Genomic DNA, 56859 nt, shown 5'->3' on the forward strand with positions numbered 1-56859 from the left:
GCCTTCATGTCGTCGCCGAACAGTTTTCCACCGTTGGCGCGGTACTGCTGCAGAAAGTCGAACTGGTTGCCGGGACTGCCCGCCTTGCGGAAATGGCCAGCGCCATAAACGTTCGGCGCCATCTGGTCGGTGATGAACTGGGCGATCTGGGCATATTCCTCCCAGGTCTTCGGCGGCGCCAGCTTGGCGTTGAACTTGGCCTGGTAGGCCTCCACCATCTTCGGATCCTCGAAGATGTCCTTGCGGTAGTAGAGAGCGAACATGTCGCCGTCGTCGAAGAAGCCCCAGATCTTGCCCTTGTAGGTCGGCAGCGCCTTGTAGAGCGGATGATAGTCCTCGAGGTCGGCCGGGTTCATGTATTTGGCGATGTAATCGTCGAGAGGTGCGATGACGCCGCCATCGGCCAGCGACGGCGTCCAGGCTGGCGAGATGTCGAGGACGTCATAGGCGCCTGAGCCGGCAATGTGCTCGGCAACGGCCTTGGAGTACTGGTCCGGGTTCGACAGTTCGACCACGTTCGACTTCATGCCCGTAAGCTGCTCCCACATCGGTCCACTGAAATTGCGCGGGTCGAGAGCCTGCAGGCCTGCCTCGTAGGTCATGTTCAGCGTGACGCCCGAATGCGCCTTGGCCGCCTCGACGGCGCGGAAGGCGGAACCATCCGCCGGGCCTTCCATCGACGCCTTCATGGCCGCCGCCTGCGCCTGGCCGAGCGGTGAAGCGGCGTCTGCCAGTTCGAGCTTCTGCTGCGCCAGCGCCCAATCCGTCATCATGGCGAGGATCGGTCCGGACGCCGCCAGCATGCCGGTCATCTGGCCGAAGCGGGTTATGAAAGTTCGGCGGGTGGTTTCGCCGCGCATAAAGGCGTCGACCTCTGCTTCGAGGCCTGCCTGAAAGTCACGTTTTTCATGATCGTTCATAGAACTTGGTCCTCCCATTTTCGTTTGCCTTCACTCGTCCGCGGGCGCGGCGGTCGAGCATTCCTCTCGTGAAGCCGCCGCGAAGGCGCGGCGGCGCGCCGAATGCTCGTACTCCTATGTCCCGAAGCGGGCGGCGAAACCGGCCAGCCGATTCTTCCATGCCTCGCTTGAAAGCACCTCGCGATTGACCACGCCGCGCGGCTCGCGGCCGTGCTGCACCTCGATGACCGCTTTGACGTCCGCAGCACCGTTTCCGGCAAAACACTGGTCGGTCCAGCAGAGCGCGTGCGGCGTCAGGATAACGTTGTCGAGCTTGAGGATCGGGTCGTCGGCATCCGGCGGCTCCTGCTCCAGCACATCGAGCCCCGCGCCGGCGATGCGGCGCTCCTGCAGCACTTTCGTCAGCGCCACCTGGTCGACGATCGGACCGCGCGCGGTGTTGATCAGGTAAGCCGTCCGCTTCATCAGCGCGAGCCGCTCGGCATTGACGATGTGGTGGGTCTGAGGCGTTAGCGGGCAGTTCACCGACAGCACATCGGCGCGGCGGAACAGATCCTCCAGCTCGACCAGTTCGATGCCCAGTTCGGCAGCGACTTTGCTGTCGGCGAATGGGTCATGGGCGATGAAATTCATATCGAAGGGCTTGGCCAAGCGAAAGACCTCGGCGCCTATATTGCCGATGCCGAGCGCCCCCAACGTACGCCCGACGAGACCAACGCCCATATGATCCGAACGCTGATTGAACCCGGCAGGCCCCTTGCGGGTCAGCGCGTCCTTGGTGAGCAGTTTGCCGGTCAGTGCCAACATGAAGGTGATGACGGATACGGCGACCGGCCGCCGCACCCCGTCGGGCGTGATGACAAGGGCGATGCCGGCGGCGGTGCAGGCCTCGACGTCGACGGTATCGTAGCCGACTCCGAAACGGGCAACGACGGCCAGTCGGCCGCTCTTCGGGACACTGGTCGCATCGAAGCGATGGGTGAGCAGGATCAGTGCATCGAAGTCCTCAAGCTGATCGCCGCGCAGCGGATTGTTCGATTCCAGGAACGCCATCTCGATGCCGGGCGCATTGCGCAGCGGCTCCAGGTCGAAGTCGGGATAGGTCGGCGCGCCGTCCGGCTTGCGAAAATCACCGGAGAGCGCCACCCTGAACATTGCGTTGGCCATCGTCTCCTCCGCCTCACTCGCACCCGGCCCGGATCTTTGAGACCGCGTCGGCCATCGCATCGTGCAGGACCCAGACGTCACCCGAATAACAGATGAAATCGAAGCCTTGCGCGTAGAAATCGTGACCCTGCTGGACGCTGGGTACCAGGCGTCCAAGCGATTTGTTGTGCGTCTTGGCGGCGGCAACGATCTTGTCCATCGCCGCGGTGAAGGTGGGATGGGCGAAGTCGCCGGGAACGCCGAGTGAGACCGACAGATCGAAATGTCCGACCCACAGACAGTCGACCCCGTCCAGTCCCGCGATGCCGTCGATGTTCTTGACGCCGTCGGCGGTCTCGATCAGGCAGATGAACACCGAGCGCTGGTTGGCCGTTTCGAATTTATCTGTGACCGAGCCCGGACGGTAGCGGTCATGCGCGATCTGTAGCGCTACGCCGCGAGCGCCAGCAGGATGATACTTCATCGAGTTGATGATGTGCTGCGCCTGTTCGACCGTACTCACCATCGGCGCGATCAGCCCTTCAGCCCCCATGTCCATGGCGCGGGCGAGGAAATGATAGTCCTGCGACGGCACACGCACCACGACGGGCAGGTCGGCTGCCTCGAAATAGCGGATCGCGCTCTTCACCGTTTCCAGGCTGAAGCCCGAATGCTCCATATCGAAGAAGACGAAATCGCAGCCGGCGGATTTCAGAATGTGCCCGATTCCCGGCGTCGCGAATTCGGCGACGAGCGTGCCGAGCTTAACCCGTCGGTGCGCAGCCAACCCCTTGAGACTAGACTCTAACATGCGCTTCCCTCCCCTTCGCCCCGAAGGGCGCAATCCAATTATGCTTTGTTCAAGGCGTTGCCTCGAGAACGAGGTCGCAGATCGTCACCAATTTGGTGTCAACGAGCGGCGCGCTTTGCGTGTTGAATTCATCGAAATGCGCCGTCCGGCAGTGTTCGTCGAAAGCGGCCTCGCTGTCATAAATCTCGTAGAGCACGAGCCGGTCCGGTTCGCCGCGCGCCTCCGTCACGTCAAAGCGGCGGCAGCCGACCTCGTTGCGTACCGACGCGGTCGCATTGGCGTCAACGAGCTTTCGGAAGCTGTCTCGGGCGCCCGGCTTGAGGCGGAAATCGACCCAGACGACGAAGCTGGTCATCACATGGGCCTCGCGATTTCCAGATAGCGCCTCGACACATATTCCAGATGCCTGCGCATCGCCGCTTCGGACCCGTCCGGATCGCGCGCGGCGATCGCCTCGAAAATCTTTCGGTGGGCCTCGTAGGCCTTGCGGTCTTCACCTTCGGCCAAAGTCGTCCGCCGCTGTTCGAGCAGCCATTCGGCCAACGCCGCATGGACAGCTGTGAAGATCCGATTGCGGGTGATCACCGCCAGCACGTAATGGAAGTCCACGTCAGTGCGTTCGAAGCGCGTGAGGTCGCCGATCGACTGCCGGTTCATCTCTAGCGCCGCCTTGAGGCTTTCAATGTCCTCTGGCGTGGCATTCACAGCGGCGTTGCGGGCAAGCCCGACCTCGAAAAACAAACGTGCGCTCTGGAAGTCCTGAACCCCGCCCGGGGCCGAAATCATGTGTCGCGCCGGGCCTGAGAGGGCGTCGAGTACGAATTGGGGTGTGGGGCGGGTGACGCGGGCACGCTCACCGGACCTCACCTCGACAAGGCCCATCTTGCTCAGATGCAGCAGCGCCTCACGGATTGAGGGGCGCCCGACCCCGAATTGCCGCATGAGTTCCCGTTCCGACGGCAGCCGCTCGGCTTCGGCCAGTTCTCCCTTGCGGATCATCCGCTCGAGGTGTTCTGCAACCTCGTCCGAAAGCTTCCGCTGCTTGATCTGAACACCAATCACTTGGCATACCTTTGATACCAACACGCTATTGCCATGTTGCCCCCGTGTCAAACACAACTCAAATCGACAGACGCCCGTCTTCAAGCGCAAAACAAGCGAGCGAGGCTTTGGCTCTTTTTCTACAAGCAACTTGCTCACTAGCTGAGCGATCAGCCAACGCTGTCAGTTCGCGTCAGGATCATTTCGGATCGAACGAGATTGATCGGCAGCGGACGTCGACAATTCCGGTCGGTGGCATCGCAAACCTTGCGGACTAGCCGAAACACCCCTCCACTTCGTCATCCCGGGCGGCGCAAGGAGCGAGGCGACGCGGCGCAGCCCTGGGATCCATCATGCCGTTATCTCAGCCGAAGAATGCAGCAGACCAGAACCGAACGCTACCACCCCGTGAAAAAGCTCGAACCACTCTGGATTGGACGGTCCGTTGCGGGAGAATATATGGACAGCCCTGTTCCAGCCGCCGCCGACTCGATTTGCAAATCGGCGCAAAAGCTCCCAATCTGGTCGCCGCCGCAGCAATGCTTGATACTTGTTAGACGGCGAAACAATGGGAGGAAATTCGCACATGAAAAAGACCTGTGTCCGCCTGGCGGCAACGGCAGTAATGCTCGTCTCTGCTGCCAGTTCGGCTTACGCCGACAGCCTCACCCTCTATTGCTCCGCCGACGAGGCCTGGTGCCAGCAAATCAAGACTAGCTTCGAGGAAAAGACCGGCATCACTGTCGATATGACCCGCAAGAGTTCAGGCGAGACATACGCCCAGGTGCGCGCCGAGGCCGGAAACCCAAAGGGCGACGTTTGGTGGGGCGGCACCGGCGATCCTCATCTCCAGGCCGCAGAGGAAGGACTGACCGAGGAATATATGTCCCCGATGCGCGGCGAACTGCACGTCTGGGCGATCAAGCAGGCGGAAGCCGCCAACAACAAGACGATCGGCGTCTACTCCGGTGCGCTCGGCTTCGGCTACAACAAGGATCTGTTGGCCAAGGGCAACCTACCGGAGCCGAAATGCTGGGCCGATCTGACCAAGCCGGAATACAAGGGCCACATTCAGATGGCCAACCCGAACTCATCGGGCACCGCCTATACAATGCTCGCGACGATGGTTCAGCTGATGGGCGAGGACAAGGGTTTTGAGTACCTGAAGGCGCTCCACGCCAACATCAACCAGTACACCAAGTCCGGCTCCGCTCCGATTAAAGCCGCGGGTCTCGGCGAAACGACCATCGGCATCGTTTTCATGCATGATGCGGTGGCGCAGACGGCAGCCGGCTTCCCGATCGTCACGGTGGCGCCTTGCGAAGGCACCGGCTATGAGATCGGCTCGATGTCGCTGATCAAGGGCGCCCGCAACCCGGAAGCGGCGAAGCAGTTCTACGACTGGGCGCTGACCGCCGAGATGCAGTCGAAGGCCAAGGACGTGAAGTCGTTCCAGTTGCCGTCGAACAAAAACGCCACCGCGTCCGAATTGTCGCCCGACCTGTCGACCATCAAGCTCATCGACTACGATTTCAAGAAGTATGGATCGAGCGCCGAGCGCAAGCGCCTGCTGCAGAAGTGGGATACGGAGGTCTCGACCCTGCCGCAGTGATCATGCGCGTCCGCACTGCCACGAGCGCGCTTCACCCGACCGTCGTCCTGTGGACGGCGGTCGGCTTGGTCGGCTATGCGCTGCTGCCTTGGTATGGGCTGGAAAGCAACCTCTTCACCTTGTCCTGGCTGTTGGACGGCTATCCGCTTGACGATGACGTCGCGCCGGCGCTTTTCCTTGTGCTGCAAGGCGAGAAACTCTGGCTCGCCCCCCTCGGGCCGCTGCTTGTCGCGCCGCTCCTGCTATGGGGGCGCCGGAAGTCCGATCCTTTCTTTGGCTATTTGCTGATCGCCGTCGGCGCGACCGGCGTCGCCTACTTCCTGCTTCAAGGATTCGGCATTGGTCTGCGCGGCTTCCAGTGGCAATGGCTGACCTTGCTCTTTGGCGAGCTTGACGACCGCCAGTTTGGCATGGGCTGGGGAGCACTGCTGGTAAGCGGCGCGTTCCTGTTCCTGTTCACCCTGGGGCTTGCGGCGCGCGGCGCGGTGGCCGGCGACGAATTCGTCGTCGGCTCGATCGGCTTCGTCGTCTGCATGGTCGCCATCTTTATCTTCATGCCGATCGGTCAAATGCTGGGGAGCGCGCTGCTCACACAGGAGGGCGACTATTCGCTTCCCGTCTTTCTCGCGAAACTCTCCAGCGACCGGCTCTGGAGCCTCGGCTGCCTCACCGGTGGCCCGCGCTGCGGCGTCGCCTGGAATTCGCTCCTTCTCGCCGTGCTCGTCGGCGTAACGACCACCGCGCTCGGCCTTGTCTTTGCCCTGGTGGTGACCCGTACCGGCTTTCGTTACGGCGCGCTGTTGCGCGCGCTGACCGTGCTGCCGATCATCACACCACCCTTCGTCATCGGCCTCGCCATCATCCTTCTGTTCGGCCTCTCGGGCGCCATCAATCTGGGTTTCGCCGAGCTGATCGGCGTCCAACCGACGCGATGGGTCTACGGCCTGCCTGGCCTGCTGATCGCCCAGGTGCTCGCTTTCACGCCGATCGCTTTTCTGGTGATGATCGGTGTGGTCGAGGGTGTCAGCCCATCCATGGAGGAGGCCGCGCAGACCCTGCGCGCCAATCGCTGGCAGACATTCATCACCGTCTCCCTGCCGTTGATGCGACCGGGTCTGGCCAATGCCTTTCTGCTCGGCTTTATCGAGAGCATGGCTGATTTCGGCAATCCGCTGGTGCTCGGCGGCAATTTCGATGTGCTGTCCACCGAGATCTTCTTCGCCATCGTCGGCGCGCAATACGACCAGGCGCAGGCGGCGATCCTCGCCCTCGTGCTCCTGTTCTTCACGCTCGGGGCATTCTACGCCCAGCGATTCTGGCTTGGGAAGAAGTCTTACACGACCGTCTCCGGCAAAGGCGACGCCGGCGTTCACTCGCATCTGCCGGCAAAATTGCGCAACGTCGTCTTCGCGGTCGCCGCCGTCTGGACGCTGTTTACCTTGCTGATTTACGTGACGATCTTCTACGGCAGCTTCGTCAAGCTGTGGGGGGTGGATTTCTCTCTGACTTTTGAACACTACGTGACGGCGTTCTCCATCGGCTGGAAGGAGTTCGGCATCCACTGGCGCGGCTCGGCCTGGAGTTCTTTCTGGACGACCATGGAAATAGCGATGATCTCCGCGCCGCTGACCGCGGCCATCGGACTCTTGACCGCCTATTTGCTGGTCCGCCAGAATTTTGCCGGCAAGGACACCTTCGAATTCGCGACGATGCTGTCCTTCGCCATTCCCGGCACCGTGATCGGCGTCTCCTACGTGATTGCGTTCAATGTGCCGCCGATCGAGCTCACCGGCACGGGCATTATCCTGGTGCTCTCCTTCATCTTCCGCAACATGCCGGTTGGGGTCCGCGCCGGTGTCGCGTCGATGTCGCAGATCGACCGCAGCCTCGACGAGTCGTCCCTCACTCTGGGAGCCAACTCCTGGCAGACCTTCCGCAAAGTGGTGCTGCCGCTGCTGCGGCCGGCCATCCTTGCCGCGCTGGTCTATTCCTTCGTTCGCGCCATGACCGCCATCAGCGCCATCATCTTCTTGGTCAGCGCCCAGTATGACATGTCGACCAGCTATATCGTCGGCCGCGTCGAGAATAACGAATATGGCGTCGCCATCGCTTATTCCGCCGTCCTTATCGGCGTCATGCTGGCGGTGATCGGTCTGATGCAGCTTGCCGTTGGCAGCCGCATGATCGGCCGGCGCGGTCTCGACGGCGATCTGGCGCAGTCGCGCACCAATGTCAGCCAGGCGGTCGTGGCGCGTCCACAGCCGGCGATCTCGGGAGGCGGATGATGGCCGAAATTCGCGGCAATGCCGCCTCAGTCGAATTCAGGAATGTCACCAAGATCTACGGCAAGAGCAAGGCGCCCGCCGTCAACGACATCTCGCTGTTCATCGAGGCCGGGAAGCTGGTCACCCTGCTTGGACCGTCGGGCTGCGGCAAGACGACCACCTTGCGCATGATAGCCGGACTGGAAATGGTAACGAGCGGCCAGATCCTGATCGGGGGCGCCGACGTCACCCGGCTGCCGGCCACTGATCGTGATGTCTCCATGGTGTTTCAATCCTACGCGCTTTTCCCGCACATGACCGTGACCCAGAACGTCGAATACGGCCTGGGCTTTTCCGGATTCGGCAGGAAGGAGACGGCCGAGAGGGCCAGAGCCGGGCTTGAACTGGTCGGCCTCTCCAATTTCGGCGACCGCCTGCCGAGCCAGCTTTCGGGCGGACAGCAACAGCGTGTCGCGGTGGCGCGGGCGCTGGTCCTGGAGCCGCAGGTGCTGCTCTTCGATGAGCCTTTGTCGAACCTGGATGCGAAGCTCCGCCGGCGCGTGCGCGAGGAAATCCGCGAGATTCAGCAGAAACTCGGCCTGACGGTCGTCTATGTCACCCACGACCAGGAGGAAGCGCTCGCCGTCTCCGATCGCATCATTGTCATGAACAATGCGGTGATTGCCCAAGACGGCACGCCACGCGACCTCTACGAGCAGCCCGCGAATGCTTTCGTGGCCGACTTCATCGGCGAAGCCAACATGTTCCAATGCGAGGTCGTGTCGGTCGAGGGCGACAGCGCCACCGTGCATCTGGGACCTGCCGTCCTGAAGCTGCCGGCTCGCGGCCGCAAACTGGGGCCGGCCATGCTGGCGGCGCGACCGAGCCGCCTCGAGATTGGCGAGCCGAATGCGCCTGGCGCCTTGCCCGGGACGCTTGAAAAAGTGACCTATGTCGGCAGCCACCTCGAGTTCGTAATTGCCACGCAATTCGGCGAAGTCTTCGTGGTCTCGCCGGATGTCGATACCGCGTTTCGAGCGGGGCAGCCGGTGAGCATCGGCTTTCCCGAACGCGGACCCGTGCTGATCACAGACTGAACGCCTCTTTGCAGAGCGCGTGGACCTTGTCGAACACGCCCTTGCCGCCCGCGATGACCAGTGTTCCTTCCTCGAGAACCGTTTTCGGGTCGGGCGTGACGACCGACCCGCCGGCCTCTTCGACCAGAAGCATGCCGGCGAGGCAGTCCCAAGCATTCATATGCTCCTCGACATAGGCGAGCAGCCTGCCCGAGGCGACGTAGGCAAGCATAAGCGCACCGGATGCATTGCGGAAAAACACGCCGCCCTCCTGAAGCAGGAGATCGATCAGCTTGGCGACGGTGCGCGCTTCACGACGATTGGAGAAGCCGGTTCCGACCGAGCCTTGCGTCAGGCTCGTCGTCGGGCTTGTCTTGATGGGCCGGCCGTTGAGGAAAGCGCCACCGCCGCGGCGTCCATAAAATGTCTCGCCGGTAGAGGGTTCATGGATAACGCCCACGACCGCCACACCCTCCTTGACGCAGGCGATGACGACGGTCCAGGCCGGGATGCCGCGCAGAAAGTTGGCAGTGCCGTCGATTGGATCTATCACCCATGTGTAACCCGATCCGCCGGCGAGTGCGGCGTGTTCCTCTCCGATAACACCGTCTTCAGGATATTGCGCCGCAAGCTCCCGGCGGATGAACGTCTCGACATTCCGGTCGGCCTCGGAGACCAGGTCCTGATGACCCTTGCTCTCGATTGTGAGTGTCTCCAGTTGTCGGAAATATTGCAGGCCGAGTTCGCCGCCGCGCCGCGCCAGCGCAGTCGCAAACAGCATCCGATCGTTATCGTCACCATTCACGCAGTCAAATCCGTCATTGTTTCTGCTTCCATTCGTTCCCCGGCTCTTTGTACTCAAGGCCCAATTCTGCAGGGAAAAGTTGAGGTTAACGCTCAGCGATAGGCTGCCATTCGTGGATGATCTTGCAACCTGGCAAACAGAAAGCGAAGAAATGACCTTGGAACGGTTGATCCCGACTGCGCGAAACCGGCGCATTCAGCAGCTTGCAAAGCAGCAGCGTGCCAACGCCGCCATGCGAGACGAAAGCAATGTCGCCGTCGTGATGGGTCGCAAGAATGCGAAACACGGCCCGCGCGACGCGATCCTGGGCATCGAGCGCGCGCTCCCATCCGCAAACGCTCTCATGTGGATTGGCGAAGAAGGCGTCAGCAACTCGTTGGAAATCGACGGGTGGAAGGAAACCGGTCGCGGAGCGGTCGTTCTCGCCAAGGTGCTCATCCACTTGGACGGGCAAACCAAATCCCGCCGCCAGCAGGCCAGCCGCTTCAATAGCCTTGGCCTCGGAGCTCGACCAGATGGACGTCAGGCCGGACAGCACCGCACAGCCCGCGAAAGCCCTCATCCGGGTGACGCCGCGGTCCGAAAGCCGCCAAGCTGGAACTGGCGTGGCGGGATCAACGGAAACTTCCGGATGAGTGATAAAGAAGGCCGTCGGCATGCCGTTGCGCTCCGATAAAATCCTTCCGACGCCTAACAGAGCTGATCAAGCGCAGGAAGTATCAACACACACCAACCACGTCATTGCACGGGCACTTTTCACAGCCTCAATGGATATCAGAAACAGGAACGTCTGTATCGCGCTGCCATGAGCGGACCTCCGGCCATCAAAACCGCTACATTGTCTCCAAACTCGTCGCAGTTCATTCCGCGCACCGGTCTGCGATTGGCGTAGCGCCCGATCAAGGCGCCGAAATAGGGGGGCAAGGATTCGTAGTCGGCGAGTTCCTTGAAGCCGAGCACGACGTTGTCGAGCTTGCCCCAGCGGTCGGGCACATTGATCGCCGTGATTATACCGCCATAGGCGATGAACTTGATGGACGCGCCTCTGTCGTTGATGAGCGTGTAGAGATCGACGGCTTTGCCGTCCTGCGTGTTTCAGAATGGGGACTTGTCCACAGAGCCGATGCCGACGATCCCTACTACCCGGGCTTGTGACAAAGTCGATCGAGCACGTCTCGAAGCGCAGTTGCGGCTTGGTCACGCTCGTCAGCAGACATCAGCTCGGGCTCAGCTTCCAGTCTGAGATGCGGCAGTTCGGTTCGAACGGCGCGACGGGCAGCGACAAGATTGGCCTTCAAATCGATGACGCGATACGTGGCGACCGGATAGGCGATCCCTTTGACGTGGATGCGCCCCAGTTCGTCGCAGTCAATCGTGTCCTTCACTTGCGCAAACGTCTCATAAGAAATGAGCACGGTCCCTGGCTGCGCCTCCTGCTCAAGACGTGAGGCGAGATTCACGGCGCCGCCGATTATCGTGTAGTCCATCCGGTCCTCGCTGCCGAAGTTGCCGACAGTGCAGTAGTCGGTGTGGATGCCGATGCGGCAGCGCAGTGGTGTTTCAATTCCAATGTCGCGCCAGACTTCGGCAAGTTCGCTCATCCGCTTCTGCATGGCGAGAGCCATCTGCACGCCGGCGAGCGCGTCCTCCTTGACGCCGCGAGTTTCCGGATCGCCGAAAAACATCAGAATCGCGTCGCCGACATACTTGTCGATCGTCGCGCCATGATCCGAAGCAATTTTCGACATTTCCGTCAGATAGTGATTGAGGATCTGGGTGAGGTCCTCCGACTCCATCTTGTCGGTGGTCTCGGTAAAGCCGGCGATATCCGAGAAGCATATTGTCAGCTTCTTCCGCTGGCTGGCGATCCTGACCTCCTGACGGCCGGTGAATATCGAGTTGTACACCTGGGGCGCCAGGTATTTCGCCAGCTTGCTGGAAAGCGCCTCGAGAGCCGCGGATTTCTCGGCGAGGTTCTCCTCCCGTAGCTTCAGCTCGGTGATGTCCGAGTAGACCGCGACTGTGCCGCCGCCGGTGATCCGCCGCTCGCTTATCATGATCCATCTTCCGTCGCCTCGCCGCTGCTCCCACGGTTCGCCAGGGTTGCGGTGCCGGGCGAGCCGCTCGGCGACCCATTCCTCGAATCGTCCCTCGGCATCCCTGATGTAGCCGCGCTCAGCGGATCGGCGGATGATGTGCTCGAATGTCGTACCGGGCGTCAGTTCGATCGCAAGGTCGCTGTAGAGCAGTTCGCGGTAGCGGCTATTGCTAAGGATGAGCCGGTCCTCGCCGTCGTAGAGAGCGAATCCCTCGGAGATGCTCTCAATGGCATCAATGAGCCGCTGGCGCGCTTCGGCGACCTCGCGCAGGTTCTTTTCCTCGACCTCGACTGCAGTGTCCCGGAAGAGCCTGAGCGCCTCGGCCATGCGGCCGATTTCGTCGTGGCCCGCGGCAGGTAATGGCGCACGAAGATTGCCGCCGGCGATTGCGAGCATGCTTTGGCTCACCCCTCCCAGGCGGGCGAGGAGGCTGCGGTCGACATAGAGCCAAACAACCAGAACGGAACTCAAGAGGCTGAGAAAGGCGGAGCCAAGGACAACTCCGGTCCCGTAGCGCTGGACGACCGCGGCTTCGAGACCAGATGCGGTGATCTCGCGGTCTGCCGCAGCGACCAGGCGATCGACGGCAGCGGTAAGACTGCGCGACAGCTGATTGTTTTCGGCCAGAAGCTCTTCGCCCTGCGCCAGGACGGCGAACTCGTCCTGCCGCGCCTTCGGGATGCTGTTTCCGCCGTCGATCAGTGCTTTGAACTCGTTGACCCGCTGCTGGAAACGGGTTCGCAGCCTATCGTCGATCTCGTTGGAAATCGTGTCCAGAACGGCGAGTGACCGGCGCAGCGGAAACAGGATCAACGCCAGATCGCCTGGCGTCGGCGCGTCCGCCGTGTTGACCAGCGCGTCATTGACCGCCGAGATCTCCTGCTGCGCCTTCTGCTGCGGGATGTAGGCCGCTATCGACTGGACCAGGTCGGCCGTCGCCTCCGCGCCTCGATCGGACGCGAGCGGCGTGTCGGCCGTGACCGCCCGCCATTGCTGGAGTTTGGAATTCATCACGAGCATGCCGGGCGCCACAAGGCGCTGGCTTGCATTTGTCGTAGCCGACAGGCGACGTAACAGTTCCTCTTTGCGCGCCACCACGGTGAGGCGGGCGGCGACAAGGTCGTCGAGGGCGTTGAGATTGCGCCGCAGACCAAGCACCGCAGCCTCGATCTCAGCCACTACCGCCGTGCTAGGCTTGGCGCCTTTGAGAGCGGCAAGCAGTTCCTCGAGGCGCGTCATCTCTGCCGCGATCGCAGTCGAGACCTCGTTATGCTGAGCCTTGCTGGTCGAAGCAAGTGCGGCGGGCGCAGTGGCGGCGACCCGCTCAGCCTGGCGCGACAGCTGGAGGGACGCGAGCGCCGACGGCACACGCTCCTTGGTGATGTGGTTGACGACCTCCCCCACCTCGAGGAAGGCATAAAGAGCGGCTGTTGTCGCGAGCACCGCGAAGGTGCTGATACCGAAAAAAGCGAGCAACAGACGGCCGCGTATGCCGAGACGCTTAAGCATCGCGGCGACGCATTGATTCAGCTGGCGCGGCCGAGAGGGTCTGCACAGATTGGCTCAAGGCGATTCGCCGGATCGGTGGTTCATTACTCCAACGGCACGTATTCGCCACCCTTCCAGACATACCATACCCAACTCTGAACAGTGAGGTCGCCCTTATTATCAAAGTCCATACGGCCCAACACAGTGTCAAATTGATTGCCGCGCAGTGATGCAATCACGGCTTGGAGTTCTAGTGAGCCTGACTTCTCGACCGCCTGCGCCCAGGTCTGGGCGGCGCCGTAACTGTGCAGCGTCCAGGAATCGGGTTCGAAGTTCTCGGCTCGGAATCGTTCGACGACTGTGGCCGCTTCGGCGTTTCGACGCGGGTCGGGGACAAAGGTGAAGAGCGTGCCCTCGGCGGCAGGGCCGGCAATCAGCCCAAATGCCTCGGTCGCTGTATCGTCACCCGAGATCAGCTGAACCGAGTAGCCCCGGTCGCGCGCCGCACGGACCATAAGCGCAGCCTCGGTATGATACCCGCCCATGTACAGCACGGCGATATCCGCCCCCTGTAACGTGCTGATCTCGGCCGAGTAGTCGTCTTTCCCGGGAGTGTAGCCTTCATAGATTGATTCGGTCACGCCCCGCTTGTTCAACTGCTTTCTTGTCTCATCGGCGAGACCCTTCCCATAGGTCGTATTGTCGTGAAGGATCGCGATCTTCTTGTCGCTCCAATGATCGGCCAAGTAGTTGCCGGCCTCGAAGCCCTGCGCATCGTCGCGACTGCAGACGCGGAAAACGTTGGCGCGGCCTTGCTCGGTCAACATCGGATTGGTCGAGGACGGCGAAATCTGCAGAATTCCCGCCGCCTCGTACACCTCCGATGCCGGAATCGAGGCTCCAGAGCAGTAGTGCCCGACGACGAACACTACACCGTCAGCCACCAGCTTTTGGGCAGCAGCCACCGCTTGCTTGGGATCGCAGAAGTCGTCGACCGTGATGAGCCGCACCGGCTCGCCGAGGACGCCGCCCGCCGTATTGATGTCGGCCACAGCCACCTCTGCGCCGCGCTTCAATTGCGTGCCAGTCCATTCGAGCTTTCCGGTCATCGGGCCTGCGACCCCGATCAGCACCTCCGCCCGCGCAGGACAGCTAAGCGCCGCGGCCGCGAGCGCGACAATAGCTACGGTGGTGATACGGTGCATGGATGCACCCCAAAGGCAGTAGCTTACGCCAATCCCGTCAGCGCCGACAGTCCTTTTCCGCGAGCGTGGATTGGGTTCCGATCCGAGAGCGTCGCGCGTCCAATGGAAGCGCAAAGGACGCTCTTTGAACTTTGCGCATGATCCTTTCCGGACCGAAGGCCAGCGCAGCAAAGGCCGGTACCTCCGGGCGTCAGGCGCCAGGCAGCCTGAACCGGTATTCCGTCACATGATGGTAGATCTGGCCCGGCCATAGCGTGGCCTGCGGGAAATACGGCCGGTTCGGCGCATCCGGCCAGACCTGCGGCTCCAGGCAGAAGCCCGAATAAGCCTTGTAATGAACTCCCCCGAGCCCCGGCGAAGCTGGCGCCAGATACTGGCCGGTATAGAGCTGGACGCCCGGTTCCGTGGTCCACAGCTCCATCTCGACGCCGGAATTCGCGCCTTGCGCCCATGATGCCAGCTTGAGCGACCCGCGCGTCGAGGCAAGGCAGAAATTCTGGTCGTAGGGGAGCTGCTTGCCCTCGCTCTCCATGCGCAGCGGCCGCGCCTGACGGAAGTCGAACGGCGTGCCGTCGACCGGCTTCACGACGCCGGTCGGGATCAGGTCGCCATCGACCGGAAGATAGGCGCCGGCGTTCAGCATCAGCCGGTGATCGAGGACATCGCCGCCGCCGCCGTCATCCAGGTTGAAATAGGAATGCTGGGTAAGGTTGCACAGCGTCGGCTCCTCGCAGGTGGCGGTCAGCTCGACGCTGAGCGTGCCGGGGATCTTCAGCCTGTAGGTGCAGGTCACGTCGAGCGCGCCGGGAAAGCCCATCGTGCCGTCGGGATCATGCAGCGTCAGGGTGACAAAATCCCTGCCATGCAGCGAAACCTCCCATGGCCGGTGCGAAAAACCTTGCGAGCCGCCATGCAGCGTGTGCTTGTCGAGGAAGTTGCGCTCGGTCTGGTAGCGCTGGCCGGCGATGGTGAAGCGGCCATCGCGGATACGGTTGGCATAGCGTCCGGCGACGGCGCCGAAGAAGGCCGTATCCGTTTCATAGGGCTTGAAACTGCTATAGCCGAGCACAAGCGGCGCATCGTGGCCGGCCAGGCGCAGATCCTGGATGATGGCGCCAAGCCCAACGATGTTGGCGGTGAGGCCGCCGCCGCGGATGCTGAAGCGGCGGATGGCCTCGCCCGCCTGCGTCGTGCCGAAAACCTCGCCGTCCTTCATCGCCATGCCCGAAACGCCAGTTGGTTGATCGATCCCGGCTCGCCGCGTGGGCCGGCTTGGTCTGTTGACGTTCGACAGGCCCTGCCCGATCAGAGGCCGAGGCCGCCGATGCAGACATATTTGGTGTCGAGATAATCCTCGATGCCCTGATGTCCGCCTTCCTTGCCGAGGCCCGATTCCTTGACGCCGCCGAACGGCGCCTCGGGCGTGGTGATCAGCCCTTCATTGACGCCGACCATGCCGTATTTCAGCCCTTCCATGACCCGGAAGGCGCGGCCGAGATCGCCGGTGTAGAAATAGCAGGCGAGGCCGAACTCGGTGTCGTTGGCGAGTGCGATCGCCTCCTCTTCGGTTTCGAACTTGAACACGGGTGCTACCGGGCCAAAGATCTCTTCCTTCATGAAGCGCATCTTCGGCGTCGCGTCGGCGATCACCGTCGGCTGGAAGAACGAACCGCCGAGCGCATGGCGCTTGCCGCCAGCGACGACCTTGCCGCCCTTGGCGGTGGCGTCGGCGATCAGTTCCTCGACCTTCTCGACTGCCTTCTCGTCGATCAGCGGCCCCTGCTGCACGCCGTCATCGAGGCCGGAACCGACCTTCAGCCCGTCGCTGGCGGCGGCGAGCTTTTCGACGAACTTGTCGTAGACACCAGCCTGGACCAGGAAGCGATTGGTGCAGACGCAGGTCTGGCCGGAATTGCGGTATTTGGCGGTGATCGCGCCGGCGACGGCGCGCTCGATATCGGCGTCGTCGAAGACCAGGAATGGCGCGTTGCCACCAAGTTCCATCGACACCTTCTTGACGGTGACGGACGACTTCTGGATCAGGATCTTGCCGACCTCGGTCGAGCCGGTGAAGGTGATCTTCTTGACCAGAGGGTTGGCGCAGATCTCGTCGCCGATCTCGCCGGCAGCGCCGGTCAGGATGTTGATGACGCCTTTGGGGAAGCCGACCTCCTCGGCGAGCGCGCCCCAGGCGAGGCCGGAATAAGGCGTCTGCGACGCCGGTTTGACCACCGCCGTGCAGCCGGCGGCAAGTGCTGGACCGAGCTTGCGGGCCAGCATCGAGGACGGGAAATTCCACGGCGTGATGGCGGCGATGACCCCGACCGGCTCCTTGGTCACCAGGATGCGGCGGTCCGCCCAGGGCGACGGCACGACATCGCCATAGGTGCGGCGGCCTTCTTCGGCGAACCACAATATGTACGAGGCTGCCGAACCGATCTCGCCCTTCGATTCGAACAGCGACTTGCCCTGCTCGATGGTCAGCAGCTCGGCCAGCACATCCTGGTTGTCCATCATGGCGTCATGCAGCTTGCGCAACAGCTTCGAGCGCTCGAGCGCGGTGGTCTTGCGCCATGTCTGGAAGGCGGCGTCGGCAGCTTCGATGGCGCGGCGCGTCTCGACCTTGCCCGACTTCGGCACGGTGCCGATCTTGAGGCGGGTGGCCGGATTGTTGACGTCGACCGTCTGGCCGCTGTCGGCCTGCACCCACTCGCCGTTGATGAGATTGGCCTGGCGCATGAAATGGCTGGTTTTCTGAAGCATGGTCTAGCCTCCGTTCGGCGCACTGACGGGCCGCTATCTGGATTTCCTTGACGGGCGTGCGCACTGGCATCGATGCCGGCACGCCTGGAGCCACTGCTCTTTACCTAGGGCAAGCCCCGCAATCAATCGCAAGATGGCATATAGGGTTTGGGCCAGCACAAGGCGAGGCCGATTTGCGCTCCCGTTGTTGCTTGAGGATGTGTGAGGAACCGGTGGCTCCCGAGAACCGGAACGGAGCGTAACGTTGGGTATATGAGTACCGGAAGCACCAGGAAACCGCCCTTCGCAGGCATCAATATCGATCATACCTATCCAAACACCTGGACCACCACCGTCAGCCAAAACGCCGTGGTGACGACCGCGCAGGCGGTGGCGATGGTCATCTGGTTCGATGCCAGCGCCTGGCCGGTGTTGAACTGCGTCGCAATCAGGTAGGAATTCACCCCGGATGGCAGCGCTGCCGCCACGACCGCGACTTTCGCCGACAGCGGCGGCAGGCCAAGCAGCCAGACCAGGCCGAGCGCGACGGCCGGCATCAGCATCAGCTTCAGCGCCGACAGCGCCAGCGCCGGCCGCACATTGCCGGAGATGCCGAAACGGCACAGGCTCAGCCCCATGGCAAACAGCGCGACGGGTCCGGCGATGTTGGCCAGCGCGTCGACCAGCCGGACGGCCAGCGCCGGCAATGGCAGGCCGGTGATACGCCACACCCATCCGGCCAGGATGCCGATGATCAGCGGATTGGAGAGCAACTTTCGAAAGAAGCGCCGGATGATGCGCAGCGGATGCACATGCTCGTCGCCGCGGCCAAAGATCTCAAACAGGATGATCGATGCCATGATCATCGTCGGCAGATGCACGGAAATCAGCAGCGACAGCACTTCGAATCCACTTGGCCCGAATGTGCCGAGGAAGAACGGGATGCCGAGCAGGACGAGGTTGGAAAAAGCCGACGACACGCCGCCGACGACCCCGGCACGCGCGTCGCGCCCGAACACCCGGGTAATGACCAGGTGGCCTGCGGCCCACGTCACTGCGGCAGCCGTAAAATAGGCGCCCCAGAACAACCAGGGTGCGGTGCCATGGAAATCGGCGTTGACCATGGTGCGGAACAGAAGCAGCGGCATCGCCACCCCGACGGCGAATTCGGCGATGGCCCCACCCGCCTCGGCCTTCAGATAGCCGGTGAGCCCGGCCAGATAGCCGAGCGCGACAAGGCCGAAGACAAAAAGGACGGTTTCGATGAGTGGGGACATTTTTCCCCTGATAGGCGAGCCGGGATTTGAGCGCAACCGCCCCGCCTTGCGAAGCGGTCCGTTCTGGCAAACAGCCGGGATAGGTGATGCCTTGTTTTTCAGCCGGCTTTGCCGTCCCTATATGCGGTCACCGGAAGCCACCTCCGGTGACCGGAAAAGGACGCCTGATGCTTCGATCTGTGCTGGCTCTATTGCTGCTCGTCATTCCCGCCGCGGCCCACGCGACCGAAGCCGGCTGGGCGCTGTTGCGCGACGGCGGACATGTCGTGCTGCTTCGCCATGCCATGGTCACCGGCACTACCGATCCGGCGAATTTCGACATCGAGAAATGCGCCACCCAGGTCAATCTCTCGGTGCGCGGCAAGCAGCAGGCACGCAAGATCGGCGCGCTTTTCGACGCCCGCGCGGCGCCGGTCGAGCGCGTGCTGTCCAGCCGCTATTGCCGCGCCCTCGACACGGCTCGCACCGCTTTCAGAGAAGAGCCCGAACCCTTCGCCCCGCTTGACCTGCTGAAGACCGACGCGAGCGAGAAAGCCGCCCAGCTCGAGGCGATCATGAACGAGATCAGCGCCTATTCCGGCTCCGACAATGTGGTCATGGTCACCCATCTGGAGAACATAATGGCGCTCACCGGCATCTCGCCGCGCGAAGGCGAAGCCGTGATCGTCGAGCCGCAAGGCGACGGCCTGCGCGTGCTCGGCCGCGTCACTTTCTAATCTGCGCTGGAGCCAGTTGAAGCGTTCGCCAGTGGTGAAATCTAACGCTTGGTCCCTAAACGGAATACCGGTTCCGACCCCCCTAGCGGTAGCTCGTTCGTTCGGCCTCGGCCGAATCTACGCAGATGACCCAATGCGGACGTTTGCGACACCCATCAGAGATGTCGGCTTAGCGCCCGAAGTCGGCCGTTCGCTGACGCTAGCGGATTTCCCGAGAGCGGACATTCGATTGTGTTTACGACGGCCGTGATCAAGTCTGCGGCCGCACCCTCCGCATTGATGCCTCGGACAGCGCATCCGGGCTTCGCCCTGGGCCTGCTGGGTGTTAATCTGCTTTGAACTACACGGAGCGTGTCATGGACATTGCCGGGTGGCTCTCGAGCCTTGGGCTCGGCAAATATAGCAGAACCTTCGCCAGGAACGAGATCACGCCCGAAGTGCTCCCGCATCTCTCGGATGCGGACCTCAAAGCGCTGGGCCTCCCGATGGGCCCGAGAAAGCTCGTGTTGGCGGCGATCGCGGAGCTTGGCAAGCGCGGTATGGGGGATCCCGCCACGGCGGCCCGAATTGAACCGATTCCTGGAAGTGGTCCACCGCCTCGCCCGGAAGCTGAACGCCGTCAGTTGACGGTAATGTTTGCTGACTTGGCCGGATCGACTGCGTTGTCGGGTCAGCTCGACCCGGAAGAAATGGGAGAGGTGATCCGGGCATACCAGAATGCGGTGGCTGCCGAGATCACGCGTGTGGATGGCCATGTGGCGAAGTACATGGGCGATGGAGTGCTGGCGTATTTCGGCTGGCCGCGTGCACATGAGGACGAGGCCGAGCGAGCAGTGCGGGCCGGGCTTGCCATTGTCGCATCTGTCGCCGAGCTGGCGACGCCCGCGAAAGTGCCGCTGGGGGCGCGAGTGGGCATCGCCACGGGTCTGGTGGTGGTAGGCGACTTGATCGGCGAAGGTGCAGCGCAGGAGGAGGCGGTGGTCGGCGAGACGCCGAACCTGGCGGCACGCCTGCAAGCACTTGCCCAGGTTGGCAATGTGGTCGTGGCCGGAACGACCCGGCTGCTGCTTCGCGAGCTGTTCGAGCTGGTTGATCTTGGCACCCACGATCTGAAGGGGTTCGCCCAGCCGGTGCAGGCATGGCTGGTCATGGGCGAGAGCCGAGCCGAGGGCCGCTTCGAGGCGCTGCACGGGATGCGCCTCACGTCGCTCGTCGGCCGCGATCAGGAGATAGCCTTGCTCCTCGACCGCTGGCGGGGGGCCAAGGATGGCAGGGGTCAGGTCGTACTGCTGTCCGGCGAGCCTGGCATCGGCAAGTCCCGCATCGCGATCGCATTGCGCGAGCGGCTCGGCGAGGAATGTCTGTCGCTGCGCTATCACGGCTCGCCCCATCGCACAAACAGCGCTCTGTTCCCGGTGCTGGACCAGCTGCGTCGGGCTGCGGCCTTCGGGCACGAGGATGCGCCGGAGGTGAAATTGGCCAAGCTGGAGGCACTGCTTACCGCGGCTGAGCCTGACCCGAAATCGGCGATCCCGTTGATCGCTGAGTATTTGGCGATCCCGACAGGCGACCGCTACCCGGTGCCCAAAGTCGCCCCGGAACAGAAAAAGGCGAAGACGTTTCAGGCGCTGCTCGCCCAGCTTGAGGGCCTCCCGGCCAAGCAGCCGGTGCTCATGACGGTCGAGGATGCTCACTGGTTCGATCCCACCAGCCTTGAGCTGTTCGATCGCATTGTCGATCGGATCGAGCGGTTGCCGGTACTGCTGGTTGTTACCTTCCGGCCCGAGTTCGCGCCACGCTGGACCGGCCGACCGTATGTGACGCTGCTCACACTCAGTCATCTCCAGCGGAACGAAAGCGCAACACTCATTGACCATCTCACTGGCGGCCGGCCGCTTCCCGGCGAAGTGCAAGCGCATATTCTCCGCAAGACCGAAGGCGTGCCGCTATTCGTCGAGGAACTGACAAAGGCGGTGCTCGAATCGGGTCTGCTGCGCGCAGCCGGTGAGCGCTATGAGCTTGCCGGTCCACTTCCACCGCTCGCCATCCCCTCGACGCTGCAGGACTCGCTCCTGGCTCGCCTTGATCGGTTGTCGCCGGTTAAGGAGGTAGCGCAAATCGGCGCTACTATAGGCCGCGAGTTCAGTTACGAATTGCTGGAAGCAACGGCACGGATGGACGAGCCGAAGGTCAGGACCGCTCTGGCCGAACTTGTTCATGCCGAACTGGCTTTTTGCCGTGGCAAGCCCCCGGACGCAATCTACACTTTCAAGCATGCACTCGTGCGGGATGCCGCCTACGAGTCGCTCCTGAAGAGCCGACGCCAGCAACTCCATTGCAGGATAGCCACCCTCCTGCGTGATCGCTTTCCCGAGCGAGCAGAGGCGGAACCGGAGGTTCTCGCCCACCATGCTACCGAGGGCGGACTGTTCGATGATGCGGTGTCGTCCTGGTACAAGGCGGGCCTCCGCGCCAATCGTCGCTCGGCCCACAACGAAGCCATTGCGCACCTCTCAAAAGGCCTTGACCTCCTCACCCAACTCCCCGACAGCCGGGCCCGCGACGATCGCGAAATCGATCTGCAGCTTGCGCTTGGCATACCCTTGGCATCGCTCAAGGGCTATGGGTCTGCCGGGGCCGTTGCCGCCTATACGCGAGCCTGCGAGCTATGTGCCAAACTGGGCAGCGAGACGTCAAAATCCTTCCCCGCGCTGCGCGGCCTGTGCACCGGCCACCGATCCCAGGGGCAGATGCACACGGCCAGCGCCCTCGCTGATAAACTGATCGGCATCGCCCGGCAATCGGGCGACCCGTCCCTGCTGCTGGAGGCCCACCACGTTAATTGGACGACGCAATACGCGCTCGGTAAGTGGCGGTCGGTGTACGAGCACACCGACCAGGGTCTCTTGCTCTATCGGCCAGAACATTTCTTGCACGCCTTCGTCTATGGCGGCCACGACTCCGGCGTGTGCGCAGCTGCCAAGCAGGGCATCAGTCTGTGGATGCTTGGCTTTCCGGATCAGGCGTTGGCCCGGGCGCGAGAATCCATTATCCGGGCCCGCCAACTGCCTCATCCGCCCAGTTTGCACCACGCTTTCTATTATGCCACCGTGCTGCACTACTTCCGCCGCGATGCCACGGCGGCTCGGGAAGCAGCCGAAGCGAGGCTTCAATTGGCGCACGAGGGATTTCCGGCCTGGGTCCCCTACATCAATCTGCAGTTGACCATGATCCAGGCCCTCGAGAGCGCACAGCAGGTTCCAGCGTCCGTCACCGCCGCCCCACCGGCGCTGCCAAACGAAATCCTCAGTGACGTCGAGGGAAAAGGCCTTTTTCTCTGTCTTTTTGGGAGCGTCTGCGAACTGGCGGGCGAGGTTGATGCCGGCCTGAGCCTGCTGCAGCCAGCAATATCTGAGGCGGAGGCAACTGGCGCGCGCCTCTGGGAGTCGGAATTTAACCGACTCACTGGAAATCTCCTGCGCCTGGCAAAACCCCGTGACTCCGAACAGAGCGAGGCGCAATATCGTCATGCCATCGAGATCGCTCGCGAACAGCAGGCGCGATCACTGGAGCTGCGCGCGTCGATCTCGCTCGCTCGGCTGTGGGCCGACCGCGGCGATCGGCAAGAAGCCTACGACCTGCTCGCGCCGAGCTACGCCTGGTTCACGGAAGGCTTCAACACGCGCGACTTGATCGATGCGAAGGCGCTTCTGGACAGCTGTGCATCGTCATGATCGCGGCCAACGTCACAATGGGAGGAAGTCATGACCCTCTACAAGAGTAACGGCGACCGGGTTCCCCATCACATTCGCCAATTGGCGAAGTACGCCAGAGTCTGCAAGATGGATCGCCGCGAGTTTCTGGCGCTGGCATCCGCCTTCGGCGCATCGACGGCGATGGCCTATAGCATGATCGGGCTTGCCGCGCCGACCCAGGCGGTCGCGCAGGAACCCGTAAAGGGCGGTATCCTCAAAGTCGCGATGCGCATCAAGGATCCGAAGGATCCGCGCACCGCGGACTGGACCCAAATCGCCACCGCGCAACGCCAGACGCTCGAGCCCCTGGTCAAATATACCCGTGAATTCACCTTCGAGCCCTATCTGCTCGAAAGCTGGGAAGTGAACGACGACGCCACGGAGTATATCCTGCATGTCCGTCCGGGCGTAACGTGGAACAACGGCGACACTTTCAAGGCTGACGATGTGATCTTCAACTTCACCCGCTGGGCCGACAAGTCAGCTGAGGGCAATTCCATGCCCGGCCGCCTCGGCACGCTGGTCGACGACGCCACCGGCAAGCTGCGCGAAGGCTCCGTCACCCAGGTCGACGACATGAGGGTCAAGCTTAGCCTGACCAAGTCGGACATCGCGCTGATTCCGAACCTCTGCGATTACCCCGGCCTGGTCGTGCATCGCGCCTTCGACGAGAAGGGAGCCAATTTCGTCCAGCATCCCGTCGGCACCGGCCCGTTCGAGCTGGTCTCATACGATGTCGGCCAGAAGGTGGTCTACAGGCGCCGCGAGAACGGCGCCTGGTGGGGCGGCGACGTCATGCTCGACGGCGTCGAGTTCATCGATTACGGTGCGGACCCTTCGGCGATGGTCTCGGCCTTCGAGGCCGGCGAGGTCCACACAAACGACGAGACAACCGCCGACTACGTGCCGATCTTTGATGCGCTCGATCTGGTTAAATCGGGAGTGGTGACCGCATCGACCATCGTGGCGCGCACCAACGTGACCAACAAGCCGTATGACAACCAGAAGGTCCGCCAGGCCCTGCAGCTTGCCGTCGACAACGCCGCCATCCTCCAACTCGGCTACGGCAATGCCGGCGAGGTGGCCGAAAACCACCATGTCTGCCCGATCCATCCGGAATATGCCGAGCTGCCGAAGATCGCGCGCGACATGGAAAAAGCCAAGGCGCTGATGACGGAAGCCGGGCAGATCGATTTCGAGCACGATCTGATCACGGTCGACGAGGACTGGATGAAGAACACCGGAGACGCGATCGCAGCCCAACTCCGCGAGGCCGGCATCAAGGTCAAGCGTACGGTCCTGCCGGGCTCGACCTTCTGGAACGACTGGACCAAGTATCCGTATTCGACGACCGCCTGGAACATGCGTCCGCTCGGCATCCAGGTCGTCGCCATCGCCTACCGCACCGGCGAGGCCTGGAACGAGACCGGTTACTCCAACCCCGACCTCGACGCCAAGATCGAAGAGGCGCTGTCGATCGCGGATGCGGAGAAGCGCAAGACGGTGATGGCCGACATCCAGAACATCCTCCGGGATTCCGGCATCATCATCCAGCCCTACTGGCGCAAGATCTACAACCACTCGTCGGCCGCGGTGAAGAACCACGGCATGCACCCGACCTTCGAGCATGACTTCGGCAAGGTCTGGCTGGATGCTTGAGGGTGAAAGACAAGGAGCGCCAGTAGCCGGCGTTCATCGCCTGGCCTGCGAATTACCGCTTTCGATGTTAGGCAGCCGTTCCGCGGCGGGCGCGCTGCGAGGCAATTTGACTCATTTGCGTCTGTCGTGAACCGGTACTGATGTCCCTAGATGACCCTGGTCTGAATCGCATGCGAGGCCGTAGCCAGTCTTCGACGATCTATTAGAGATGACGAATATCCCGTACAGTACGACCTGCTAGCCAAGGCTAGTGGTGCGAAGCGCATCGCCTGTGGGGTCCGTATGTCGGAACAGCAGATTACGCGCCGGCTCGCCGCCATCCTCGCCGCCGATGTCGCTGGGTACAGCAGTATGATGGGGAAAGACGAGGCTGGTACGATCGCGGAGCTGCGGCAGATTTGGAGCGGGACTTTCAATCCCGCCGTCGCCGCGCGTCATGGCCGCATTGTCAAAATGATGGGCGACGGTGCGCTGGTCGAGTTTGGCAGCGTCGTTGAGGCGGTCGAATGCGCGGTTGCGATCCAGCGGGCCATGAGTGAGCGCAATTTGGCTGCTCAGCGGCGCGTCGAGTTCCGCATTGGCATCAATCTCGGCGACATCGTCATCGAGGGCGATGACATATTCGGCGACGGCGTCAATGTCGCAACCCGGCTTGAAAGCCAAGCGCCGCCTGGCGGCATTCTCGCCTCAGATGTCGTCTATGCCCAGGTGAGCGGCAAGATCGGGGTCACGTTTGTCGATTCTGGCGAAGTTAAGCTCAAGAACATCGATCGGCCATTGCGGGTGTGGCGATGGCACGGCGCCGTCGCGTCGAAGGCAGGCCCCATGGCCAATTTCACCCGGCCGCTCGGCACCGACAAGCCGTCTATTGCGGTCCTGCCGTTTTCGGTGATGAGCAACGACCCGGAGCAGGAATTCTTTGCCGACGGCCTCGTCGAGGACATCCTTACCACCCTCTCAAAGCTCTCCGGCCTGTCCGTAATCGCGCGCCATTCAAGCTTCGTCTACAAGGGGCGCTCAGTGGACGTGCGCCAGGTCGCCCGCGAACTCGGCGTGCGTTTCGTGCTGGAGGGAAGCGTCAGCAAGGCCGGCAGCCGCATCCGCATTACTGCGCAGTTGATCGACGCCACGACAGGGGTTCACATCTGGGCAGATCGTTTCGACCGTGGCATCGGCGACATTTTTGCGGTGCAAGACGAGATCACGCTGACGCTCGCGACCGAGATGCAGGTCCGGCTGACCGAAGGCGAGCAGGCGCGCCTGCGCTTTACCACGACCACGAATGTCGAAGCGTGGAGCCTGTGGATACAGGGGCTGCACCACTATCGCGGTCCGAATACCACCAACGCCCATGTCCAGACCCGCCGCTGCTGGGAGAAGGCGCTCGCGCTTGATCCCGGTTCGGCGACGCTCAACGCGATGCTCGGCTTCATGCATTTTTCCGACGCGCGCCACGGTTGGACGGGCGAAGACCGCGAAACTGCATTGAACAAAGCCGAATCTTGTGTCGAGCGGGCGCTGACGATCGACCCCGAGAATCCCGACGCCTATCGCGCCACCAGCGGGATCTTGCTCCTGAGATCGCGGTTCGACGAGGCAGCCGCCGCTGCCCGGAAGGCTGTCAAGCTCGGCCCCAACCTGCCCGACGTGCTGGTGTTCGGAGCCTTTGTACTCGCTTGTTCCGGCCATGCCGCCGAGGGGATCGGCCAGATCGAGAGGGCCATTACGCTAAGCCCGAATTATCAGGCGTGGTTTCTCGGCGTGCTGGGCAACGCCTATCGGCTCGCCGGCCGCTCCGAGGAGGCGATTGCGGCGTTCCGTGCGTATCATGCCCGCAGTCCCGGCTATGGTTTGGCCGACATCGTGATGGTCCAGGAACAGGACGGGCGTCTCGAAGAGGCCCGCGAGACCGCCGTGCAGCTTGCCGCGGCGCGGCCAACCTTCACTGTTACGTCCTGGCTCAGAACGCAGTTCCGCGGCGATGCCGAGCAGATGGCGGCCGATTTGGCCTCGCTCCGCGCTGCCGGTGTTCCGGAACAATAGATGCGTACCCAAAGGCGGTTTTGGGCGCAAGTAGGCAGGAGCTGTGCCGACCGAAATGTAGTCTTTTTTTGCGCGAATGTGTCCATCAGTCGGCTGCAATGAATGACGGTTCGTCATCCCAATCCGGAACTTTGAGGTGACACGATGGAACGGCAGGAACGGGTCAGGTCAGGACGATACCCAACCTGAAATGGCAGCTCTTGAATATTCGCAGCCCGAAGCTGCCGGTCTGCTCTCGGCCCAGAGGCGACATTTCTCGATCAGCTTGGCAAGGACAGCTTCTGGCGCGGCGCTGTTCCGGGAGACGAAGCGAAGGGTAAAGTTCCACCCTTAGCGGCAGTTAGTTTAAGGCACCTGGCGTTAGATGTTTCACACTTGCAGCCACGCTTCGATACGGAGCTTCCATCCCTCGATCATCTGCGCGAACACGTCCTCCGTCAGCTCGGACAGATACGAGCTTCCTGCCGCGTTCAGGGCAGTGAACGTGTAGGCAATCGACGCCTCCGTGCCTCCGTCAGCGGTCGGGCGGCAGGCCACCTCGACAAATCCGAAACGCGTATCCGGCGTCACCCGGACATAGCGGATGCGATGCGCCACGGGGTCCCAGTCCGTGCAGGCCCAGAGCGTGGTCTCATCACCGTGAGCGGTCCTGAAGACCATGCCCTGGCGTGTCTCCCCGTCTTGTGGATGCAGAAACTTCGGATCCCAGCCGTCCACCCACAGGGTCTCCCCAGTCGGCGTGAACAGCGGAAAGACGCGGTCGATCGGCCCCGAAAGCACGATGCTGTGGCTGCGCTCAAGATGGTTGGTCATCCCCCTCCCCGGCGATTTCGACCAGACGGTGGCTGTCCGCTGCGCCAAGCTCCATTCCGTAGATGCGCTTCAATTGGCCGATTGTTTCCAGGGTCGTCGGGGAAAACGGCGTCTGGCCTTCGAAGGCATGCAGCACGATGCCCTCGATGAGTTCACCCAGGCTCATGTCGCGATGCTAGGCCAAGGCCTTGAGCACCTTCACCAATCGTTTTTCCAGGCGAACCCCGGTCTGCACGCGTTCGATGGTGGTCATAGGATTTCCGTACCATGGTACACTGGTACATGCAATGACCAGAGATGGGATGGTTGCGGCATATCGCCGGGAGGGTCGCCAACGCCTCTTCTTGCGTTTACGGAGTGGGTATCCCATCTGCGCCCGGCGTTCAGGCCTTTTCCTGCCCGGAAAAACCGACTAGACAGCGCGCAAACACCAGCGGACAGATTCCGCCCGCAACCGAAGGAAAAGCCCTTGTCCACCACGTTCGACAAAGTCGCCAAGATCATCGCCGACACCAGTGAGATCGATATCGACACGATCACCCCTGAAAGCCACACCATCGACGATCTCGGCATCGACAGCCTCGACTTCCTCGACATCGTCTTTGCCATCGACAAGGAATTCGGCATCAAGGTGCCGCTGGAAAAGTGGACGCAGGAGGTCAATGACGGCAAGGCCTCGACCGACGATTACTTCGTCATGAAGAACCTGTGCGCCAAGATCGACGCCCTGGTCATGGCAAAGAACGCCTGAAATGGCTTGTCTTCTAGCCTGACCCAACAGCCGCCCCATGAACCCTCGCCCATGAGCTCCCACGACGTCGTCATATCAGGCATCGGCCTTGTCTCTTCGCTGGGAGAAGGCCCGGATGCGCATTGGCGCAAGCTCGTCCAGCCCGGCCTGGAGCCGGTGCTCGAAGCCGCCCGCTTCTCGCCCTACACCGTCCACCCGCTGCCGGAGATCGACTGGAACCTGCAGATCGCCAAGCGCGGCGACCAGCGGCAGATGGAAACCTGGCAGCGGCTCGGCACCTATGCCGCCGGCATGGCGCTGGACGACGCCGGCATCAAGGGCAATGACGATCTCTGCACGACGATGGACATGGTGGTGGCTGCCGGCGGCGGCGAGCGCGACGAGGCGGTCGACGCCGACATTCTCGCCGCTTCGGAAAGCCGCAACGACCGCGACGTGCTGCTCAACGAGAAACTGACCACCGAATTGCGGCCGACGCTGTTTCTGGCACAGCTTTCCAACCTGCTCGCCGGCAACATCTCAATCGTCCACAAGGTGACCGGCTCGTCGCGCACTTTCATGGGCGAGGAAGGTGCCGGCGTCGCCGCTGTCGAGACAGCCGCCGCGCGCATCCGCTCCGGCCAATCGACGCATATCCTGGTCGGCGGCGCGTTCCAGACCGAACATTCCGACATGCTGCTTGGCTATGAGTTGGCCGGCTACCTGCATCGCGGCCGCTGGAGACCGGTCTGGCAGAGACAGGGCCTGGACGGCGGCGGCGTGGTGACTGGATCAGGCAGTGCGTTTCTCGTCCTGGAACAGCACGAGCACGCGATCAGCCGCGGGCGAAAGATCTATGCCGAACTCGGCCCGGTCGTATCCGGACGCGCCATACGCCGGCAGGGCGAGCTCGATGCCGAGATTGCCGCGCTGCTCAGCCAGGCGGCATTGCCGAACGGCGAGCTACTGACGATTTCAGGCGCTTCGGGTGCCCATGCCGCGACTGCTGCCGAGAAATCGGCGCTCGACGCCAATCCGGCGATTGCCGCACGCGGTTTTTCGACGCTGACCGGCCACATGAAGGAAGCGCAGTTTCCCTTCGCCGTGGCGCTTGCGGCATTGGCTGTCGAACGCAAGGCCGCCTACCCGGCTTTTGACGCCGCCACCGAGAAGCCGTTCAACGGCATTCCCAGGACCGTGCTTGCAACGGCGATCGGCTATCACCAATTCGAGGGCATGGCGTTGGTCAACGCCGCCTAGAGGGTTTTGGGACAAAAACATGGCCAATCTGAACGACCACATGGGCAGGCCGATCGTTGCCGTCACCGGCATCGGCGTGGTGACGTCGCTGGGCGTCGGCAAGGCCGACAATTGGGCAGCGCTCACCGCGGGCACGTCCGGCATCCATCCGATAACCCGCTTTCCGGTCGACCATCTGAACACCCGCATCTCCGGCACGGTCGATTTCCTGCCGTCGAGCTCCAAGGGCGCTTCCCTTCTTACCTACGACCTCGCCGAGATAGCCGCGCAGGAAGCCGTGGCCGAAGCCGGCCTCGATTCGGGCGATTTCGGCGGGCCGCTTTTCCTCGCCTCGCCGCCGGTCGAGCTCGACTGGAGCGAGCGCTTTTCGCTGTACAATTCCGACAAGCACGACGTCGGCGCCGAACGGCTGCTTCGGGTGGCGCGCGGCTTGAAGGGGTTCGATGTTTTCGAGACCACCCAATTCGGTTCGATCGCCGACCGGCTCGCCGACCGTTTTGGCACGCGCGGCCTGCCGATCACGCTGTCGACGGCCTGCGCCTCTGGCGCCACCTCGATCCAGCTGGGCGTCGAGGCGATCCGCCGCGGCGAATGCGACCGGGCACTGTCGATCGGCGCCGACGGCTCGGCGACCGCCGAGGCGCTGATCCGTTTCTCGCTGCTTTCCGCACTCTCCACCCACAACGACATCCCCGAAAAGGCGTCAAAACCGTTTTCCAGGGATCGCGACGGTTTTGTCCTCGCTGAGGGTTCTGGCGCGCTGGTATTGGAATCGCTGGAGGCGGCACTCGCCCGTGGTGCAAACATCCTCGGCATCCTGCGCGGCTGCGGCGAGAAGGCCGACGATTTCCACCGCACCCGCTCGAAGCCGGACGGCTCGCCGGCGATCGCGGCGGTTCGCGCCGCGCTCGCCGATGCCGGCTTGGGCGAGGACGAGATCGATTATGTCAATGCCCATGGCACCTCGACGCCGGAAAACGACAAGATGGAGCATTTGTCGCTGTCGACCGTGTTCGGCGAGCGGATCGGCTCGATGCCGATCTCGTCGAACAAGTCGATGATTGGCCACACGCTGTCGGCCGCCGGCGCCGTCGAGGCGGCGTTTTCGCTGATGACCATGCGCGAAAGCGTCATCCCGCCGACCATCAATTACGACAATCCCGATCCGGCGATCGTGCTCGACGTGGTGCCGAACCAGAAGCGCAACGCCGAGGTCGGCACGGTGCTGTCGAACTCCTTCGGCTTCGGCGGCCAGAACACCTGCCTTGTCATGGCGCGGGAACCAGTCTAAGCGACCGTTCTTCGCCAACAGAACCGACAGGCTCCATGCGCGCATTGCAACTTATCGAGGACCGCCGCCTTGAAACGGTGGACCTGCCGCTTCCGCCGCAGCCTGCGCTGGGCGAAGTGACGCTGCGCATCAAGGCCGTGGCGCTCAATCATATCGACGTCTGGGGCTGGCGCGGCATGGCCTTCGCCAAGCGCAAGCTGCCGCTGGTCGTCGGCGCCGAAGCCTCGGGCGAGGTCGAGGCGGTCGGCCCCGGCGTCTCCAGCCTTGTGCCGGGGCAGCTTGTATCGATCTACGGCGCGCGCACCTGCGGGCTTTGCCGCGCCTGCCGCGAAGGCCGCGACAACCTCTGCGAGCATGTCTCGGGCGTTCACGGCTTCCATCTCGACGGCTTTGCGCAAGAGAAGATAAACCTGCCGGCGCGCCTGCTGGTCCCTGCCCCGCCTGGCGTGACCGACGTCGGCGCCGCCGTCGCGCCCGTCACCTTCGGCACGGTCGAGCACATGCTGTTCGACAATGCCAGGCTGCAGGCCGGCGAAACCATCCTGATCCATGCCGGCGGCTCGGGAATCGGCTCCGCCGCGATCCAGCTGGCGAAGAAAATGGGCTGCACCGTGATCACCACGGTTGGCTCGAACGACAAGATCGACAAGGCGAAGGCGCTTGGCGCCGATCACGTCATCAACTATCGCGACGACCGTTTCGAAGGCGTCGTGCGCAAGCTGACGAAGAAGAAGGGCGTCGACGTCGTCTTCGAGCATGTCGGCGCCGACACCTTTGCCGCCTCGATGCTGTGCCTGAAACGCGGCGGCCGCCTGGTGACCTGCGGCTCGACCTCGGGCGTATCGACGCAGATCAACCTGATGCAATTGTTCCAGCAGCAGCTGAAGCTGCTCGGCTCGTTCGGCTGCCGCATGCAAAACATGGCCGACGCCATGCAGAAAATGGCGGCGGGGCTGGTTTCTCCGATTATCGACACCGAAGTCGGCTTCGACGGCATCGACGCCGCGCTGAAGCGCATGGAAGGCCGCGACGTGTTCGGCAAGATCATCCTGCGCGTCGGCTAGACCATGATGCTGCTGTCTGAAAACATCATGGTCTAGGAATGGTCGGCAACGCCTTCAAGAAGCTCCGCCGGGACCTGGCGTTCCGCTACGGCAGGCAGCTGCGCCAGTTCAACTACTGGCTGCTTGCGCGCCTCGCGATGACGATGATTTGGCTGCTGCGTCGGCTGCCGGTCGACAGCGCGCTCAATTTCGCCGACCGCGCCGCCCGCCGCATTGGCCCTTGGGTGGGGCGCCATAACGTCGCCATCGCCAATCTGCGCAAGGCTTATCCGGAAAAGAGCGACAAGGAGATCCAGGCCATCGCCTCCGACATGTGGGGCAACATGGCTCGCCTTGCCGCGGAATACGTCTTTCTCGATGCCCTGTTCGACTACGATCCCGCCGCGACGAAACCGGGGCGCATCGAGGTCAAGGGGGTCGAGCACTTCGTGCAAATCGCCGGCGAGCAAAAACCGCATATCATCTTCACCGGGCATCTCGGCAATTTCGAGCTGCTTCCGGTGGCGGCAGCCACTTTCGGCATGAACATCACGGCGCTGTTTCGTCCGCCCAACAACCCCTACCTTGCCGACTACATCCTCTCGACTCGCCGCTCGACCATGGGCTCGCTCCTGCCCTCCGCGACCGGCGCTTCGTTCGCGCTGGCGGCCATCCTGGAGAAAGGCGGCAATATCGGCGTGCTCGTCGACCAGAAATTCTCGAGCGGGCTCGAAACGACTTTTTTCGGCCGCCCATGCGAAAGCAACCGGGTCCTGGGCACCCTGGCGCGGCACTATGACTGCGATGTCTATCCGGCGCGCTGCGTGCGCCTGCCGGGCAACCGCTTCCGGCTCGAGATCGAGGACAAACTGATCTTGCCGCGCACCGCCGGCGGCAGTGTCGACGTCCATGGCACCACCCAGCTGCTCAATGACGTGGTCGAGCGCTGGGTGCGCGAGGATCCCGGCCAATGGATGTGGTTCCACAAAAGATGGGAAATCAGCGGCCCGCGCGGGAAGCACAAGCGGGCGAGGAACCGCGGCAAAGCCGCCTGAGTAGAAGTGAGTGACAGCAATTATGCTATTGTTGGCAATGTGCTAATTGCGCCACCGACCCCGCCCGGTTACCGAGGTGGGTTTTTGTTTGGTCACCGATCGCTCGGTGGCCTGTCCTGGCAAGACCAATCAGCCAACCGAAGGGGCGCCATAGCGAAGCCCATCCACCAGCAAGCCAACCATGCGTCGTGCCTGGTCGGGGCCTCCACCATAGCGGTCTGGTGAGCAGAGCCTGGCAATCGCGAACAATAATTCCTTAGCATCAACGTCCGAGCGAACATCGCCTGCTTCGGTCGCGGCATCCAGCAAGCTCTGCAGCGCGGGCCTAAGTTTCTCAAGAAAATACTGCGGCAAGGACTCATATGCCGGATCGCCGGAGGAGAAGGCCGCGGCGAGTCCACGCTTGGCAGCGATAAAGTCCACGTAACGCTGCATCCATCGGGCGAGCGCTTCGCCGGGTTCATGTTCGGCCGCAATGGCAGATGCAGCATTTGCGCAGGCATCCACTTCGTTACGGAAGACCGCCACGATCAGGTCCGAACGCTGCGGAAAATGCCGATAGAGCGTACCCACGCCAACGCCGGCCTTATCGGCGATCTCTCGCACCGGAGCATCGACCCCCGAAGCTGCAAACACTGCCATTGCCGCTTCGAGCAGCGCCTTGGAGTTGCGTTGCGCGTCCGCACGCACGCGTCGATCCGTCGAGTTTACGGGCTCCAAGCCACCACCCCGCTCCTTCGATTTGTCGTCCATGATTTTTCCATTGATAAACGGAACAATGTTCCGTATAAAACGGAATGCAGTTCCGATTGGGAAAATTAGCACAGCATGGCGCCGTTGCCTACACGTCAATGCAAAAAGAGGAGATCACCATGCGGGTCAAACCTATTGCCCTGGTCACTGCGGCCAACAAGGGAATCGGCCTCCAGATCGCCAGGGACCTGGCGACGCACGGCCTCACCGTGCTCGTAGGGTCGCGTATGCTCGAGCACGCGGAGACGGCTGCAAAGAGCGTCGGCGCGGATGCCCGCGCCCTCCAACTCGATGTCACGAACCAGGCCTCGATCGCCGCCGCGGCAAAGCGCATCCGTAACGAGTTCGGTCGCCTCGACGTCCTGGTGAACAATGCAGGCATTTCCGATGCGGGAAAGCAGGGCATCTCGCATGCGGCGCCCCTCGAGGGACGCGCGGTGTTCGAGACCAACGTGTTCGGCGTCATCGCCGTTACGCAGGCGATGTTGCGGCTGCTTGGTGAAGCGCCGGCGGCACGCATCGCCAGCGTCGACCCCTCCAGTCCACAGCGCGCATTGTTCGGCCCTGTTTACAGCCCCTCGGAGACTGCCCTCGATGCGCCGACGCTCGCCTTCGCCATCGAATTTGAGGCCGCTGGCGCCGACGCTGCCTGCTCCGGCTTCACTTCGACGAACCTCAACAAATTCGAGGGCACCCTTACGGCCGAACGGGCCGCGTGAGCCCTTCGCCTCGCGCTCCTCGACGCGAACGGTCCGATGGGCACGTTTCCCGAGCCAGGACGGGCCGTCCGTGCGGCGGTCTCGTCCCGATTGCTGGCGCCGGGAGAGTGGCGGCGCACCTTGGCTCCGGTGCCAATCGAGCCCGCATCCTGATCTGCGATCTTGGGGCGGGTCGAGAAGGTCTATTGAGACTGGTACCGGAAAGCCGCGACAAAGGCCGCAAACGCCGGCGTTTGATTGCGCCGGCTGGGGTAGTAGAGATGATAGCCCTGGAAGGTCGGGCACCAGTCGGCAAGGACTTCCTCGAGCCGACCACTCACAACATAGGGCTGAACAAGATCCTTCGGTGCATAGACCAAACCAATGCCGTCGAGGGCCGCGTCAAGCGCCGGCGCGATATTGTTCAGGGTCAGCTGGCCGTCCACACGGACGCTGAACTCGCGTCCGTTCTTCCTGAATTCCCAGGCATATAACGCGCCTGAGCTGGGAAGCCGCAGGTTGATGCAGTTGTGGTCGGTCAAGTCCTGAGGGCTTTTCGGCGCATCCCGACGAGCGAAATAATCGGGTGAGCCGACGACGGCATAGCCGACATCGGGACCAATGCGAACGGCCACCATGTCGCGGGCGATTGCCTCGCCAAGTCGAACACCGGCATCGAACTGACGCTCGACGATGTTGGTGAAGCCGTTGTCGACAATGAGCTCCACGTTGATGTCCGGGTAGTCTCGCAGGAACGCTGGCAGCCTGGGGCGAAAGACCAGATTGACGGCATCATCGGGGCACACGATACGGATCTGGCCCGAGGGCTGGCCGCGCAGGGCGCTGATCGCGCTGATCCCGGCGGCAATGCTTTCGAAATGCGGCTCGATGCTTTCGACGAGGCGTTCTCCGGTCGCCGTGGGCGCCACATCGCGGGTCGTGCGAGAGAGCAGACGGACGCCAAGCCGTTCCTCCATTGCCCTGATCGTATGGCTGAGGGCCGATCGGGTAACACCCAATTTGGCCGCCGCTCGCGTAAAACTGCGCTGCCGAGCGACCTCAAGGAAGGCTCGCATCTCGCTGAACTCGTCACGCGGCATTGGTGAGCTCCGTTCACTACGACATGCAGATTATAGCTGCTAGTCTGACAAGACCAGCCCGGCTACCTAGTCTGTCGACGGACAGGAGCGCACGAATGGCTATCGAACTGACACTGGATGACACGCTGGCGGCTGAAGAGGCGGTAACGCCATGGGCCGCCGTCACCTGCCTGTCGCTTTTGACCTTTCTCCTGGTCGGCCTGGAGTTCATGCCGGTGAGCCTGTTGACTCCGATTGCGCAGGACCTGGCCATCTCGGAAGGCCAGGCCGGACAGGCGATCGCCGTGTCGGGGCTCTTTGCCGTGATCACCAGCCTGTTCGGCAACGCGCTCCTGGCCAAGCTCGACCGGAGAACGGTCGTCCTGCTCTACACGGCAGTGCTGGTCGCATCGAGTTTGGCTGTTGCCCTCGCTCCCAACTTCCTGGTTTTTCTGGCCGGACGGGCCCTGGTCGGGATCGCGATCGGCGGCTTCTGGTCGCTCTCCACGGCCATTTTGGCGCGCCTGGCCTCAGGCTCCGACCTGCCCAAGGCGATCACCCTGCTGCAGGGCGGAACTGCATTGGCGATCGTCATCGCCGCACCGCTCGGGAGCTTCCTCGGCGAATTGATCGGGTGGCGGGGCACCTTCTTCGTCACAGTCCCAGTCGGCCTCGCGGCGCTCATCTGGCAGTTCGCCGTTCTGCCGAAGATGCCGCCGATGGAGGCCGTTTCGGTATCCAGCATGTTCCGTCTGCTGCGCAATCGGACATTCACCATCGGCATGGCCGCAACTGGGCTCGCATTCATGGGAATGAATTCGCTATCGATCTATCTGCGCCCATTCCTTGAAAGCGTCACCGGCCTCGACGTGAACGTCCTGTCGCTGGTGCTGCTGGGCCTCGGCTTGGGAGGCCTGGCGGGACTGTCCATCGCCGGCTTTGTTCTCCGGCGAAACCTCACCGCCGTGCTGATCGGGCTGCCGAGCGCGCTTGCGCTCCTCGCGCTGCTCCTGATCGCAGTGGGACCGGTGCTTTGGGCCACGGCTTCGCTTCTGGTTCTTTGGGGGCTGTTCAACACCCCGATTCCGGCGGCGTGGGGTACATGGATGGCTCAGATCATTCCCGACGATCTTGAAGCTGGAGGCGGGCTGCAGGTCGCATTGATCCAGTTCGCCATCGCCGGCGGCGCTTCCGCGGGCGGCATGCTGTTCGACACTGCCGGCTGGTGGAGCGCCTTCCTGCTCGCCGCCGCCCTGCTAGCGGGCTCAGCCCTGCTCGCCGCTGCCGCCAGCCCTCGCGCTGCTGCGGTGCAGAACCTTTGATCGCGGAGGGACAGCGCCCGGACAGCGCCCCCTCTGTCCTGCCGGACAGTGGGGGCGCGAAGGATCACTACAGAGCGCTTTTATTCTGAACCGCCGCACTCTTGGCTGGGCTGGGCATTGCTGCGCTGCCCGACTTCCTTACCGACGTGCCGATCGCGGAGGGTACATTGAGACAAGTGATGGCGGATTATCCCTCGCCAGAGGCGGGGATCTATGTGGTGCGGCCACCTGGCGGGATTGCGCCCAGAAAGGTGCGTGCGCTGATTGACATCCTCATCGAATGATTCGGCGCCCGTTGAGCGCAATCATTGCGACCTTCGGGTGGTGATCGCGGCGCAACGGCGAGAAAGCGCAGCCTACACCGGTCCCTTCGCCATCTCGGGCCACAATCTCGATGGACTTAGAGCGGGTGGTTTTAGCCGCATTTCTGCGACGCCAGGACTCGGTCAAAGCATTGCCTCATCGGCCGTAAGTGCATGCTCTCGCGTGCCGGAGACGATGATCTCCAGGACCTCATGCTCGTCGGTGTTTTTGATGTAGCGATCGCCCACGTTCTCGCCGCGCTTAAGCACCATCACGCGGTCGCCCACAGCGAAGATGTCAACGAGGCGGTGGGAGATGATGATCTGGGCAACGCCCTGCTTTTTCAGTTCCAGCATGGTTTCGAGCAACCGCTCGGTCGCCATCACCGAGAGATTGGCGGTCGGCTCATCGAGTATCACCACGCGCGGCTGAAAGGAGATAGCGCGGGCAATAGCCACCGATTGCTGGCGGCCGCCCGAAAGGCTCTCGACCTTTTGATAGACGGAGTTCACGTCGACCTTGAGCCGCTTCAGCACACTGTCGGCTTCCGCGTACATTTTCCGCCGATTGACGAAAAGGCCCCTGCGCGGCCAACGGCCAAGAAAGATATTCTGACCGACATCCATATTCCCGCAAAGAGCGAAATCCTGGTAGATCATCTCGATGCCGGCGTCGCGGCTTTCGTGCGGGCTCTTGAAGTGCACCGGCTGCCCGGCGACGAAGATCTCGCCGCCCGAGTCGCGCTGGTAGGCGCCGGTCAGGATCTTCATCAGCGTCGACTTGCCGGCCGAGTTGTCGCCGACGAGGCCCAGGATCTCGCCGGGATAGAGCACGAGGTCGACATTGCGGAGCGCCTGCACCGCACCGAAGGCTTTTTCGATGCCCCGCATTTCTACGATCGGTGCAGGCCTGGTCGCGTCAAGCATGGGTGGTTTCCGCCGTTCTTGTGCGCCGCGCGAGGCGCGCCCGCAGGCGGCCGAAGATGTTGGCCTGGCGCACCCAGATGTCGATCAGCACCGCCACGATCAGGATGCCACCGATGAAGACGTTGATCCAGTGCTGCGGCATGGTGAAACCCTGTACGTTGAGCTGCAGCAGCGCCCGGATCAGGGTGATCACCGCCGCCCCGGCGAGCGCCCCGATCACGGTGCCGTAGCCGCCGAAGATCGAACCGCCGCCGATGATCACCGAAGCGATGGCGTCGAGCTCGCGGAACTGGCCGGCCACCGGGTTGAAGCTGCGGAAGTAGGCGACGTTGATGATCCCGGCCATTGTCGCGCAGAGCGCCGCCAGCATGAGCGCGAAGAACCGCACCCGGTTGGTGTTGATCCCGGCATAAGCGGCGGCGCGAATGTTGCCGCCGGTCGCATAGACCTTCTGCCCGAACGGCATGTAGGCGAGCACGACGCCGGCAATGAGGGCGACCAACAGCATCCAGATGGTCTGGACGCTCACCACCTCGGCGATCGAGCGCAGCAGCCCGTCCGGCAGCGAGATGCGGTAGTGCAGCAGGATGTCGTTCACCTTGCGGCCAAGCAGGTTGTAGCCCTCGGGCCAGCCGGTGAGCTGCTGCCCGGCGACGAACCAGGCGGCGAGGCCGCGGGCGATGTAGAACATGCCGAGCGTGGCGATGAAGGCCGGCAGCTTGAAGCCGACGGTGACGATCGCGTTGACGAGGCCGGCGCACATGCCCGCCAGCAGGCCCATCGCCACGGCGGTCACGGGGTCGGCGCCGAGGACCTTGAGGAAATAGGCGGCTGTGCTGCCGGCGAGGGCAAGCACCGCCCCGACGGAGAGGTCGATATCGCCGGCGGCGATGACGTAGGTGAGCCCGATGGTGATCAGCGCAAGCTCGGTGTAGTTGAGCAAGATAGCGAAGCTGTTGGACAGGTTCCACCAGTAGTCCGGCCGGAGCGCGAGGCCGGTCAGCCACAGGAGCGCGGTCAGGATGATGGCGAGCGCGTCGCGCCGGGCGAGGAGCTTGCCTAACCCGGTGGCCGACAACGCCATGTCGGCCGCCATCGCGCCCTTAGTCTGCACCCCCTCGATCGCGATGCCGCCGATCTCGTAGGCCGGTGGCGGCGGCCGGCCGCGGAGCCAGGCCCAGAGGCGCCCTGCGACCTGGCGGCGGATGAGATAGGGCTCGATGAGCACAGCGACGACGAGTAGCAGCCCGAGGAACACCGGCACCGCGCCGACCGGTAGCGAGAAAACTGCGTTGACCGTGATCTCCTCGTCGCCGATCTTGATGATGCGCGTGATCGGCCAGCCCTCGCGCAATACCTTGTCGAGCAGCACCACCAGAAGGGCGCCAAGGCAGGATCCGGCGACCCGGCCGCGGCCGCCGAGGATCGAGGCGCCGCCGATGATCACGGCGGCAATGACGGTCAGTTCACCGCTGACGCCGTAGAGCGGCGTCACGCCCTTGTCCTGCGCAGCTGACATCAAGCCGGCCAGCGCCGCGCAGAGCGAGGAGATCAGGAAGGCTCGGATGCGCACCCAGTTGGTCGGGATGCCGGCATAGGACGCCGCCTGCTCGTTGCCGCCGGTGGCGAAGGTCTCGTAGCCCCAGCGCGTCTTGGCGAGCACATATGCGCCGATCACGGCGACAACGACGAAGATCACGATCTGGTTGTTGAAGCCGAGGAGGTTGGTCTCGCCGAGGTGAAAAAAACCCGGATAGCCGGCCGCCTTGGCAGGGTAGTAGATCGCCTGGCCGTGAGTGAGCGCCAGCACGAAGCCGCGGCCGATGAAAAGTATCGTCAGCGTGGCGATGAACGCCGGCACCTTCAGGATCGTGACGAGCACGCCGTTGATCAGCCCGATAAGCGTGCCGAGCAGCAGGCAGAGGATCGCCGACGTGACGACGCCGAGGTCAAGGAAGTTCGGCGCGAACAGCCTGGCAAAGACGACGGCGACTAGGCCGTAAGTTGAACCGACCGAAAGATCGAGGTCCTTGTTGACGATGACGAAGGTCACTCCGACCGCGATGATGGCAACCCGCGAGGTGTCGCGGAGCAGCGAGTGAAACGCTCCTGTTGACCCGAAGAACGCGGGATTGACGAGAGCGCCGCCGAGATAGAGCAGCAAAAGCAAGGCAACGAGCCCCACCTCCCAGCCGCCGACAATCTGGGACGGCGCACGGCCGAGCGATGTGGTCGCGGTAAGCGCCATGGTCTCTTCTGGTCGATTTCCTGCTGCCGCATTGCGGGAGAGCCTGCGCTCTCCCGCAATGATTTCAGACGTTCCGAGTGGACTCAGTTCTCGAAGCGCTTGCCGACATCCTCGACGGTCTCCTTCGTCACCAGTTGGGCCCGTGTGTCGAGGTTGGCCGCCGCGATGCCGCGGTCGATCTCCAGATAGAGCTGCATGACCGGCCAGAAGCCCTGCAAGAAGGGCTGCTGCCCGAGCGCGCCGGTCAGATCGCCGCTCTTCATCGCGTCCTGCTGGGCCGGGCCGAGGTCGAACCCGTAGGCGCAGATCTTGCCGGTCATTCCGGTCTGAGCGACGGCCTTGGCAAGCGCCGGCGTGAACACGTTGTTGCCGGCGAACGCGCCTACGACATCTCCGCGCGATTCGAACAGCGTCACGATGCCGTTCACCGGGTCATTCGGATTGGTGTCTATACCGGTGTTCTCCGGACCCGCGTCGACCTTGAAGGCATCAAGCTTGCCGGCATCCTTCAAGCCCTTGACGATGGCGTTGAAAGCCGAAGTGACGCGGTTGTTCACCTCGATGTTGCCCATTGCGGTCGACGACGGCAGGACGATCGAACCCTTCTCTATACCCTTGTCCGCGAGGCACTTGACGAGCGCCTCGCCGGCGATTGCGGCAGCGGAGGCGTCCTGGCCGGTGTGGCCGATGCCGCTGCGGTTGAGGATCGTGCCGTCAAAGGAATTGGTCGTAGCGACCGGTATGCCCTTCGCCTCGGCGGCCTTGACGATGTCGTTGTAGGCGCCGACCTGGGGCGTTGTCATGATCAGCCCGTCGATCGTCGGATCCTGCACGATCTGGTTCAGGATTTCGATCTCGCGGGCAGGGTCGTCAGTCGGCGATTCCGAGCCGAGCAGCAGGACCTTGGCGCCGATCAGGTTGCCGGCGACGGTCGCGCCGACGTAGACCGGATCGAAGAAGCCATTGCCGGCGGTGTGTGTCACGATAGCGAATGTGAGGTGACCATCGGCCGAATGGAATTCCTTGGTACCGGGGGCCTCCTTTGCGGCTTCTTCGAAGCTGTAGCCGCCGACCGCCTTGTCGACGCCGCCCGATTGTGCGTAGGCGTTCGATACGCCGAGCGATAACGCCGCGGCACATGCCGCGAGCGAGAAAACACGTTTCATGATTATCCTCCCTTGCAACCAACGGTCGGAAGCCGTTCGGGCGCATTTATTCAGGATTCCGAATGCTCCCTCCCACCCCGTATATTCTGCCCAAAGTCTGCCCACGTAAATAGTGCTAGCGCGACGCGGTGTCAGACAGACGAGGAGACTTGGTGTATTGTGATCCCTACCTGGGCCGCATTTCAAAAGGGAGCGACACGGAGAGCACCAAAAAAAGTTTCACAAACGCGTAGGGAGGATACCGCGATGAATCTGCGACCAGACCCCACATTCTATCCGTCACCTAGGCTGGCTATGGAAGGGCCGCCGGAAACTCTGGCCTACACGTTGATGCTTAGCCCGGACTTCTCGCAACCCGACGGTTTGGCTGTGGTGAATGTCGATCCAAATTCGCCGGATTTCGGCAAGATCGTCCACACTGTGATCATGCCAAACAAGGGCGATGAGTTTCATCACTTCGGCTGGAATGCGTGTTCTTCGGCGCTATCACCACTGACTGGCCACGCCTTTTTGGAGCGTCGTTACCTGATCATTCCGGGCATTCGTTCGTCGCGCATCTACATAATTGATGTGAAGGGCGGGCCGACAGCCGCCAAGATTCACAAGATCATCGAACCCGCAGAAGTCTTTGCCAAGACGGGCTATTCCCGCCCGCATACGATCCACTGCGGACCCGAGGGCATCTATGTCTCGACCCTCGGCGGCGGTGGCAAGGACGGTACCGACGGTCCTCCGGGCATTTTCATCATGGATTGCCAGACCTTCGATGTCATTGGCCGCTATGAGATAGATCGTGGCGCCCAGGACAAGCACTACGATTTCTGGTGGAACCTGCCGCGCGACTACATGGTCAGTTCCGAATGGGCCCTGCCGCCGCAGTTCGAAAACGGCATCGTCCCTGAGGATCTACTGTCCAACAAGTACGGCCACCGCATGCATTTCTGGGATCTGCGTGCGCGTAAGAACATTCAGACGATCGATCTGGGCGCCAATCACCAAATGGCGCTCGAAATCCGCCCGGCGCATGATCCAGTCCAGCAATACGGCTTCTGCGGCGTTGTGGTCGATACCACCAATCTCGAAGGCTCGATCTGGACTTGGTGGCGCGACGCAGATGGCAAGTTCCAGGCCAAGAAGACGGCGATCATCCCGCCTCAACCGGCCAATGCCGACGATCTGCCGGATCTTCTGAAGGGTTTCTCGGCGGTGCCCCCGCTGGTCACCGACATCGACCTCAGCCTCGACGACAAATATCTCTATGTGGCTTGTTGGGGTACGGGTGAAATGCATCAATACGATGTCAGCGACCCGATGAAGCCGGTTCTGGCGGGCAAGGTCGAACTGGGTGGGATCGTCAAGAAGACCAAGCACCCCTGTGGCAAGGTCTTCGGCTATGGGCCACAAATGGTCGAGATTAGCCGCGACGGCAAGCGTGTCTATTGGACCAATTCGCTCTACTCGACCTGGGACGATCAGTTCTATCCCGGTGAGCGCGGCGGGGCGATGGTAAAGGCCGATGTTGGCGTCAATGGTGGCCTGACGCTCGACACCAACTTCTTCGTCGAGTTCCCCAAAGGCTATCGAACGCACCAGATCCGGCTTGAAGGCGGCGACTGCTCTACCGACAGTTTCTGCTACCCATCGGCCTAGGTGTTGCCCGAACTCCTTTCGACCACAGCCGGCCTCTGGTTTGCTGTGGTCGCCAGCGGGATTTACCATGGCGTAAACCCGGGTATGGGCTGGCCGCTTGCTGTTTCGGCCGCCCTGATGGAACGGCGAGCCTATGCGCTGCCGGGCGCACTTCTGGCGCTGGCGTTCGGGCATCTTGTCGCCATGACGGTGGTCCTCTTGCCCTTCGCGCTAATGACCATGCTGGTTGATTGGCAAACCGAGATCCGCGTTGGCGCAGGTCTAATTGTCGTCGCGCTCGGAGTCTGGCTGCTCTTCAACCGGCGGCATCCTAGATTTCTGGCGCGCGTGCCGCCGTCGCGACTGGCGCTCTGGTCCTTTCTCGTCGCCGTCGCGCATGGCGCCGGCCTGATGCTGGTGCCGATCTACCTCGGCCTGTGCGGCGTCGTTGAAACGGATGCCGGGCACCATGCCGCGACCGCCCTCATTGCACGAACTGCAGCGCTCTCGATCGGCGTGGCAGCGGTCCACACCGGCGCGATGATCACTGCGGGCGGCGCTTTGGCCTTTGGCGTCTATCGGTGGCTGGGATTAAGGTTTCTTTCGAAAAGCTGGTTTGATCTAGATGTGATCTGGGCGCTAAGCCTAGTTCTGGTCGGGGCGATCGGCGTGTTTTCCGCGCTCTAGTTGGTCACCACGATCCGCGTGTTGCGGAAGCCGGCTTGCCGCACCATCGAATAGAAGGCGGCGGCATTGGACGGGTGCAGTCGCACGCAGCCATGCGACGCTGGGCGCCCGAGAGATTTTACTGCGCCTGTGCCATGGATGGCATAGCCGCCGCGGTAGAACACCGAATGAGGCATCGGCGACATGTCGTATTTGCGCGAATACCACATCCGTGCCGTTCGTTGCGGCCGGTAGCTGCCGCGCGGCGTGATATAGCCTTTGCGCGCCGTGGATACGCGCCATCGGTAGACCGCCCGGCCGTATCTTACAGTCATCGTCTGCGATGACACATCGATCCTTGCAACCAGCTTGGCTGCCCAGCCCTCGACCGAAGAACCGAACAGCATCGTTGCCAGTGCCGCTGCCATGAGAACGGTCTTTTTCATGCGATCAAACCCCTTTGATTGCCCTTGCCTGCCTGCCTTCACGCTATTCTTCATCCTTTAATCGCAAGTGAATGAGGTAACCACACACCTCTGACGAATTCGCCAATCCAAAGCAGCGAATTTGAACGATTTCCCGCGATAGTTGCCGTGGCGACATGTAACCACATAACTAGGGCGCGACCCGCCAACAGGCTTGCCAAAACGCACCGTTGGCTGCTCAATTCGTCGAATGAAAGAACTCCTGCTGAAAGCGGTCGATGATCGGGTCGACGACCTGGTCGCGCTGACCGCGGACCTGATCCGCTTTCCGACTATCAACCCGCCCGGCGAGGCCTATCGGCCATGCGCCGAATACGTCGGAGCGCGGCTGAAAAAGCGCGGCTTCGAAGTCGAATTCATCCGCGCCGAAGGCACGCCCGGCGACACCGACCGCTACCCGCGCGTCAACGTCGTCGGCCGCTTCGATGGCCGCTCGCCCGGCGCCTGCGTGCATTTCAACTCGCATATCGACGTGGTCGAAGCCGGCGACGGCTGGAGCCTCGATCCCTTCGCCGGCATCGTCAGGGATGGCAAGGTCCATGGCCGCGGCGCCTGCGACATGAAGGGCGGCCTGGCCTCCTCGATCATCGCCGCCGAGGCCTTCATGGAGGTTTTCCCCGACTTCCCGGGCGCCATCGAGATTTCGGGCACGGTCGACGAGGAGTCCGGCGGCTTCGGCGGCGTCGCCCATCTGGCAAAGCTCGGCTATTTCTCCAAGCCGAAGGTCGACCACGTCATCATCCCCGAGCCGTTGAACAAGGATCGCATCTGCCTTGGCCATCGCGGCGTCTGGTGGGCGGAGATCGAGACCAAGGGCGAGATCGCGCACGGCTCGATGCCGTTCCTCGGCGACAATGCGGTGCGCCATATGGGCGCCCTGCTAAGGGCTTTCGAGGACGAGCTGTTCCCGGCGCTCGACCGCAAGGTGACGCGCATGCCGGTCGTGCCCGACGGGGCCAAGCGCTCGACCATGAACATCAACTCGATCCATGGCGGCCAGACCGAGGATTTCCGGCCTGGCCTGCCCTCGCCCAATGTCCCCGATTCCTGCCGGCTGACCATCGACCGCCGCTTCCTGCTCGAAGAGGATCTTGGCACGGTCAAGCGCGAGGTGACCGATATCCTCGACCGGCTGAAGCGCGAGCGCAAGAAATTCGACTACGAGATCCGCGATCTCATGGAGGTGCTGCCGCTGATGACCGAGCGCGATGCGCCGGTGGTCAAGGCGGTGGCGCGGGGCATCATGGAGGTATTCGACCGCGAGCCCGACTACGTGATCTCGCCCGGCACCTACGACCAGAAGCACATTGCCCGCATCGGCCACATCTACGACTGCATCGCCTATGGCCCGGGCATTCTCGACCTCGCCCACAGGCCCGACGAATGGGTGGGGATATCAGACATGGTCGAATCGGCCAAGGTGATGGCGATCGGGCTCAACGTGCTGCTGAGGGGCGCGGGCGCTCGGTAGCCGGTGATGGGCGGAAAAACATTCCTGCCGGCGCCGCCGGAAAGCACGAAACGCAATTTACTCCTTGGTGAAATCACGCTTCTATCCACCGGGTTTCGAGCATGTTTTTGAGCATATCGGGAGTTGCACGATGAAATTATGGAAAACCATTCTCACCGCTGCGGCCCTGGTGCTGGCCAACGGCGCTTCGGCGCTTGCCACGCGGACCGATCTGGTCATCGGCATCACGCTCGAACCTCCGCATCTCGATCCGACCGCAGGTGCTGCGGCGGCGATCGACGAGGTGCTTTACGCCAATGTGTTCGAGGGGCTGACCCGCATCGGCCCGAACGGCGAGGTGCTGCCGGCTCTCGCCGAAAGCTGGACCGTTTCCGACGACGGCAAGGTCTACACCTTCAAGCTGCATAGCGGTGTGAAATTCCATGACGGCACCGACTTCAATGCCGACGACGTCAAATTCTCGCTCGATCGCGCCCGTGCCGACAACTCCGTCAACGCACAAAAGGGCCTGTTCGCCGCCATCGATATAATCGAAATGGTCGATCCGGCGACGGTCAGGATCACGCTGAAGAATCCGCAAAGTTCGTTCCTCTACAATATGGGCTGGGGCGACGCGGTCATCGTCGCGCCGGAGACAGCCGACACCAACAAGGAAAAGCCTGTCGGCACCGGCCCGTTCAAGTTCCAGAGCTGGGCCAAGGGCTCATCGATCACGCTGATCAAGTCAGACGCCTACTGGGGTGCCCCGGTGTCCCTCGACAAGGCCGAGTTCCGCATCGTCACGGATGCCGCAGCCGCCGTGCCGGCGCTGCTTTCCGGCGATGTTCAGGCCTTCCCCTTCTTCGATCCCGACAGCGTCGCCCAGATCCAGGGCGACCCGCGCTTCAAGGTGGTGATCGGCGCGACCGAGGGTGAGACCATCCTTTCGATGAACAACAAGAAGCCGCCTTTCGACAGGCTGCAGGCCAGGCAGGCGATTTCGTTTGCGCTCGACCGCAAGGCGATCATCGACGGCGCCTCGGCCGGCCTTGGCGTGCCGATCGGCTCGCATATGTCGCCCGCCAACAAGGCCTATGTCGACCTCACCGGTCTCTATCCGCACAATGTCGACAAGGCCAGGGAACTCTTGAAGGATGCCGGCCTGGAGAACGGCTTCAAGGCGACGCTGAAACTGCCGCCACCCCCCTATGCGCGGCTTGGCGGCGAGATCATCGCGTCGCAGCTTCGCGATGTCGGCATCGATCTGCAGATCGTGCCGGTGGAATGGGCGCAGTGGCTGGACCAGGTCTTCACCAGGAAGGACTACGACCTGACCATCATTTCCCACACCGAACCCAACGACATCGATATCTATTCGCGCAAGGATTATTACTTCAACTACGACAACCCGACCTTCGACAAGATCATCGCCGACCTGAACCTCACCTCCGATGAGGCCAAGCGCATGACGCTGCTCGGCGAGGCGCAGAAGATACTGGCCGACGATGCCGTGGTCGGCTTCCTCTACGAACTGCCGAAAGTCGGCGTCTGGGACGCCAAGCTCGAGGGTTTTTGGGAAAATGCGCCGATCCAGGCCAATGATTTGACCAAGGTGAAGTGGACGGAGTGAGGGGCTGCTGGCCAAAGGGGCGAAGCTTGCAGCCGGTGGCACCCCCCTCTGTCCTGCCGAGATGCCTGGCCCGAGCCGCAGGGCAATCGCTTCAGTTCTGCGCTGCCGGCATTAACAATTGGCCGGTCGAGCGCTATCTTTTGTCTGTAGCAACTGTCCTGCCGAGGCCCGTGGCTCGGACCGGCGCGTCCGGCAGGACAGACGGGGACGTGAAAGAGCACTGTCGCCCGATCTTTGCAGGCAGCGCTGCGGTCCTCCCCTCATGACCGCCTATCTCCTCAAGCGTCTTGCCATCGCCCTCATCACGCTGGTCCTGGCCTCGATGGTGGTCTTCGCCGTGCTGGAAATCATTCCCGGCGACCCGGCGCGGCTGATGCTGGGCATGAACGCCAGCGCCGACCAGGTCGAGTTGCTGCGCAACCAGATGGGCCTCAACGCGCCGCTTGCCGCGCGCTATCTGCACTGGGCCGGCGGCTTGCTGAGTCTCGATTTCGGTCGTTCCTACACCTATTCGGTGCCGGTCATCGACCTGGTCCGCGAGCGCATCGTGGTCTCGCTGCCGCTGGCCCTGATCGCGCTGGCGCTGTCCACCATCATCGCCATTCCGGTCGGGCTGTTTTCCGCCGGCCGGCACGGACGGGCCGGCGACACGATCGCGATGGGCGCCGCCCAGCTTGGTGTTGCCGTGCCGAACTTCTGGTTTGCGCTGATGCTGATCTACCTGTTTGCCGTCTGGCTGCGGCTGGTGCCGGCCGGCGGCTTTCCGGGATGGAGCGCCGGCGTCTGGCCGGCGCTGAAATCGCTGGTCCTGCCGGCGATCGCGCTCGCTCTGCCGCAGGCGGCGATCCTCGCCCGCGTCACTCGCTCGGCGCTGATCGAAGTGCTGAACGAGGACTATATCCGCACTGCCCGCGCCAAGGGTCTGCCCTATCGCGCGGTGTTGTGGCGGCACGCGCTGCGCAACGCAATGATCCCGGTGCTGACCATTCTCGGCCTGCAGTTCGCCTTCCTGCTCGCCGGCACCATCATCATCGAGAACGTCTTTTATCTCCCCGGCCTCGGCCGGCTGGTGTTCCAGGCGATCACCCAGCGCGACCTGATCGTCGTCGAAAGCGTCGTCATGCTGCTGGTCGCCGCCGTCATCGCGGTCAACCTGCTTGTCGATCTCTCCTATGCGGTCGTCGATCCGCGGCTGAGAAGCCGCCAATGACGCTGCGCTTCGACATCCCGGAGGAAAATTTTGCCGACATCCTCGTCAAGGCTTTCACCAATCGCTCGTTCCTCACCGGCTTCGTCATCACTGCACTTGTGGCGGCGGTCGCCATCGTCTCGTTATTCTGGACGCCTTTTGACGTCACCAGGCTGATCATCGCCGACAAGACCCAGGCACCCTCGCCGGCGCACTGGTTCGGCACCGATCATTTCGGCCGCGACATTTTTTCCATGATCATGGTCGGGGCCCGCAATTCGATCGCCGTGGCGCTGGTGGCGGTCGGTATCGGCATGGGCGTTGGCGTGCCGCTCGGCGCCCTTGCCGCGGCGCGCGGCGGCGTCGTCGACGAGGCGGTGATGCGGCTGAACGATCTCGTCTTCGCCTTCCCTGCCCTGCTGTCGGCGATCATGATCACCGCCATCTTCGGCCCGGGCGCGCTCAACGCCATCATCGCCATCGGCATTTTCAACATCCCGGTCTTCGCCCGCGTCGCCCGGGCCGGCGCGCTGGCGATCTGGCCGCGCGAATTCATCCTCGCCGCGCGTGCCGCCGGAAAAGGCAAAGCACTGATCACCATCGAACACGTGCTGCCCAACATCGTTACTTTGCTCCTGGTGCAAGGCACCATTCAGTTCGCGCTCGGCATCCTGGCTGAAGCCGGGCTTTCCTATGTCGGGCTCGGCACACAGCCGCCGATGCCGAGCTGGGGGCGGATGCTGTTCGACGCCCAGACGCGCATGGGGATGGCGCCGTGGATGGCGATCTTTCCAGGCATGGCGATCGTCGTCACCGTGCTTGGACTGAACCTGCTCGGCGACGGTATTGCCGACATCCTCGACCCAAAATCGCGGCGGCAGCGATGAGCCTGCTCGAAATCGAGAAATTGTCGCTGACGATCGGCGACACGCCGATCCTGAGGGATGTCGAGCTCGCCGTCGCGCCCGGCGAGGTGATGGGGCTGGTCGGCGAATCCGGCTCGGGCAAGTCGATCACGGCATTGACGGTGATGCGGCTTCTGCCCTGGGCGGCGCGCGCCAGCGGGCGCGTCGTCTTCGACGGCATCGACATCCTCGCGGCCAGCGAAGACCAGATGTGCGCGCTGCGCGGCGATGATATCGGCATGGTTTTCCAGGAGCCGATGACGGCGCTGAACCCGGTCAAGACGATTGGCGAGCAGGTTGCCGAAGGCATACGCTGGCACACCAGGGCAAGCCGCGCCGACGCCGAGGACCGCGCCCGAAAAATGCTCGACCGGGTCGGCCTGTCCTCAGCGCAATTTCCGCTGTCGCGCTATCCGCACGAGCTTTCCGGCGGCCAGCGCCAGCGTGTCGTCATCGCCATTGCCTGCGCGCTGAAACCAAAACTGCTGATCGCCGACGAGCCGACGACGGCGCTCGACGTCGTGCTGCAGGCGCAGATCCTCGACCTGTTGCGCGACCTGGTCGCAGAAAACCGCATGGGCCTGCTGTTGATCTCGCATGACCTCGCGGTGGTGACCGAAATGGCGGAGCGCATCACCATCCTGCGCCACGGCGAAGTGATGGAGGCCGGCGACACGGCGCGCACCTTGTCCGAGCAGCTTCATCCCTACACAAGACAACTGGCGCAGGCCTCGATGCACGTGCCGGCGCGTGCCAGGACGCACGAGGTCGGCCAAGACAACCCCCTGCTCCAGGCTGCCAAACCTCTCCTTCACGTAGAGAGCGTGACGCGGGACTATCCGGGACGGCGCAAATCGCTGCTGCAGCGCGCGGTTCCGACCCGCGCCGTCGACGATGTCTCGTTCTCGATCGATCCTGGGCAGTCTGTGGCGCTGGTCGGGCGTTCCGGTTGCGGCAAGTCCACGCTTGCCCGCATGGTCCTGGCGCTGGACGGGCCGACATCGGGAACGATCCGGTTTCGCGGCGAAGTCATCACCGGCAAGAGCGAGGCGGAGCTCAAGCCGGCGCGCCGCGACATGCAGGTGGTGTTCCAGGACCCTTACGGCTCCTTCGATCCGCGCCAGAAGGTGGAAAAACTGGTCGCCGAGCCACTGCATGTCCTGGAGAAAAGGCCGACGAATGCAGAGCGGCGCGAGATGGTGGCAAAGGCCTTGCACGAGGTCGGCCTTGGTCCACGCGACATGGACAAATATCCGCACGAATTTTCAGGCGGCCAGCGCCAGCGCCTGTCGATCGCCCGCGCCATCATCACCCGCCCCAGGCTGGTCGTCGCCGACGAGCCGGTGTCGGCGCTCGACGTCTCGATCCGCGCCCAGATTCTCGATCTATTCGCCGAGCTCAACCAGAAGCTCGGCGTCGCCTATCTGTTCATCACCCACGATCTGACCGTTGCCCGCGCCATTACCGACCAGGTGATAATCATGCATGCCGGCAAGATCGTCGAGCGGGGCAGGACGAGCGCGGTTCTCGACCATCCGCAGTCCGAAGCCGCCAAGGCGCTGGTCGCTGCGGCCCCGGACCTGCACCGCGCGATTGCCCGGCGGCTACAAGAACAGGGGTGAACAGCCGACCGTCGGGAGAGGCTTACTCTTCGGCCTTCACCACATCAGCGGGGCTGATGTCGAGCAAGTCGAGGGTGCGGCGCAAGAGCTGCATCTCTGTCCCGGCAAGTTGCGAATCGGCCTTGGCGATCTCGGCCATATGGCGCGCAAGCAGGCTGCGCCTCTCGACGTCGAGGTCACGGAACTGCGCGATGGCTTGCGAGCCATTGGTCTCGTAGCCGAACTCGTTGAGATATTCGATGACGCTGTCGATGCTGGCTTCCGGAATGCCGAAGGCTTCCCGGCAGATGCGCCTGAACGCGGCCATTTCACTCTCGTTGACCGTGCCGTCGGCCAAAATCATGCGAAACAGCATCAGCAGTTCCGCCGACAGCACCGGATCGTCCGCGACCTTGCGCACGCCGGGGTCGCCGTCGAAGATCGAACGTATCTGCTCCAGCAGTGCGAATGCCATCAGCGTCCCTTTCCGATTCGTTGCAAATAGGTAACGCGGAATCGGCCTTGCGCAAATGGTCGGCTGTGGTTCGACAGGGGCAATTGCTGGCAATTGCTTTCAGGTTTTGAAATTCGGCTCCTCACCCTTTTCCGGCCATTGGCGCTGCCCCTCACCTGCCTTCCGGCATCCTCTCCCCGTATAATGACGGGGAGAGGGGCGCTCCCATCGAAGGTTTCGCCAATCACCAGCGTTGCAGAATGTTCACCGAGGTCGCCACCGCCCTCTTCTCCCGTCCCTAAACGGGGAGAAGTGCCCGGCAGGGCGATGAGGGGCGGCGCCAAGATCGACAATTGGTCTCCGCCGCTGCGCACGCTGATTGGTGTGTGAACGGGGCGCCTGGTAGGATGCGGTTGTACGAATCATGTCGGAGGAGCCACACATGAATCTCAGTGCGCCTACGCAGCTTATTTTCATCATATCCCTTGTTATCGCCATCATCGGTCTTCTCGCCGCTCTCGGCGTTTTTGCGTTCATTCCCCTGGCCGCGGTGTGGATCGTCCTCATCGCTTATGTCGTGCTTGCCGGCGGCTGCCTGGTTCGCGGCGCTTAAGCCCTCAGATCTCTCAGGCAACTCGGAGCGCCCGGCCACAAGCCGGGCACTTTTGATTCTGAGGGTTGGTCTGCTACCATCCGCGGGCGGAGGAAAGCTCATGTCTGCCCAGAGCGAAGACGGCAGCAACCAGCACAGTCCTGGCCTCGACCGGTTCGAGATGGTTCGGCGTGCGCCTGGCCCTTGGCTCCAGGATTCAGTCACTGACATCTGCGGCTACCGCGAAACCATGCCCGGCCGTTTCCGCAACGTCGAATACGCATCGCTGACCGTGCCGCTGGTCATCAGCTTTGCCGAACCCTTCGCCATCGGGCTCGGCAGGGAGCCGGGCGACAACGACCGCTTCGCCAGTTTCGCCGCCGGCCTCTATGCCGGTCCGGTGGTGATCGAATCCCGCGGCGGCGCCTGCTGCATCCAGGTCAATTTCACCCCGCTCGGCGCCCGACGCTTCTTCGGCCTCGCGATGAGCGAACTGACCGACCGCATGGTCGGCCTCGACGATGTGCTCGGGATCGAAGGCATCGCGCTGCGCGAAAGACTTGGCAATGCGCACGGCTGGAACGCACGTTTTGCCATCGTCGAGACGTTCGTCGCCGCGCGGCTGACTGACGCCCGCGAAATGCAGGCCGAAATCGCGTGGGCCTATGACCGGATCATCGTCTCGGGTGGCCGCATTCGCGTCGCATCGCTCGCCGACAGGCTGGGCTGGAGCCGCAAGCATCTCGCGGGAAAATTCTCCAACGCGATCGGCGTCGGCCCCAAGACGCTGTCGCGCATCGTCCGCTTCAACCGGGCGCTCGGCCTGTCAAGGCAGGGCAAATCCGACTGGGCTGATATCGCCGCCGATTGCGGCTATGCCGACCAGGCGCATCTGGTGCGCGAATTCCGCGACCTTGCCGGCGAAACGCCGACGGCGCTGGCCGCCCAGGCATAGAGGCGCAGGTAACATTTCTTCAAGACGTGGGAAAAGCCTTCGCCCAGACTGGATTATCGTCCAATCCAATTGAAGGAGATCGTCATGACCATGTCAGTCGAACCGCCCAGGCTCTATCCCACCTTGCGCTACCGCAATGCCGCGAAAATGATCGACTGGCTCGGTGAAGCCTTCGGCTTTGCCGTTCATGCCCGCTACGGCGAAGGCGACATCGTCCAACACGCCGAACTGACTTTCGGCTCCTCGATGATCATGCTGGGCACCGCACGCGACGACAAGTTTGGCCAGATGATCGGCGCACCGGGCCCGGGTGGCGGCAGATCGATCTATGTTGCCGTCGACGATGCCGATGCCGCTTATGCCAGAGCCAAAAAGGCCGGCGCCGAAATACTGGAAGAGCTCACCGACCGCGACTATGGCAGCCGCGAATTCATCTGCAGCGATCCGGAAGGCAATGTCTGGTCGTTCGGCACCTATTGGCCAAAGGCCGGTGAGCCCGCCAGCTAACGCGCCAGACCAAAGATAGCGTCGCAGTCGAGGTGGGTTTCCAGTTCGGCTGCGACTTCGTCCAATGCCCGTTCGACCTCGGCGCGATAATCGATGCCGCCGCCTTTGACGCCGAGATTTTCCAGGAATTTCGCCCGAAAAGCGTCGGCGGAAAACAGCCCGTGCAGATAGCTGCCCGACACCTTGCCGTCGGCGGAGACGGCGCCGTCATCGGCGCCGTTGATGACGGTAGATGGGCGCAGCGTGTCCGGACCGGTGGTGCGGCCGAGATGGATCTCGTAGCCCTCGAGCGGCAGGTCGAACTGGACCGAGCGCGCGCTGACATTGCGCACCGTCTTTTCCGGCTCCATCAGCGTTTCGACGTCGAGCAGGCCGAGCCCGTCGGTCTCGGTAACGCTGCCCTCGATGCCGTCGGGATCGCGCACGACACGGCCGAGCATCTGGAAGCCGCCGCAGATGCCGACGACGTGGCCGCCGCGCTTGCGATGGGCAAGCAGATCGCGGTCCCAGCCATTTTCACGGAACCTTAGCAGGTCGCCGATCGTCGACTTGGAGCCGGGAATGATCACCAGCCCAGCGTCGTCCGGCAAATGCTGGCCGGGCGGCACGAAGACGACCTCGACCTGCGGCTCGGCCTTGAGCGGGTCGAGGTCGTCGAAATTGGCGATGCGCGAAAGCATCGGCACGGCCACCTTCAGCGCGCGCTTCTCTCCGGACGCCAGGCGTTCGAGCACCACGGAATCTTCCGAGGGCAGCCGCGCCGCCGCCTTCAGCCATGGCACGACGCCAAAACAGCGCCAGCCGGTGAAGCTCTCGATCGCCTTGATGCCGTTATCGAACAGCGAGACATCGCCGCGGAACTTGTTGATGAGATAGCCGACGATCATGCGCCGGTCCTCTTCCGGCAGGATCAGATGGGTGCCGGCGACCGAGGCGATGACGCCGCCGCGATCGATGTCGCCGACCAGGATCACCGGCACGTCGGCGCGCGTCGCAAAGCCCATATTGGCGATGTCGCGGCTCCTGAGATTGATCTCGGCCGGCGAGCCGGCGCCTTCGACGATGACGAGGTCGGCACCCTCGGCGACCTCGGCCCAGGAGTCCAGCACGGCATCCATCAGCCGGCCCTTCAGCGCCTGGTAGTCTCGCGCCCGCGCCTCGCCGAACACCTTGCCCTGCACCACCACTTGGGCGCCGATATCGGTCTGCGGCTTGAGCAGCACCGGGTTCATATGGACGGTGGGCACAACGCCGCAGGCGATCGCCTGCAGCCATTGGGCGCGGCCGATCTCGCCGCCGAGTTTGTCGCCCGGAATATCGGCGACGGCGGCGTTGTTCGACATGTTCTGCGGCTTGAACGGCCGCACCTTCAGCCCACGCTTCTTCGCCACGCGGCAGAGGCCCGCGACCAGCACCGTCTTGCCGACATCGGAGCCTGTGCCCTGCAGCATGATCGCCTTGGCCGCCATCAATTCCTGCCCTGTGAAACGCTGCCGGTGATCGTGGATTTCGCGGCCAGTGGTCCGCCGCGCCAGAGGTAGAGCGCCAGCAGCGGCTCCTTGCCGGTGCGCATGGCGTGGCTGACATCAGAGGCATGGTGGATCACCTCACCCGCCTCGCGCCTGCCAAAGTCGCCTTCGCCCATGCGCCATTCGGTGCCGCCGGTCAGCGGAATGTAGATCTCCTCGGCGACATGATGGTGGTCGGGATAGACGATTTCAGGTCCGAGGATCAGCAGACCGGCCGCGACCTCGTCGTTGACGAAATGGCCGCGCGTGCCGAAGACCTCCAGCCAGCCGTAATTGTCGATGAACGTCTTGCCGAAATCCGCCTCGCTGTAGGTCTGCCCCCAGCGCAATTGGCCGCGACGCTCCGCAAGCAGCCGCGCCAGCGGCTGGGCGTTGGCCGGAGCGAGCTCGACGATACGATCGAGCTGGCGCAGGCAGGCAAGCGGACGCGGATCGAGCGGTCGTGCCGGCATGGCCCAGCCGATCCGGGCCACCTCATTGCGCACCAGCGCATCATCGAATGTTGCGAGAGTGGCGTGGAAACGCTCGAGCAGTTCATCGAAATTTGTCGTCACGCCTTGCCCCAGACACGCATTATCACGCAGGCGCCCCCAGATCGTTGGATGGAGCTAGTCGGCTTGCGCGGCGGCATCATTGGTCTAGATTGAACCGCGCGCAAAGCCAAAAACGACAGGCCAGGAGGCCGACGACATTACGGAGCACGCCATGGACGCCGCTGTTGATGCGGGCACCAGCCAGTTCGAACTCAACGAGGACCAGCGCGCCATCCAGCAAATGGCCGAGGCCTTCGCTGCCGATCGCGTTGCGCCGAACGCGCTCGACTGGGACCGCAACAAGCATTTTCCGGCGGACGTGATCCGCGAGACTGGCCCGCTCGGGCTTGGCGGCATCTATGTCAGTGACGAAGTCGGCGGCTCAGCGCTCGGCCGGCTCGACGCGGTGCTGATCTTCGAGGCGCTTTCGCGCGCCGATCCGGCCTTCTCCTCCTTCATCTCGATCCACAATATGGTGGCTTCGATGATCGACCGCTTCGGCAGCGACGAGCAGCGCCAGCACTTCCTGCCGAAGCTGACCTCTATGGAATGGCTGGCGAGCTATTGCCTGACCGAGCCGGGTTCGGGATCGGATGCTGCGGCGCTGAAGACGCGTGCGGTGAGGAGCGGCGGCGACTATGTGCTGAACGGCGTCAAGCAGTTCATTTCGGGCGCCGGCGACAGCGACCTTTACATCGTCATGGCGCGCACCGGCGCCGACGGTCCGAAGGGCATTTCGACCTTCGTCGTGCCGAAAGATGCGCCCGGCCTGTCTTTCGGCGCCAACGAGCACAAGATGGGCTGGCACATGCAGTCGACCCGCCAGGTCGTCTTCGAGGACTGCAAGGTGCCGGTTGAAAACCTGCTCTCGGACGAAGGCGCCGGCTTCGGCATCGCCATGGCCGGGCTCGACGGCGGCCGGCTCAACATCGCCGCCTGTTCGCTGGGCGGGGCGCAATCGGCGCTCGACAAGGCGCTGTCCTACACCGCCGAACGCAAGGCCTTCGGAGCCAAGATCAACCAGTTCCAGGCGCTGCAATTCAAGCTGGCCGACATGGAGACCGAGTTGCAGGCAGCACGGATATTCCTTTACGCCGCTGCCTCGAAGCTCGACCGCAAGGCCCCGGACGCCTCGAAATGGTCGGCGATGGCGAAGCGCTTCGTCACCGACGTCGGCTTCAACGTTGCCAACGACGCGCTGCAACTGCATGGCGGCTATGGCTATCTGCACGATTACGGCATCGAGAAGCTGGTGCGGGATTTGCGCGTTCACCAGATTCTCGAAGGCACCAACGAGATCATGCGCGTCATCATCGCACGCGCGCTGATTGGTCGGTAAAGGCAGTAGGCAATAGGCAATAGGCAGCAGATGACCGGCAAGATCAATT

The 56859-nt window shown here is 62.9% G+C and carries 50 protein-coding genes and 1 pseudogene (2 of these 51 only partly in view); 27 read left to right on the top strand and 24 right to left on the bottom strand.

The window, feature by feature from the left end; all coding sequences use genetic code 11:
- The 5 genes from AC0L2M_RS03615 to nanR form a co-directional block, all read right to left on the bottom strand.
- Positions 1-920, bottom strand: the 5' portion of a protein-coding gene (locus AC0L2M_RS03615; RefSeq protein WP_287059078.1) for an extracellular solute-binding protein. 736 nt of this gene lie to the left of the window's left edge; 920 of the gene's 1656 nt are visible here — the first part of the coding sequence; its start codon is at positions 918-920; the stop codon falls past the left edge of the window.
- Positions 921-1034: 114 nt separating this feature from the next.
- Positions 1035-2087: an NAD(P)-dependent oxidoreductase gene (locus AC0L2M_RS03620; RefSeq protein WP_287213098.1), complete on the bottom strand. Its 1053-nt coding sequence runs from the start codon at positions 2085-2087 to the stop codon at positions 1035-1037.
- A 13-nt stretch (positions 2088-2100) separates the two neighbouring features.
- Positions 2101-2877: an HpcH/HpaI aldolase family protein gene (locus AC0L2M_RS03625; RefSeq protein WP_473534056.1), complete on the bottom strand. Its 777-nt coding sequence runs from the start codon at positions 2875-2877 to the stop codon at positions 2101-2103.
- A gap of 49 nt (positions 2878-2926) precedes the next feature.
- Positions 2927-3232 (bottom strand): putative quinol monooxygenase, encoded by a 306-nt coding sequence (locus AC0L2M_RS03630; protein ID WP_128246864.1) that lies wholly within the window; start codon positions 3230-3232, stop codon positions 2927-2929.
- Complete coding sequence (nanR, locus tag AC0L2M_RS03635) at positions 3232-4023, bottom strand: transcriptional regulator NanR (protein WP_288142090.1); 792 nt, start codon at positions 4021-4023, stop codon at positions 3232-3234. Before nanR ends, AC0L2M_RS03630 begins: the two co-directional genes overlap by 1 nt.
- 481 nt (positions 4024-4504) lie before the next feature.
- On the opposite strand from nanR, the gene AC0L2M_RS03640 reads away from it, so the two are divergent.
- Genes AC0L2M_RS03640 through AC0L2M_RS03650 form a run of 3 tightly spaced genes read left to right on the top strand, consistent with a single transcriptional unit; the run spans position 4505 to position 8891 of the window.
- Positions 4505-5530 (top strand): ABC transporter substrate-binding protein, encoded by a 1026-nt coding sequence (locus AC0L2M_RS03640; protein WP_473534057.1) that lies wholly within the window; start codon positions 4505-4507, stop codon positions 5528-5530.
- Positions 5531-5532: 2 nt separating this feature from the next.
- Positions 5533-7815, top strand: coding sequence for an ABC transporter permease (locus tag AC0L2M_RS03645; protein WP_473534058.1), 2283 nt, complete (start codon positions 5533-5535; stop codon positions 7813-7815).
- Positions 7815-8891 (top strand): ABC transporter ATP-binding protein, encoded by a 1077-nt coding sequence (locus tag AC0L2M_RS03650; RefSeq protein ID WP_023803563.1) that lies wholly within the window; start codon positions 7815-7817, stop codon positions 8889-8891. The genes AC0L2M_RS03645 and AC0L2M_RS03650 overlap by 1 nt, the downstream gene beginning before the upstream one ends.
- Here the strand turns inward: AC0L2M_RS03650 and AC0L2M_RS03655 are convergent.
- From AC0L2M_RS03655 to AC0L2M_RS03690, 8 genes and pseudogenes are all read right to left on the bottom strand, one after another.
- On the bottom strand, positions 8881-9651 hold the full coding sequence (locus AC0L2M_RS03655) for an inositol monophosphatase family protein (RefSeq protein ID WP_023803562.1): 771 nt from the start codon (positions 9649-9651) through the stop codon (positions 8881-8883). The two genes, AC0L2M_RS03650 and AC0L2M_RS03655, sit on opposite strands and share 11 nt — an antisense overlap.
- 109 nt (positions 9652-9760) lie before the next feature.
- The gene (locus AC0L2M_RS03660) at positions 9761-10333 is read right to left on the bottom strand and encodes a histidine phosphatase family protein (RefSeq protein WP_473534059.1); all 573 of its coding nucleotides are present in this window, start codon (positions 10331-10333) and stop codon (positions 9761-9763) included.
- Positions 10334-10449: 116 nt separating this feature from the next.
- Positions 10450-10734 (bottom strand): annotated as a pseudogene (locus tag AC0L2M_RS03665) (aldose epimerase family protein); the annotation flags it as partial.
- Between the two features lie 80 nt (positions 10735-10814).
- Entirely contained in the window at positions 10815-13283 is a 2469-nt protein-coding gene (locus tag AC0L2M_RS03670; RefSeq protein WP_473534060.1) for an adenylate/guanylate cyclase domain-containing protein, read from the bottom strand.
- 83 nt (positions 13284-13366) lie between these two features.
- Positions 13367-14467: a branched-chain amino acid ABC transporter substrate-binding protein gene (locus tag AC0L2M_RS03675; RefSeq protein ID WP_287175315.1), complete on the bottom strand. Its 1101-nt coding sequence runs from the start codon at positions 14465-14467 to the stop codon at positions 13367-13369.
- A 190-nt stretch (positions 14468-14657) separates the two neighbouring features.
- Positions 14658-15689: an aldose epimerase family protein gene (locus tag AC0L2M_RS03680; RefSeq protein WP_473534061.1), complete on the bottom strand. Its 1032-nt coding sequence runs from the start codon at positions 15687-15689 to the stop codon at positions 14658-14660.
- 83 nt (positions 15690-15772) lie between these two features.
- Entirely contained in the window at positions 15773-17230 is a 1458-nt protein-coding gene (locus tag AC0L2M_RS03685; protein WP_128182872.1) for an NAD-dependent succinate-semialdehyde dehydrogenase, read from the bottom strand.
- 308 nt (positions 17231-17538) lie between these two features.
- Positions 17539-18486, bottom strand: a complete 948-nt coding sequence (locus tag AC0L2M_RS03690) for an AEC family transporter (protein WP_473534062.1) — start codon at positions 18484-18486, stop codon at positions 17539-17541.
- A 167-nt stretch (positions 18487-18653) separates the two neighbouring features.
- Here AC0L2M_RS03690 and AC0L2M_RS03695 point away from each other — a divergent pair, with 167 nt between their 5' ends.
- The 4 genes from AC0L2M_RS03695 to AC0L2M_RS03710 all read left to right on the top strand — a co-directional run bounded on the left by AC0L2M_RS03695 (position 18654) and on the right by AC0L2M_RS03710 (position 26659).
- Positions 18654-19202: a histidine phosphatase family protein gene (locus tag AC0L2M_RS03695; RefSeq protein ID WP_023802971.1), complete on the top strand. Its 549-nt coding sequence runs from the start codon at positions 18654-18656 to the stop codon at positions 19200-19202.
- Positions 19203-19558: 356 nt separating this feature from the next.
- A complete protein-coding gene (locus AC0L2M_RS03700) occupies positions 19559-22936 on the top strand; it encodes an adenylate/guanylate cyclase domain-containing protein (protein WP_473534063.1) in 3378 nt (1125 codons plus the stop codon).
- Positions 22937-22966: 30 nt separating this feature from the next.
- Entirely contained in the window at positions 22967-24616 is a 1650-nt protein-coding gene (locus AC0L2M_RS03705) for an ABC transporter substrate-binding protein (RefSeq protein WP_473534064.1), read from the top strand.
- 282 nt (positions 24617-24898) lie between these two features.
- Positions 24899-26659 (top strand): adenylate/guanylate cyclase domain-containing protein, encoded by a 1761-nt coding sequence (locus tag AC0L2M_RS03710; protein ID WP_473534065.1) that lies wholly within the window; start codon positions 24899-24901, stop codon positions 26657-26659.
- Positions 26660-27028: 369 nt separating this feature from the next.
- On the opposite strand, the gene AC0L2M_RS03715 is transcribed toward AC0L2M_RS03710, so the two are convergent.
- A complete protein-coding gene (locus AC0L2M_RS03715; protein WP_473534066.1) occupies positions 27029-27472 on the bottom strand; it encodes a hypothetical protein in 444 nt (147 codons plus the stop codon).
- Positions 27456-27638 carry a hypothetical protein gene (locus tag AC0L2M_RS03720; RefSeq protein WP_473534067.1) on the bottom strand — a complete coding sequence of 61 codons (183 nt, stop codon included), beginning with the start codon at positions 27636-27638 and terminating at the stop codon, positions 27456-27458. Before AC0L2M_RS03720 ends, AC0L2M_RS03715 begins: the two co-directional genes overlap by 17 nt.
- Before the next feature lie 303 nt (positions 27639-27941).
- On the opposite strand from AC0L2M_RS03720, the gene AC0L2M_RS03725 reads away from it, so the two are divergent.
- The 5 genes from AC0L2M_RS03725 to AC0L2M_RS03745 are packed head-to-tail and all read left to right on the top strand — an operon-like array spanning position 27942 to position 32851.
- A complete protein-coding gene (locus AC0L2M_RS03725) occupies positions 27942-28223 on the top strand; it encodes an acyl carrier protein (protein WP_023802974.1) in 282 nt (93 codons plus the stop codon).
- Between the two features lie 51 nt (positions 28224-28274).
- Positions 28275-29462, top strand: coding sequence for a beta-ketoacyl-ACP synthase (locus AC0L2M_RS03730; protein WP_473534068.1), 1188 nt, complete (start codon positions 28275-28277; stop codon positions 29460-29462).
- 19 nt (positions 29463-29481) lie between these two features.
- A complete protein-coding gene (locus tag AC0L2M_RS03735; RefSeq protein WP_287257841.1) occupies positions 29482-30753 on the top strand; it encodes a beta-ketoacyl-ACP synthase in 1272 nt (423 codons plus the stop codon).
- Positions 30754-30788: 35 nt separating this feature from the next.
- Positions 30789-31817 (top strand): zinc-binding dehydrogenase, encoded by a 1029-nt coding sequence (locus AC0L2M_RS03740; protein WP_473534069.1) that lies wholly within the window; start codon positions 30789-30791, stop codon positions 31815-31817.
- Positions 31818-31855: 38 nt separating this feature from the next.
- Positions 31856-32851 (top strand): lipid A biosynthesis lauroyl acyltransferase, encoded by a 996-nt coding sequence (locus tag AC0L2M_RS03745; protein WP_473534070.1) that lies wholly within the window; start codon positions 31856-31858, stop codon positions 32849-32851.
- Positions 32852-32980: 129 nt separating this feature from the next.
- On the opposite strand, the gene AC0L2M_RS03750 is transcribed toward AC0L2M_RS03745, so the two are convergent.
- Positions 32981-33604 (bottom strand): TetR/AcrR family transcriptional regulator, encoded by a 624-nt coding sequence (locus AC0L2M_RS03750; protein ID WP_473524494.1) that lies wholly within the window; start codon positions 33602-33604, stop codon positions 32981-32983.
- Positions 33605-33723: 119 nt separating this feature from the next.
- Here AC0L2M_RS03750 and AC0L2M_RS03755 point away from each other — a divergent pair, with 119 nt between their 5' ends.
- On the top strand, positions 33724-34323 hold the full coding sequence (locus tag AC0L2M_RS03755) for an SDR family NAD(P)-dependent oxidoreductase (RefSeq protein WP_473534071.1): 600 nt from the start codon (positions 33724-33726) through the stop codon (positions 34321-34323).
- Between the two features lie 182 nt (positions 34324-34505).
- Here AC0L2M_RS03755 and AC0L2M_RS03760 read toward each other — a convergent pair whose 3' ends face one another.
- Positions 34506-35402, bottom strand: coding sequence for a LysR family transcriptional regulator (locus AC0L2M_RS03760; protein ID WP_473534072.1), 897 nt, complete (start codon positions 35400-35402; stop codon positions 34506-34508).
- 95 nt (positions 35403-35497) lie between these two features.
- Here AC0L2M_RS03760 and AC0L2M_RS03765 point away from each other — a divergent pair, with 95 nt between their 5' ends.
- Both AC0L2M_RS03765 and AC0L2M_RS03770 read left to right on the top strand, forming a co-directional pair.
- The gene (locus AC0L2M_RS03765) at positions 35498-36703 is read left to right on the top strand and encodes an MFS transporter (RefSeq protein ID WP_473534073.1); all 1206 of its coding nucleotides are present in this window, start codon (positions 35498-35500) and stop codon (positions 36701-36703) included.
- A 101-nt stretch (positions 36704-36804) separates the two neighbouring features.
- Positions 36805-36987 (top strand): LysR substrate-binding domain-containing protein, encoded by a 183-nt coding sequence (locus AC0L2M_RS03770; RefSeq protein WP_031256575.1) that lies wholly within the window; start codon positions 36805-36807, stop codon positions 36985-36987.
- A 162-nt stretch (positions 36988-37149) separates the two neighbouring features.
- On the opposite strand, the gene AC0L2M_RS03775 is transcribed toward AC0L2M_RS03770, so the two are convergent.
- From AC0L2M_RS03775 to AC0L2M_RS03785, 3 genes are all read right to left on the bottom strand, one after another.
- Complete coding sequence (locus AC0L2M_RS03775; RefSeq protein WP_023802984.1) at positions 37150-37932, bottom strand: ATP-binding cassette domain-containing protein; 783 nt, start codon at positions 37930-37932, stop codon at positions 37150-37152.
- Positions 37925-40180, bottom strand: a complete 2256-nt coding sequence (locus tag AC0L2M_RS03780) for an ABC transporter permease (protein WP_473534074.1) — start codon at positions 40178-40180, stop codon at positions 37925-37927. Before AC0L2M_RS03780 ends, AC0L2M_RS03775 begins: the two co-directional genes overlap by 8 nt.
- Before the next feature lie 83 nt (positions 40181-40263).
- Positions 40264-41346: a substrate-binding domain-containing protein gene (locus AC0L2M_RS03785; RefSeq protein ID WP_473534075.1), complete on the bottom strand. Its 1083-nt coding sequence runs from the start codon at positions 41344-41346 to the stop codon at positions 40264-40266.
- A gap of 246 nt (positions 41347-41592) precedes the next feature.
- On the opposite strand from AC0L2M_RS03785, the gene AC0L2M_RS03790 reads away from it, so the two are divergent.
- Both AC0L2M_RS03790 and AC0L2M_RS03795 read left to right on the top strand, forming a co-directional pair.
- A complete protein-coding gene (locus AC0L2M_RS03790; protein WP_287342913.1) occupies positions 41593-42996 on the top strand; it encodes a selenium-binding protein SBP56-related protein in 1404 nt (467 codons plus the stop codon).
- A 3-nt stretch (positions 42997-42999) separates the two neighbouring features.
- Complete coding sequence (locus AC0L2M_RS03795) at positions 43000-43662, top strand: hypothetical protein (protein WP_473534076.1); 663 nt, start codon at positions 43000-43002, stop codon at positions 43660-43662.
- On the opposite strand, the gene AC0L2M_RS03800 is transcribed toward AC0L2M_RS03795, so the two are convergent.
- A complete protein-coding gene (locus tag AC0L2M_RS03800) occupies positions 43659-44087 on the bottom strand; it encodes a L,D-transpeptidase (RefSeq protein ID WP_023802989.1) in 429 nt (142 codons plus the stop codon). The genes AC0L2M_RS03795 and AC0L2M_RS03800 overlap by 4 nt on opposite strands.
- Positions 44088-44316: 229 nt before the next feature.
- On the opposite strand from AC0L2M_RS03800, the gene AC0L2M_RS03805 reads away from it, so the two are divergent.
- From AC0L2M_RS03805 to AC0L2M_RS03825, 5 genes are all read left to right on the top strand, one after another.
- A complete protein-coding gene (locus tag AC0L2M_RS03805) occupies positions 44317-45597 on the top strand; it encodes an acetylornithine deacetylase/succinyl-diaminopimelate desuccinylase family protein (protein WP_473534077.1) in 1281 nt (426 codons plus the stop codon).
- A gap of 130 nt (positions 45598-45727) precedes the next feature.
- Positions 45728-47206 carry an ABC transporter substrate-binding protein gene (locus tag AC0L2M_RS03810; protein WP_473534078.1) on the top strand — a complete coding sequence of 493 codons (1479 nt, stop codon included), beginning with the start codon at positions 45728-45730 and terminating at the stop codon, positions 47204-47206.
- A 262-nt stretch (positions 47207-47468) separates the two neighbouring features.
- Positions 47469-48416: an ABC transporter permease gene (locus AC0L2M_RS03815; protein ID WP_128176797.1), complete on the top strand. Its 948-nt coding sequence runs from the start codon at positions 47469-47471 to the stop codon at positions 48414-48416.
- Entirely contained in the window at positions 48413-49282 is an 870-nt protein-coding gene (locus tag AC0L2M_RS03820) for an ABC transporter permease (protein WP_128176799.1), read from the top strand. The genes AC0L2M_RS03815 and AC0L2M_RS03820 overlap by 4 nt, the downstream gene beginning before the upstream one ends.
- A complete protein-coding gene (locus tag AC0L2M_RS03825) occupies positions 49279-50922 on the top strand; it encodes an ABC transporter ATP-binding protein (protein ID WP_128176801.1) in 1644 nt (547 codons plus the stop codon). Before AC0L2M_RS03820 ends, AC0L2M_RS03825 begins: the two co-directional genes overlap by 4 nt.
- Before the next feature lie 22 nt (positions 50923-50944).
- Here AC0L2M_RS03825 and AC0L2M_RS03830 read toward each other — a convergent pair whose 3' ends face one another.
- Positions 50945-51376, bottom strand: a complete 432-nt coding sequence (locus tag AC0L2M_RS03830; RefSeq protein ID WP_023802995.1) for a TerB family tellurite resistance protein — start codon at positions 51374-51376, stop codon at positions 50945-50947.
- Between the two features lie 421 nt (positions 51377-51797).
- On the opposite strand from AC0L2M_RS03830, the gene AC0L2M_RS03835 reads away from it, so the two are divergent.
- The 3 genes from AC0L2M_RS03835 to AC0L2M_RS03845 all read left to right on the top strand — a co-directional run bounded on the left by AC0L2M_RS03835 (position 51798) and on the right by AC0L2M_RS03845 (position 53409).
- Positions 51798-51968 carry a hypothetical protein gene (locus AC0L2M_RS03835; protein ID WP_023798964.1) on the top strand — a complete coding sequence of 57 codons (171 nt, stop codon included), beginning with the start codon at positions 51798-51800 and terminating at the stop codon, positions 51966-51968.
- A gap of 100 nt (positions 51969-52068) precedes the next feature.
- Positions 52069-52902 carry a helix-turn-helix domain-containing protein gene (locus AC0L2M_RS03840; RefSeq protein WP_473534079.1) on the top strand — a complete coding sequence of 278 codons (834 nt, stop codon included), beginning with the start codon at positions 52069-52071 and terminating at the stop codon, positions 52900-52902.
- Between the two features lie 84 nt (positions 52903-52986).
- Positions 52987-53409 carry a VOC family protein gene (locus AC0L2M_RS03845; RefSeq protein WP_023798962.1) on the top strand — a complete coding sequence of 141 codons (423 nt, stop codon included), beginning with the start codon at positions 52987-52989 and terminating at the stop codon, positions 53407-53409.
- Here the strand turns inward: AC0L2M_RS03845 and AC0L2M_RS03850 are convergent.
- Positions 53406-54878, bottom strand: a complete 1473-nt coding sequence (locus AC0L2M_RS03850) for a cobyric acid synthase (RefSeq protein WP_023798961.1) — start codon at positions 54876-54878, stop codon at positions 53406-53408. The two genes, AC0L2M_RS03845 and AC0L2M_RS03850, sit on opposite strands and share 4 nt — an antisense overlap.
- Positions 54878-55492 carry a dimethylsulfonioproprionate lyase family protein gene (locus AC0L2M_RS03855; protein ID WP_128246888.1) on the bottom strand — a complete coding sequence of 205 codons (615 nt, stop codon included), beginning with the start codon at positions 55490-55492 and terminating at the stop codon, positions 54878-54880. The genes AC0L2M_RS03850 and AC0L2M_RS03855 overlap by 1 nt, the downstream gene beginning before the upstream one ends.
- 151 nt (positions 55493-55643) lie before the next feature.
- Between AC0L2M_RS03855 and AC0L2M_RS03860 the strand changes: the two genes are divergently transcribed.
- Positions 55644-56810 carry an isobutyryl-CoA dehydrogenase gene (locus tag AC0L2M_RS03860; RefSeq protein WP_473534080.1) on the top strand — a complete coding sequence of 389 codons (1167 nt, stop codon included), beginning with the start codon at positions 55644-55646 and terminating at the stop codon, positions 56808-56810.
- Between the two features lie 30 nt (positions 56811-56840).
- Positions 56841-56859: the beginning of a four helix bundle protein gene (locus tag AC0L2M_RS03865; protein ID WP_473524482.1), read on the top strand. 350 nt of this gene lie beyond the right edge of the window; 19 of the gene's 369 nt are visible here — the first part of the coding sequence; the start codon lies at positions 56841-56843; its stop codon lies off the right edge, out of view.

It is taken from the genome of Mesorhizobium sp. WSM4806, from assembly GCF_055811635.1.

Bases quoted from the DNA above. Each gene is read 5' to 3' on its own strand.
- AC0L2M_RS03695 (WP_023802971.1), top strand. From the start codon at position 18,654: ATGCTTCGATCTGTGCTGGCTCTATTGCTGCTCGTCATTCCCGCCGCG.
- AC0L2M_RS03730 (WP_473534068.1), top strand. From the start codon at position 28,275: ATGAGCTCCCACGACGTCGTCATATCAGGCATCGGCCTTGTCTCTTCG.
- AC0L2M_RS03630 (WP_128246864.1), bottom strand. From the start codon at position 3,232: ATGACCAGCTTCGTCGTCTGGGTCGATTTCCGCCTCAAGCCGGGCGCC.
- AC0L2M_RS03650 (WP_023803563.1), top strand. From the start codon at position 7,815: ATGGCCGAAATTCGCGGCAATGCCGCCTCAGTCGAATTCAGGAATGTC.
- AC0L2M_RS03620 (WP_287213098.1), bottom strand. From the start codon at position 2,087: ATGGCCAACGCAATGTTCAGGGTGGCGCTCTCCGGTGATTTTCGCAAG.
- AC0L2M_RS03820 (WP_128176799.1), top strand. From the start codon at position 48,413: ATGACGCTGCGCTTCGACATCCCGGAGGAAAATTTTGCCGACATCCTC.
- AC0L2M_RS03625 (WP_473534056.1), bottom strand. From the start codon at position 2,877: ATGTTAGAGTCTAGTCTCAAGGGGTTGGCTGCGCACCGACGGGTTAAG.
- AC0L2M_RS03745 (WP_473534070.1), top strand. From the start codon at position 31,856: ATGGTCGGCAACGCCTTCAAGAAGCTCCGCCGGGACCTGGCGTTCCGC.
- AC0L2M_RS03785 (WP_473534075.1), bottom strand. From the start codon at position 41,346: ATGAAACGTGTTTTCTCGCTCGCGGCATGTGCCGCGGCGTTATCGCTC.
- AC0L2M_RS03860 (WP_473534080.1), top strand. From the start codon at position 55,644: ATGGACGCCGCTGTTGATGCGGGCACCAGCCAGTTCGAACTCAACGAG.
- AC0L2M_RS03670 (WP_473534060.1), bottom strand. From the start codon at position 13,283: ATGCTTAAGCGTCTCGGCATACGCGGCCGTCTGTTGCTCGCTTTTTTC.
- AC0L2M_RS03675 (WP_287175315.1), bottom strand. From the start codon at position 14,467: ATGCACCGTATCACCACCGTAGCTATTGTCGCGCTCGCGGCCGCGGCG.
- AC0L2M_RS03830 (WP_023802995.1), bottom strand. From the start codon at position 51,376: ATGGCATTCGCACTGCTGGAGCAGATACGTTCGATCTTCGACGGCGAC.
- AC0L2M_RS03655 (WP_023803562.1), bottom strand. From the start codon at position 9,651: ATGCTGTTTGCGACTGCGCTGGCGCGGCGCGGCGGCGAACTCGGCCTG.
- AC0L2M_RS03690 (WP_473534062.1), bottom strand. From the start codon at position 18,486: ATGTCCCCACTCATCGAAACCGTCCTTTTTGTCTTCGGCCTTGTCGCG.
- AC0L2M_RS03685 (WP_128182872.1), bottom strand. From the start codon at position 17,230: ATGCTTCAGAAAACCAGCCATTTCATGCGCCAGGCCAATCTCATCAAC.
- AC0L2M_RS03775 (WP_023802984.1), bottom strand. From the start codon at position 37,932: ATGCTTGACGCGACCAGGCCTGCACCGATCGTAGAAATGCGGGGCATC.
- AC0L2M_RS03740 (WP_473534069.1), top strand. From the start codon at position 30,789: ATGCGCGCATTGCAACTTATCGAGGACCGCCGCCTTGAAACGGTGGAC.
- AC0L2M_RS03835 (WP_023798964.1), top strand. From the start codon at position 51,798: ATGAATCTCAGTGCGCCTACGCAGCTTATTTTCATCATATCCCTTGTT.
- AC0L2M_RS03710 (WP_473534065.1), top strand. From the start codon at position 24,899: ATGTCGGAACAGCAGATTACGCGCCGGCTCGCCGCCATCCTCGCCGCC.
- AC0L2M_RS03805 (WP_473534077.1), top strand. From the start codon at position 44,317: ATGAAAGAACTCCTGCTGAAAGCGGTCGATGATCGGGTCGACGACCTG.
- AC0L2M_RS03660 (WP_473534059.1), bottom strand. From the start codon at position 10,333: ATGCCGACGGCCTTCTTTATCACTCATCCGGAAGTTTCCGTTGATCCC.
- AC0L2M_RS03705 (WP_473534064.1), top strand. From the start codon at position 22,967: ATGACCCTCTACAAGAGTAACGGCGACCGGGTTCCCCATCACATTCGC.
- AC0L2M_RS03765 (WP_473534073.1), top strand. From the start codon at position 35,498: ATGGCTATCGAACTGACACTGGATGACACGCTGGCGGCTGAAGAGGCG.
- AC0L2M_RS03755 (WP_473534071.1), top strand. From the start codon at position 33,724: ATGCGGGTCAAACCTATTGCCCTGGTCACTGCGGCCAACAAGGGAATC.
- AC0L2M_RS03720 (WP_473534067.1), bottom strand. From the start codon at position 27,638: ATGAGCCTGGGTGAACTCATCGAGGGCATCGTGCTGCATGCCTTCGAA.
- AC0L2M_RS03715 (WP_473534066.1), bottom strand. From the start codon at position 27,472: ATGACCAACCATCTTGAGCGCAGCCACAGCATCGTGCTTTCGGGGCCG.
- AC0L2M_RS03810 (WP_473534078.1), top strand. From the start codon at position 45,728: ATGAAATTATGGAAAACCATTCTCACCGCTGCGGCCCTGGTGCTGGCC.
- AC0L2M_RS03750 (WP_473524494.1), bottom strand. From the start codon at position 33,604: ATGGACGACAAATCGAAGGAGCGGGGTGGTGGCTTGGAGCCCGTAAAC.
- AC0L2M_RS03800 (WP_023802989.1), bottom strand. From the start codon at position 44,087: ATGAAAAAGACCGTTCTCATGGCAGCGGCACTGGCAACGATGCTGTTC.
- AC0L2M_RS03780 (WP_473534074.1), bottom strand. From the start codon at position 40,180: ATGGCGCTTACCGCGACCACATCGCTCGGCCGTGCGCCGTCCCAGATT.
- AC0L2M_RS03700 (WP_473534063.1), top strand. From the start codon at position 19,559: ATGGACATTGCCGGGTGGCTCTCGAGCCTTGGGCTCGGCAAATATAGC.
- AC0L2M_RS03640 (WP_473534057.1), top strand. From the start codon at position 4,505: ATGAAAAAGACCTGTGTCCGCCTGGCGGCAACGGCAGTAATGCTCGTC.
- AC0L2M_RS03790 (WP_287342913.1), top strand. From the start codon at position 41,593: ATGAATCTGCGACCAGACCCCACATTCTATCCGTCACCTAGGCTGGCT.
- AC0L2M_RS03850 (WP_023798961.1), bottom strand. From the start codon at position 54,878: ATGGCGGCCAAGGCGATCATGCTGCAGGGCACAGGCTCCGATGTCGGC.
- AC0L2M_RS03680 (WP_473534061.1), bottom strand. From the start codon at position 15,689: ATGGCGATGAAGGACGGCGAGGTTTTCGGCACGACGCAGGCGGGCGAG.
- AC0L2M_RS03735 (WP_287257841.1), top strand. From the start codon at position 29,482: ATGGCCAATCTGAACGACCACATGGGCAGGCCGATCGTTGCCGTCACC.
- AC0L2M_RS03845 (WP_023798962.1), top strand. From the start codon at position 52,987: ATGACCATGTCAGTCGAACCGCCCAGGCTCTATCCCACCTTGCGCTAC.
- AC0L2M_RS03760 (WP_473534072.1), bottom strand. From the start codon at position 35,402: ATGCCGCGTGACGAGTTCAGCGAGATGCGAGCCTTCCTTGAGGTCGCT.
- AC0L2M_RS03825 (WP_128176801.1), top strand. From the start codon at position 49,279: ATGAGCCTGCTCGAAATCGAGAAATTGTCGCTGACGATCGGCGACACG.
- AC0L2M_RS03840 (WP_473534079.1), top strand. From the start codon at position 52,069: ATGTCTGCCCAGAGCGAAGACGGCAGCAACCAGCACAGTCCTGGCCTC.
- AC0L2M_RS03645 (WP_473534058.1), top strand. From the start codon at position 5,533: ATGCGCGTCCGCACTGCCACGAGCGCGCTTCACCCGACCGTCGTCCTG.
- AC0L2M_RS03815 (WP_128176797.1), top strand. From the start codon at position 47,469: ATGACCGCCTATCTCCTCAAGCGTCTTGCCATCGCCCTCATCACGCTG.